This is a genomic window from Flavobacterium daejeonense DSM 17708 (assembly GCF_000425425.1).
In the GTDB taxonomy this organism is placed as follows: domain Bacteria; phylum Bacteroidota; class Bacteroidia; order Flavobacteriales; family Flavobacteriaceae; genus Flavobacterium; species Flavobacterium daejeonense.
Map to the genome: position 1 here is coordinate 1 of NZ_AUDK01000031.1, position 49,766 is coordinate 49,766.

At 35.1% G+C, this 49,766-nt stretch carries 50 protein-coding genes and 1 pseudogene; 14 read left to right on the plus strand and 37 right to left on the minus strand.

Features of this window, described 5'->3' with window-relative positions:
• Window positions 1–114: 114 nt before the first annotated feature.
• From H599_RS0116470 to H599_RS0116505, 8 genes are all read right to left on the minus strand, one after another.
• Window positions 115–1,464, minus strand: a complete 1,350-nt coding sequence (locus H599_RS0116470) for a DEAD/DEAH box helicase (RefSeq protein WP_026715135.1) — start codon at window positions 1,462–1,464, stop codon at window positions 115–117.
• Between the two features lie 152 nt (window positions 1,465–1,616).
• Entirely contained in the window at window positions 1,617–2,033 is a 417-nt protein-coding gene (locus H599_RS19975) for a response regulator transcription factor (RefSeq protein ID WP_051590783.1), read from the minus strand.
• Window positions 2,034–2,195: 162 nt separating this feature from the next.
• Window positions 2,196–3,461: a YaiO family outer membrane beta-barrel protein gene (locus H599_RS0116480; protein ID WP_035141825.1), complete on the minus strand. Its 1,266-nt coding sequence runs from the start codon at window positions 3,459–3,461 to the stop codon at window positions 2,196–2,198.
• 4 nt (window positions 3,462–3,465) lie between these two features.
• Window positions 3,466–4,893 (minus strand): glycosyltransferase family 2 protein, encoded by a 1,428-nt coding sequence (locus H599_RS0116485; RefSeq protein WP_035141813.1) that lies wholly within the window; start codon window positions 4,891–4,893, stop codon window positions 3,466–3,468.
• Window positions 4,890–5,945 (minus strand): HEAT repeat domain-containing protein, encoded by a 1,056-nt coding sequence (locus H599_RS0116490; protein WP_026715138.1) that lies wholly within the window; start codon window positions 5,943–5,945, stop codon window positions 4,890–4,892. Before H599_RS0116490 ends, H599_RS0116485 begins: the two co-directional genes overlap by 4 nt.
• A 363-nt stretch (window positions 5,946–6,308) precedes the next feature.
• Window positions 6,309–9,101, minus strand: a complete 2,793-nt coding sequence (locus H599_RS0116495; protein WP_245600537.1) for a T9SS type A sorting domain-containing protein — start codon at window positions 9,099–9,101, stop codon at window positions 6,309–6,311.
• 323 nt (window positions 9,102–9,424) lie between these two features.
• Complete coding sequence (locus H599_RS0116500) at window positions 9,425–10,189, minus strand: TIGR02757 family protein (protein ID WP_026715140.1); 765 nt, start codon at window positions 10,187–10,189, stop codon at window positions 9,425–9,427.
• A gap of 16 nt (window positions 10,190–10,205) precedes the next feature.
• A complete protein-coding gene (locus H599_RS0116505) occupies window positions 10,206–10,871 on the minus strand; it encodes an ABC transporter ATP-binding protein (protein ID WP_026715141.1) in 666 nt (221 codons plus the stop codon).
• Between the two features lie 126 nt (window positions 10,872–10,997).
• Between H599_RS0116505 and msrA the strand changes: the two genes are divergently transcribed.
• Window positions 10,998–11,549 carry a peptide-methionine (S)-S-oxide reductase MsrA gene (gene msrA, locus H599_RS0116510; protein ID WP_026715142.1) on the plus strand — a complete coding sequence of 184 codons (552 nt, stop codon included), beginning with the start codon at window positions 10,998–11,000 and terminating at the stop codon, window positions 11,547–11,549.
• Window positions 11,550–11,551: 2 nt separating this feature from the next.
• Window positions 11,552–11,818 (plus strand): hypothetical protein, encoded by a 267-nt coding sequence (locus H599_RS0116515; protein WP_394330982.1) that lies wholly within the window; start codon window positions 11,552–11,554, stop codon window positions 11,816–11,818.
• Here H599_RS0116515 and H599_RS0116520 read toward each other — a convergent pair.
• From H599_RS0116520 to H599_RS0116545, 6 genes are all read right to left on the minus strand, one after another.
• Window positions 11,815–12,126, minus strand: a complete 312-nt coding sequence (locus tag H599_RS0116520; protein WP_026715144.1) for a DUF6787 family protein — start codon at window positions 12,124–12,126, stop codon at window positions 11,815–11,817. The genes H599_RS0116515 and H599_RS0116520 overlap by 4 nt on opposite strands.
• A 33-nt stretch (window positions 12,127–12,159) precedes the next feature.
• The gene (locus H599_RS0116525) at window positions 12,160–12,597 is read right to left on the minus strand and encodes a DUF6146 family protein (RefSeq protein ID WP_026715145.1); all 438 of its coding nucleotides are present in this window, start codon (window positions 12,595–12,597) and stop codon (window positions 12,160–12,162) included.
• 124 nt (window positions 12,598–12,721) lie between these two features.
• Window positions 12,722–13,279: a DUF937 domain-containing protein gene (locus H599_RS0116530; RefSeq protein ID WP_026715146.1), complete on the minus strand. Its 558-nt coding sequence runs from the start codon at window positions 13,277–13,279 to the stop codon at window positions 12,722–12,724.
• A 98-nt stretch (window positions 13,280–13,377) separates the two neighbouring features.
• Window positions 13,378–14,328: a D-2-hydroxyacid dehydrogenase gene (locus H599_RS0116535; protein WP_026715147.1), complete on the minus strand. Its 951-nt coding sequence runs from the start codon at window positions 14,326–14,328 to the stop codon at window positions 13,378–13,380.
• A 243-nt stretch (window positions 14,329–14,571) separates the two neighbouring features.
• Window positions 14,572–15,642, minus strand: a complete 1,071-nt coding sequence (serC, locus tag H599_RS0116540; protein ID WP_026715148.1) for a 3-phosphoserine/phosphohydroxythreonine transaminase — start codon at window positions 15,640–15,642, stop codon at window positions 14,572–14,574.
• Window positions 15,643–15,735: 93 nt separating this feature from the next.
• Window positions 15,736–16,794 (minus strand): acyl-CoA reductase, encoded by a 1,059-nt coding sequence (locus tag H599_RS0116545; protein WP_026715149.1) that lies wholly within the window; start codon window positions 16,792–16,794, stop codon window positions 15,736–15,738.
• Between the two features lie 135 nt (window positions 16,795–16,929).
• Between H599_RS0116545 and H599_RS0116550 the strand changes: the two genes are divergently transcribed.
• A complete protein-coding gene (locus H599_RS0116550; RefSeq protein ID WP_026715150.1) occupies window positions 16,930–17,280 on the plus strand; it encodes a 4Fe-4S dicluster domain-containing protein in 351 nt (116 codons plus the stop codon).
• A gap of 47 nt (window positions 17,281–17,327) precedes the next feature.
• Here H599_RS0116550 and H599_RS0116555 read toward each other — a convergent pair whose 3' ends face one another.
• Window positions 17,328–18,071, minus strand: coding sequence for a class I SAM-dependent DNA methyltransferase (locus H599_RS0116555; protein WP_026715151.1), 744 nt, complete (start codon window positions 18,069–18,071; stop codon window positions 17,328–17,330).
• 202 nt (window positions 18,072–18,273) lie between these two features.
• Between H599_RS0116555 and ychF the strand changes: the two genes are divergently transcribed.
• The 4 genes from ychF (at window position 18,274) to H599_RS0116580 (ending at window position 24,962) form a co-directional block, all read left to right on the plus strand.
• Window positions 18,274–19,368, plus strand: a complete 1,095-nt coding sequence (gene ychF, locus H599_RS0116560; RefSeq protein WP_026715152.1) for a redox-regulated ATPase YchF — start codon at window positions 18,274–18,276, stop codon at window positions 19,366–19,368.
• 109 nt (window positions 19,369–19,477) lie between these two features.
• A complete protein-coding gene (locus H599_RS0116565; protein ID WP_026715153.1) occupies window positions 19,478–19,999 on the plus strand; it encodes an NADPH-dependent FMN reductase in 522 nt (173 codons plus the stop codon).
• A gap of 119 nt (window positions 20,000–20,118) precedes the next feature.
• The gene (locus H599_RS0116570; protein ID WP_026715154.1) at window positions 20,119–21,981 is read left to right on the plus strand and encodes a DNA topoisomerase IV subunit B; all 1,863 of its coding nucleotides are present in this window, start codon (window positions 20,119–20,121) and stop codon (window positions 21,979–21,981) included.
• A 248-nt stretch (window positions 21,982–22,229) separates the two neighbouring features.
• Entirely contained in the window at window positions 22,230–24,962 is a 2,733-nt protein-coding gene (locus H599_RS0116580; protein ID WP_026715155.1) for a DNA gyrase/topoisomerase IV subunit A, read from the plus strand.
• 33 nt (window positions 24,963–24,995) lie between these two features.
• Here H599_RS0116580 and H599_RS0116585 read toward each other — a convergent pair whose 3' ends face one another.
• From H599_RS0116585 to H599_RS0116640, 12 genes and pseudogenes are all read right to left on the minus strand, one after another.
• The gene (locus tag H599_RS0116585; RefSeq protein WP_081810592.1) at window positions 24,996–25,652 is read right to left on the minus strand and encodes a 3'-5' exonuclease; all 657 of its coding nucleotides are present in this window, start codon (window positions 25,650–25,652) and stop codon (window positions 24,996–24,998) included.
• The gene (locus H599_RS0116590) at window positions 25,652–27,589 is read right to left on the minus strand and encodes a DUF294 nucleotidyltransferase-like domain-containing protein (RefSeq protein ID WP_026715157.1); all 1,938 of its coding nucleotides are present in this window, start codon (window positions 27,587–27,589) and stop codon (window positions 25,652–25,654) included. The genes H599_RS0116585 and H599_RS0116590 overlap by 1 nt, the downstream gene beginning before the upstream one ends.
• 155 nt (window positions 27,590–27,744) lie before the next feature.
• Window positions 27,745–28,515 carry a TerC family protein gene (locus tag H599_RS0116595; RefSeq protein ID WP_026715158.1) on the minus strand — a complete coding sequence of 257 codons (771 nt, stop codon included), beginning with the start codon at window positions 28,513–28,515 and terminating at the stop codon, window positions 27,745–27,747.
• A gap of 89 nt (window positions 28,516–28,604) precedes the next feature.
• Window positions 28,605–28,979: a hypothetical protein gene (locus H599_RS0116600; RefSeq protein ID WP_026715159.1), complete on the minus strand. Its 375-nt coding sequence runs from the start codon at window positions 28,977–28,979 to the stop codon at window positions 28,605–28,607.
• A 2-nt stretch (window positions 28,980–28,981) separates the two neighbouring features.
• A complete protein-coding gene (locus H599_RS0116605; protein ID WP_026715160.1) occupies window positions 28,982–29,554 on the minus strand; it encodes a pentapeptide repeat-containing protein in 573 nt (190 codons plus the stop codon).
• Window positions 29,554–29,775, minus strand: a complete 222-nt coding sequence (locus H599_RS0116610; RefSeq protein ID WP_026715161.1) for a DUF6095 family protein — start codon at window positions 29,773–29,775, stop codon at window positions 29,554–29,556. The genes H599_RS0116605 and H599_RS0116610 overlap by 1 nt, the downstream gene beginning before the upstream one ends.
• 55 nt (window positions 29,776–29,830) lie before the next feature.
• Complete coding sequence (gene murQ, locus H599_RS0116615; protein ID WP_026715162.1) at window positions 29,831–30,649, minus strand: N-acetylmuramic acid 6-phosphate etherase; 819 nt, start codon at window positions 30,647–30,649, stop codon at window positions 29,831–29,833.
• A 127-nt stretch (window positions 30,650–30,776) separates the two neighbouring features.
• Complete coding sequence (locus H599_RS0116620) at window positions 30,777–31,382, minus strand: hypothetical protein (protein ID WP_026715163.1); 606 nt, start codon at window positions 31,380–31,382, stop codon at window positions 30,777–30,779.
• On the minus strand, window positions 31,382–31,555 hold the full coding sequence (locus H599_RS20830) for a hypothetical protein (protein WP_155960809.1): 174 nt from the start codon (window positions 31,553–31,555) through the stop codon (window positions 31,382–31,384). The genes H599_RS0116620 and H599_RS20830 overlap by 1 nt, the downstream gene beginning before the upstream one ends.
• A 95-nt stretch (window positions 31,556–31,650) precedes the next feature.
• Window positions 31,651–31,734, minus strand: a pseudogene (locus H599_RS20835) (N-acetylmuramic acid 6-phosphate etherase); the annotation flags it as partial.
• An 80-nt stretch (window positions 31,735–31,814) separates the two neighbouring features.
• Window positions 31,815–32,510 carry a ZIP family metal transporter gene (locus H599_RS0116635; RefSeq protein ID WP_026715164.1) on the minus strand — a complete coding sequence of 232 codons (696 nt, stop codon included), beginning with the start codon at window positions 32,508–32,510 and terminating at the stop codon, window positions 31,815–31,817.
• A gap of 97 nt (window positions 32,511–32,607) precedes the next feature.
• Window positions 32,608–33,372 (minus strand): class I SAM-dependent methyltransferase, encoded by a 765-nt coding sequence (locus H599_RS0116640; RefSeq protein WP_026715165.1) that lies wholly within the window; start codon window positions 33,370–33,372, stop codon window positions 32,608–32,610.
• A 148-nt stretch (window positions 33,373–33,520) separates the two neighbouring features.
• Between H599_RS0116640 and H599_RS0116645 the strand changes: the two genes are divergently transcribed.
• Window positions 33,521–34,678 (plus strand): THUMP domain-containing class I SAM-dependent RNA methyltransferase, encoded by a 1,158-nt coding sequence (locus H599_RS0116645; protein WP_026715166.1) that lies wholly within the window; start codon window positions 33,521–33,523, stop codon window positions 34,676–34,678.
• Between the two features lie 121 nt (window positions 34,679–34,799).
• Complete coding sequence (locus H599_RS0116650) at window positions 34,800–35,036, plus strand: hypothetical protein (RefSeq protein ID WP_026715167.1); 237 nt, start codon at window positions 34,800–34,802, stop codon at window positions 35,034–35,036.
• A 135-nt stretch (window positions 35,037–35,171) separates the two neighbouring features.
• Here H599_RS0116650 and H599_RS0116655 read toward each other — a convergent pair whose 3' ends face one another.
• The 7 genes from H599_RS0116655 to ilvD all read right to left on the minus strand — a co-directional run bounded on the left by H599_RS0116655 (window position 35,172) and on the right by ilvD (window position 42,117).
• The gene (locus H599_RS0116655) at window positions 35,172–35,993 is read right to left on the minus strand and encodes a DUF6048 family protein (RefSeq protein WP_026715168.1); all 822 of its coding nucleotides are present in this window, start codon (window positions 35,991–35,993) and stop codon (window positions 35,172–35,174) included.
• A complete protein-coding gene (locus H599_RS0116660; protein ID WP_026715169.1) occupies window positions 35,965–36,486 on the minus strand; it encodes a DUF6452 family protein in 522 nt (173 codons plus the stop codon). Before H599_RS0116660 ends, H599_RS0116655 begins: the two co-directional genes overlap by 29 nt.
• 90 nt (window positions 36,487–36,576) lie before the next feature.
• On the minus strand, window positions 36,577–37,989 hold the full coding sequence (gene rlmD / locus H599_RS0116665; RefSeq protein WP_026715170.1) for a 23S rRNA (uracil(1939)-C(5))-methyltransferase RlmD: 1,413 nt from the start codon (window positions 37,987–37,989) through the stop codon (window positions 36,577–36,579).
• Between the two features lie 415 nt (window positions 37,990–38,404).
• Complete coding sequence (locus H599_RS0116670; protein WP_026715171.1) at window positions 38,405–39,085, minus strand: hypothetical protein; 681 nt, start codon at window positions 39,083–39,085, stop codon at window positions 38,405–38,407.
• 338 nt (window positions 39,086–39,423) lie between these two features.
• Window positions 39,424–39,654, minus strand: a complete 231-nt coding sequence (locus H599_RS0116675; protein WP_026715172.1) for a hypothetical protein — start codon at window positions 39,652–39,654, stop codon at window positions 39,424–39,426.
• A gap of 118 nt (window positions 39,655–39,772) precedes the next feature.
• Window positions 39,773–40,270: a YdeI/OmpD-associated family protein gene (locus H599_RS0116680; protein WP_026715173.1), complete on the minus strand. Its 498-nt coding sequence runs from the start codon at window positions 40,268–40,270 to the stop codon at window positions 39,773–39,775.
• Window positions 40,271–40,428: 158 nt separating this feature from the next.
• Window positions 40,429–42,117: a dihydroxy-acid dehydratase gene (gene ilvD / locus H599_RS0116685; protein WP_026715174.1), complete on the minus strand. Its 1,689-nt coding sequence runs from the start codon at window positions 42,115–42,117 to the stop codon at window positions 40,429–40,431.
• Between the two features lie 199 nt (window positions 42,118–42,316).
• Here ilvD and H599_RS0116690 point away from each other — a divergent pair, with 199 nt between their 5' ends.
• Entirely contained in the window at window positions 42,317–42,793 is a 477-nt protein-coding gene (locus H599_RS0116690) for a hypothetical protein (RefSeq protein WP_051590785.1), read from the plus strand.
• A gap of 25 nt (window positions 42,794–42,818) precedes the next feature.
• On the opposite strand, the gene H599_RS0116695 is transcribed toward H599_RS0116690, so the two are convergent.
• Window positions 42,819–43,430 carry an NAD(P)H-dependent oxidoreductase gene (locus H599_RS0116695; protein WP_026715176.1) on the minus strand — a complete coding sequence of 204 codons (612 nt, stop codon included), beginning with the start codon at window positions 43,428–43,430 and terminating at the stop codon, window positions 42,819–42,821.
• A 93-nt stretch (window positions 43,431–43,523) separates the two neighbouring features.
• On the opposite strand from H599_RS0116695, the gene H599_RS0116700 reads away from it, so the two are divergent.
• A complete protein-coding gene (locus H599_RS0116700) occupies window positions 43,524–44,420 on the plus strand; it encodes a LysR family transcriptional regulator (RefSeq protein WP_026715177.1) in 897 nt (298 codons plus the stop codon).
• 46 nt (window positions 44,421–44,466) lie between these two features.
• Here the strand turns inward: H599_RS0116700 and H599_RS0116705 are convergent, their stop codons facing one another.
• Window positions 44,467–45,453 carry an aldo/keto reductase gene (locus H599_RS0116705; protein WP_026715178.1) on the minus strand — a complete coding sequence of 329 codons (987 nt, stop codon included), beginning with the start codon at window positions 45,451–45,453 and terminating at the stop codon, window positions 44,467–44,469.
• 10 nt (window positions 45,454–45,463) lie between these two features.
• Entirely contained in the window at window positions 45,464–46,120 is a 657-nt protein-coding gene (locus H599_RS0116710; RefSeq protein WP_026715179.1) for an SGNH/GDSL hydrolase family protein, read from the minus strand.
• Between the two features lie 268 nt (window positions 46,121–46,388).
• On the opposite strand from H599_RS0116710, the gene H599_RS19980 reads away from it, so the two are divergent.
• From H599_RS19980 to H599_RS19985, 3 genes are all read left to right on the plus strand, one after another.
• Entirely contained in the window at window positions 46,389–47,291 is a 903-nt protein-coding gene (locus H599_RS19980; RefSeq protein WP_245600538.1) for a sensor histidine kinase, read from the plus strand.
• Window positions 47,288–47,455 carry an ATP-binding protein gene (locus H599_RS21265; RefSeq protein ID WP_245600539.1) on the plus strand — a complete coding sequence of 56 codons (168 nt, stop codon included), beginning with the start codon at window positions 47,288–47,290 and terminating at the stop codon, window positions 47,453–47,455. Before H599_RS19980 ends, H599_RS21265 begins: the two co-directional genes overlap by 4 nt.
• A 176-nt stretch (window positions 47,456–47,631) precedes the next feature.
• Window positions 47,632–49,766 (plus strand): MBG domain-containing protein (locus tag H599_RS19985; RefSeq protein WP_162174271.1); only part of this gene is annotated, 2,135 nt, incomplete at its 3' end.

Below are 49,766 nucleotides of genomic sequence, written 5' to 3' on the forward strand. Positions count from 1 at the left end.
AAATCAAATTTAAACAAAATGAGTCCGATAAAATATCGAACTCATTATTATCAAAATTAATATAAATTTGTCTAAACTTTTGGGTGCAGTCTATTTCATCTTTAGGCTTTTTAATTATTTCTTTTTCTTCTTTTTAGCAGCTTGGTTTTTCAACATATTTCTATTGACAGAGCCATGTGTTTTTTTCTTGGTTTTAGAAGGGCCGCCAAGATTGACTTTTGTATTCTTTTTGGCTTTATCATGAAAAGCCGCTCCGCCTTCTATCTTAGGTTTTTTCATTAAAAACTTAACAGGCTGTCTTTCTTTTTCAGGACCAATTAGTTTGTCAGAAATGGCAACATCTTCAGGGAAATCCTCAATTTCTAATTCCATATCCATCAGGACTTCGGCTTCTACTTTGGCTTCTTCTTCGCGAGGTGTTACAAAACTAATTGCGGTTCCTGTTGCATCAGCACGACCGGTACGACCAATACGGTGCATGTACAATTCGGCAAATTCAGGCATTTCAAAATTGATAACGTGAGTAATATCAGAAATATCCAAACCTCTCGCCATAATATCGGTAGTAATCAATCCGCGTAAACTGCCCTCCTGAAAAGAAGCCATGGTGTTCAAACGGTAATTTTGTGATTTATTGGAATGGATCAAACCAAATTGTCCTTCAAAATCTTCCTCGATGCGTTCGTGAAGCATATCGGAAATCTTTTTGTTATTGACAAAAATCAGCACACGACTCATGTCTTCATTTGTAGCTAATAAATGTTTTAACAAATTGATTTTGGTATTGAAATTCGGAACGTTATAGGTAATCTGTTTGATTTTTTCCAATGGAGTTCCTGAAGCGGCCAGCGTTACTTCTTCCGGATAATCGAAATAATCGTTCAAAATAGCATCTACTTCATCAGTCATCGTTGCTGAAAATAAGATGTTTTGACGCTTTCTTGGCATCATCGCAAATAAAGAAGTCAGCTGGGTACGGAAACCTAAATTTAGCATTTCGTCAAATTCGTCAATGACTAATTTTTGCATTTCGTCAAAACGGACGACATTGTCCAAAGCCAAATCCATAGTTCTTCCGGGAGTTCCCACAAGAATGTCGGAACCTTCATAAACGTTCTTTTTTTGGGTGTTGATGTTCACTCCACCAAAAATTCCGATGGTTCGGATGGACATGTATTGGGTTAGTTTTTCGATCTCTTCCACTACCTGTACCACCAGTTCGCGTGTTGGAACCAAAATGACAATTTTAGGTGTATGTGTAGGACTAAATTTATATTGTTTTAAAATGGGCAACAAATAAGCAAAGGTTTTCCCTGTTCCGGTTTGTGCAATTCCCATCATATCTCTTCCGGACATAATTACAGAGAAAGATTTCTCCTGAATTGGAGTAGGAGTAGTAAGTCCTATTTCATCAACAGCTTTTTGTAATGATTTAGGAAGATTGAATTGCTCGAAAGTAGCCATAAAACGTAAATTTTGTGCAAAGATAGTCTTTTTGAGGCTAATGAGAGAATAGGTAAGAGGAATCTGTTTTTTATTGGTTTTGTCTTAAAAAAAACAAGCAGGAATCTAATTAAGAAGATGTCCTGCTTGTTTTATTTTTAAGCTCGTTATATTTATGCGCTTATGGCATTTTTGATAGAATTTTCAAAAAATTGGTTCTTAGCAAACAATCTTTTTACTCTGAGTTTTAATTCATTTGGGTTAAATGGTTTTGGTACAAAATCATCTGCACCTAAGTTAAAGGCTTCCATTACGGTTCCTTCTTCTTCTCCCATTGCTGATACAACAATAACTGGAATATCTGCGTGATTTTCTTTTGCAAAACTTATTATTTCTAATCCGGATTTGAAAGGGAGTATAATGTCAGTAATAATCATCGCAGGATTGATGGTTTTTAATTTTTCGAGACCTTCAATACCATCTTTAGCAATTACTGTTTCGTATCCTTCTTTTCGAAGCACGAATTCTAAAATTTTCACCATTAAAATATCGTCTTCAATAACTAAAATTTTCTTTGCGCTATTTTCCATTTTTATGTGATATTTTGTGTTTAGAAACTTTTTTTATAAAATCTTTTTCTATTAAAGATTACAAACAAATATAACTTTAAAAAATTAATTTATCGATAAAGAGCAAAAAATATCGATGAAATGCATTATTTATTGGTGTTATGTAAGTTTTGTATTCTTTTTTTATAGTTTGTATTGAAACATTAATGCTATTTCAATTTCATTTTGTTTTAAATCTGGTGCGTACTCCTGATTATTGACTGTTAATTGTAAACCTGTTAGGTAATGTTTATTGATTAATTTAAAATATCCGCCTCCAATTCGATAAGAATTTAATGAAACTCTATTTTCATATTGTCCCAAAGTAGATCTCTCATCAGGAGAAGAGCCATAACCGGCAATTAAGCTTAGGTAATCAAACTGCGTATCAAAATAATATCGGCTAGTTAGTGTAAATGCCGGATAAATAGAATTGTTGTTGCTTTGAATATAAGATTTTAGGTTAATCCAGTATGAGCCAATGTATTTTCCAACACCCACAACAGCAGTAGTAAAATCGGCATCAAGTGTTTTTACATATCGGATTCCTAAATCAGCTTCCCATCCATTTGAAAAATTTTGAAAATAAGAGTATCCTAATTTTAATTTTGGAAAAACAGTTTTTTCACTATACGCTGCATTAAGATAGGAATAACTTTTTTTACCTGTAAAAAGGTAGGATTCAGCTTCATATTGAACACCGTCAATAATACTTTCGCCGGAAGCGAATCTGTTAGCGTAACTTACCCGACCAATTAATGAACCCCAGTTGCGTTGTTTGATGTATTGCAAACTTCCTAAATGCCAAGGACCGTAATTTTTCCTGTCAAAAGCAGTATAACTATAATTAATTCCTATTCTTTCTGAATTGTTTTTGGTTTCTAAAATGAAAATACGTTGCTTTAATTCGGCATCATTTGGATATTGTAATTCCAATGTTTTTACATAGTCGTATTCTTTTTGTTCATTATTTTCTAATTGATAAACGAGAAGTTTTTTATATCGGAAATTTTTGTTTTCAGGATGGTTTTGGAGTGCTTTGTTTATTGTTATCTCGGCTTCATTGTATTTTTTTTCTTCTAAATTCAAATTGGTTAAATACAAAAAAGCTTCTTCATACTTTGGATTTCTGTCAATAACATAATTGAAATAGTAACGGGCACTATCTTTTTTTTGAGTTATTTGATAAATTCTTCCGGACAATAGATAAAAATCCAGATAATCAGGAGCAAGTTTAATTCCTAATTGCGACTTTTTTAATGCCGATGGATAATTTTGTTCAACATTAGCTTCGTGAAGAGCTTCTTTTAATAAATTATCAGTATCAATTTGTTGAGCAAAAAGACTATAATTTACTAAAAGGATTAGATAAGTTAATATTGTTAGTATTTTATTATTATTAGTTATCATAGTGTTAATTGTCATTTTGAGTGTTAAAACCTTGTCTTTGCATGTTTCCCCAGGCCTGTTCTTTTTGTCTGAAAAAATGATAATAACCTTTTAAAGAGGCATAAACATTTATAGGGTGATAAAAAATAGGTTCAATAATCGCAGTCATAATAAGAATAAGTATTTCTTTTACGCTAGAGTAGTGTTTGTAAAGTATTTCGTCTAATAAAATAGATATTATTGTGAGATTTAAATAGAATAGATACACTGCAATGGTCAGGTATAAAAAACTCTCGTAATTTATGTTCAAATAGAAAAAGGAGATGATTAATGTAATAAATCCAATTGCTTCTAAAATGGGTACTAAGAATTCGAATGCAAAGAAATAAGGGAAAATTAAAAATCCGGTTCTTCCATATTTCGGATTAAAGAACATATCTTTATGTAAATTAAGTGTTTGGATTAAACCTCTTGCCCAACGTACACGTTGACGAATTAAGATTTCTCGATTTCCCGGAACTTCTGTCCAGCATAAGGATTCAGGAATGTATTTTACTGAAAAATCTAGTTTATTATCATACATATATTTTCGCATTCGGGTAATAAGTTCCATATCTTCTCCTAAAGATTTGTGCCAGTACCCTCCGGCTTTAACGGCTATTTCTTTGTCAAACATTCCCAGTCCTCCGGAAACTAAAAGTAAGCTGTTTAATTGACTCCAGGCCATTCTTCCAAATAGAAATGCCCGTACATATTCCAATTCCTGAAATCTTGGATACCAGCCTTTAGGAAATCTTATTTTGACTAAAAATCCCTCTTTTACTTCACAAGAATTTGAAATTCGAATTCCTGCACCTGTTGCAATTACTCTTTTTTTACTTTCAATAAATGGTTTAGCTAATTTTATGATAGTATCATTTTTCAAAATACAATCAACATCAGTACAAAGAAATAAAGGATGTTTTGACGAATTAATACCAGCATTAGAAGCATCGGCTTTACTTTTTCCATTTTCTTTATCCACAACTAAAAGTTTAGAATAAACCGGGTTTGTCGATTTGTAATGACCTCTCACCGTTTTTGTTGGGATTTTTTCCTGATAAAAGAAATCTATTTTGACTAATTCAAATTCTTTTATAAGTTTTTCTAAGGTATCATCCGTACTACCATCATTTACCAGTACTACTTCATATTTAGGGTAATTTAGAGAAAGCAAAGATTTTACATTGTAAACTACATTAGCTCCTTCATTAAAGGCCGGAGCAATTACAGAAACTCCCGGGATGTAGTTTGATTTTAATAATACATCATCATGAATAAAATATTTTGCATTAAGGTGTTTTTTAATAGCATAGTAAGATAATACCGCTAATAACATGTAAAAAAGGATATAAGCAGAGGAAAAAACAGCTACAAATATTTCATAATATTCGATAAAATTTTTGAGTATCATATAGAAGGTATTTTTACATGTTGAATCATTTTACTAATCTCATGATTGCCTATAAAGTTTTCAATAAAGTTTGAATTCATTTTGGAAAGACTTTTTACCGCTTTTAGTTTAATGTCAGAATCTATCGGTTTTTTTAATAAGTTATAAATAAACTCTTCGGTGTCTTTACTTCCAATTACAGCTAAAGTTTTGAGTATTTCGAGCTGGTTGTTCTTGCTTTCGGTGTCAAATAACTCAATTAGTTGTTTCTCAGTATCAAATATAAAGAGCTGTCTAATGGCCGTAATAACAGCCAAGCGTATTTTTTCATCATCCGATTTTAAATGTGTGATAATCGATTGATTTTCATTTGTATAATTGTAAAAAGCCATGAGCTTAATCCCTAATCGTACAATTGACGGATTTGTTGAATGTATCCAATCTTTTAGGTTACCGGGTATTGGCGGCTTTTTTTGATGAATGATATTCATGATGTTTATTTCACCGGCTAAAAATATTGGTTTTTGGTAATTATATAAAAGGCCTAAATTTTCAGGTTCCAGTGAAATTACAGTAAGATAAGCGCTTGAGTTTAGAATCCTGTTTTTATGATTTAAAAATGGGGTTACATAATCTTTTCCTTTGCGGTATTCCAGGGCTTTTAGATGATACATGCCAAGACAATTTAAATACTTCTTTTTACTCTTTAAAAGAGAAATACTGTAGTTAAACAAATCAAACTGTTCGTAGATTAAGTGAGATGTTTTGATGATATCACCTTTTAAATTTCGTTTCAAAAAGATAATTTTATTTAAAACTATTTTTTTGCACCACTTCTTTTTAAATGGAATTTCTTTTTTGAAATCATTAATTTTTGACTTTAGTTCGTTTGCTTCGTAAGCCGAAAATACTAAAGTGGTTAAAAAATCATCAATTTTGGCTTTTACTAAATTGATTTTTGGCTGACGTAAATTAAAAAGTAATCTGTTTAAAATTAATATTACAATCAAAACCAGAAATGCAAGTCCTAAAAAGGGTAAAATGATATGAGTCAAAGAGTAGGTTAGATCCATATTTTTCCTAGGTTAGTAGTTTATAATTGGGGTTTAATTACATGATAAAAGTAATAAATAAAAATGTAGAAATATCGATAAAGTGTGTAAAAATATCGATAAAATACAGTTTCTGTATAAAATAAATATAAAAAACTTACAATTTTATATTTAGGAATAATTGTTTTTTTTGAGGAATATTTAAAATCTTTCAAAGAGGCTAAGTCTAAAAAGGTAAAATTTTATTTAACTGGATACAGCGCATCTAATTTGACGAAGTTTGATGTTTAATTCGAAAATTATTTGAAGGATTCAGATTGGAATTATAGTATAAAAAAAATGGCAACTTGAAAAGTTGCCATTGGTTTAAAAATTAATTAAAACTTATTGGATGATGATTTTTTGTGAATGTATTATTTTTTTTGTTGAAAGATTTAAAACATTTAGTATGAAAACTCCTTTTAACTGTAAACTGACGTTTTCCTGACGACCTTCTTTAAGAATTCCTTTTTTGACTTCTTTTCCAAAAATATCATAGATTTTGTATTCTGCATTAGAATTAGTATCAGTTTCATCACTGTCATTGGTCATTAGTATAGAAAATGAACCATTATTTGGAATAGGCCAAGCATTAACTTGAGTAGAGATTTCTGGATTCTTTTTTGTTGCTGACAAAGAATATTCGTTAACTATATTTACCCTGCGGGTCATTGTTGCACCGGTATTGTCACTAACGGTAAAATCAAATGATCCTAATCCGCTGGCTGTTGGTCTGTATTCTACTATGTTAGAAACTAAAGTAGCATTTCCTTTTTCAATATTAGATAAGGAGTAACTAACTCCATCGGTAAATCCTCTCGAAAGTTTTTTGATATCAATACTTACTTTGTGTCCTTTTGGAGATTCGTAATGAGGTAGTGACATCCATTGTAGATACTCATCCAGATTAGTGTAACCGTCTAAATCTTCATCAGCATTAGTATCTGAAAAATCTCCAATTGCAGAATTTAGATTTGTTCCTTTGATAGCCTCCCACCAGTTTGGTAATCCATCCTGATCAGTATCCCAATCAATATCTCTGTTAACTTCAGGATAGTTTTCATATCCGCCAACGTCTGATTCATTATCCGGAAATCCAGGTTTACCGGTTACACTTCCGGTATAGGTATAAGTTCCGTTTAGTGTTTCAGTAATAATTCTTTCGTCATGTTCGTCAAATTCCGGTTGTACGCATCCCACATCAGAAAGTACAATTTTATATGCTTCACCGGCTGTTTGTGTGGTTACATAAGATGGAAAAAAAGGAGTGTCAACAAAGTTGTCATATTGATAAGTAGCTCCATTTGAAAAAGAAACTTTTCGTCCGGCAGCCTGATTGCTTTCGTCAAAATATCCCGGCATCACATTTCCGTTAAAATAACATCTTTGCATTCCGGTACCCACATTTTCATTTTGTTGGTTGAAAGCAACAAATATTTTCGAACCAGCTCCGGGTTTATAGTAATTATTAACAAAATTTACTTCCTTAGTTCCTCCGTCAGTAGTTCTTGTGCCCCAATTGTAAACCACATTATTCGTAATGTCCATTCTGCCGGCATAAGCGCCATTACCATCTAATGCACCTCCAAGACTCCAGTTACGACCGTAATTGTGCGCTAACAGATTATGGTGGAAACTTCCGATGTCTCCGCTTATGGTTCCTGCATAACCGTGTTCAGTTCCTGCCGGATAGTTTTGATGTCCTGCGGCATTTAAGGCTTCCGAAATTAAGGTTCTTTGCAGGGTAATATTTTTACCGGAACGTGAACTAAACGCTTCATCTATTGTCCAACTGATGGAACAGTGATCGATGATGCTATGATTCGCACCGGTTAATCCCATTCCGTCATAAGTAGGACCTGCGCCTAATCGAACGCGTACATTTTGTACGATAGCATCATTTCCGGTAATTCCAAAAGGAGCGGAGCGAATACAGATTCCTTTGCCTGGCGCCGTTTGTCCGGCAACGGTAACATAAGGTTGACTTAAAACCAAACGCGAGTTTAATTGGATAATTCCTGAAGTATTAAAAACAATCGTTCTTGGTCCTATATCATTGGTAACAGCTTCACGTAAACTTCCCGGACCGCTATCATTCAAATTGGTTACTGCAACCACTTTTCCGCCTCTTCCGCCGCGTGCAAAACGGCCATAACCTTCTGCTCCCGGAAAAGCTAACTGAGCAGGACGTAAACGCCAAATATTGCCTTTTACAATTTCACCATTTGCTAAAACTTCGTCAATTCTCCAGTAATAGGTGCCACCCGTGTATAGTCCATTTACAGTGAAAGAAGTGTTTTCTTTGGGTTGATTTCCTTTATATAAAGAAGAAGAGATGTCTGCGGCTTCAATTGCAGCTAAATCTGTGCCGAAATAAATATTGTGAGATACGGCATTAATGGCAGATGTCCAGCTTAAGGTACTGCTTCCGGAGTTTAATTCTACGTGCTCATCATTATCGTTGGGTTTCGGGTTAGTTGCCTGATTGAAAATGTTAGGTGTATTTAATTCAATTCCATTCAACATCACATTTTTATAGGTTTCATTTCCTGATCTTTCGGCCGCAAAACGAATAATCACATCGGTTCCTGTCGTAGCCTGAAATTTTAAATAAGCTGATTTTGCAGTTGCAGGAGTCAGAGCTCTTACAGTAGGAATCAAATTATCGATTACTAAATTTTCATTGATAGAGATATCAATTGGACTAAAAGTATAAACGGGGCTGTCTACAGCATTTAAAAACGCCATTAAAGTATGTTCTCCGGTTTCTAATCCGCTTATTTTAAGTTCTATCTGACCACCTTCGTTTGCAGTACCGTTTTTCACAGTGACTCCATCACAGACTAATCTGGCGTAACTAGGAGCCTGAATTCCGGCTTTGTACCAATTGGTACCTAAAATGTCTCCTTTGTCTCCAACTTTGGTTAATGTAAATGTGACGCCGTTTACTGTTTTGCTGGCTGTATTAGTGGTAATTACCCAAGGGGTATACCCGGATTCACTCACTTCGGCAGTGCTTCTTCCTGATTGATCAAAATCAATTTTTACTACTGGATTCTGAGCAAAAATTGCGGTGGTTTTCATAGTAAGGCATGCTATTGCCATTACTAATGATGGTTTCATGTAATTTTTTAGCATTTAAGTAGGTTTTTTTAAGGTTATTAATGGACATATTTATTTAAAATATTTTATTTCATAGTAGATATTTTTAGGTTAAAATGAATTACTTTTAATTGTAAACGTTTACATTTTATAACATGCTTTTCAAATATTTTATTTTAGTTCGGGTTATAAAATTAGAAATATAGAAAACAAATTAGGGGTAAAAATTACTTTTAAAGCGGGGTCAAATTACAATTTGATGCTAAAACAGTACTAAATTGACAAAAAAACTTATTGGCTGGTGCTATACTTTTAATTTACTTTAAATTGAGACTAACGATGATGCATAGTAAATTGGTTTAAAAACCTTCAAAAACACCAAGACCAAAAAGAGCAAAATCGTATTTGACAGGATCATTTGAGTCTAATTCCCTAAGTTTAGTATCTAATTCTAAAAGTGCTTTTCCATCATTTTGTTTACGAAGTAACAAACCTAATTTTCGGGCAACATTTCCGGAATGTACATCCAGTGGACAGGAAAGTTTCGACGGAGCGATAGATTTCCAAATTCCTAAATCCACTCCGTTGTTGTCCTGACGACACATCCAACGCAAATACATGTTGATTCTTTTAGCGGCCGAATTGTTCAACGGATTCGAAATGTGTTTTTGAGTTCGGGAAAGATGCGGGATTTCAAAAAATATTTTCTTGAATTCCGAGATGCTTTTTTGCATAGAAATTTCTTCCTGATTTTTAGCAAAAACAGCTTCCAGTCCGTCATGATTTTTATAAATATTTTGAAGTGATTGGATGAATCCAATAAAATCCTGACCGTTGAAAGTGCGGTGTACAAATGATCCTAATTGGTCTAAATTACTTTCAGAATGGGACATGACAAAATCATAAGGAGAATTTCCTATCAAATCCATCATCCGGTGACTGTTTTTTATAATCATTTTTCGGTTTCCCCAGGCAATGGTGGCACTTAGAAAACCGGCAATTTCAATATCTTCTTTTTGGGTAAATAAATGCGGAATTTGAACCGGATCACTTTCTATAAAATCCAGCGTGTTGTATTGCAGTACTTTTTCGTCCAGAAAATCTTTGAGTTCGGAGAAATTCATATTCCGGAATTGTATATTAATGGTCGCTAATTAAGCCGTCAACCATAACCAGTTTTCGGTCGGCCATATTGGCTAATTCTTCGTTGTGTGTCACAATAACAAAGGTTTGTCCAAATTCGTCTCTTAGCTTAAAAAACAATTGGTGTAAATTTTCTGCCGAATGTGTATCCAAATTTCCGGAAGGTTCATCGGCAAAAATAATTGCGGGTTTGTTAATTAAAGCTCTGGCAACAGCCACACGTTGTTGTTCTCCGCCGGAAAGTTCACTGGGTTTGTGGTGAATACGATGCGAAAGTCCCAAATAAGTCAGTAGTTTGATGGCTTCTTCTTCGGTTTCTTTTTTGTTTTTTTTGGCAATAAATGCCGGAATACATACATTTTCCAAAGCGGTAAACTCCGGTAATAATTGATGAAATTGAAAAATAAATCCCAAATTCAAATTTCTGAATTTGGATAAATTTTTATCATTCATCGATAAAATATTTTCATTGTTGATACGAAGTTCAATTTCGTTTTCCTGATTAGGCTTGTCTAAAGTACCAAGAATTTGTAAAAGCGTTGTTTTTCCTGCTCCCGAAGCACCTACAATAGAAACAATTTCTCCTTTTTGAATATGTAAATCAACACCTTTCAGTACGTGAAGCTGGTCGTAATATTTATGTAAGTTTTTAGCTTGTATCATCAATTGGCAGTTTTTACAAAGAAACAAAGATTTTAAGGATTATAAAATGAAGCAGACTATATTTTTGGTTTAAAAAGCATAAATTTGAGTTAATAAAAAAGAAAACATTTTTTTAAAAAGAAGCTTATGAAAAAAGAAATGATAACAGAGGTGACAACCTTAGCAGGAGGTTGTTTTTGGTGTATGGAAGCTGTTTTTTTAGAGTTAAAAGCTGTTGAAAAAGTGGTTTCGGGTTATATAGGCGGAAAAACAGAAAATCCTACATATAAGGAAATTTGTCAGGGCGATACCGGTCATGCCGAGGCAATTCAGGTTTATTTTAATCCGGAGGAGATTTCTTTTGGCGAAATATTGGAATTGTTTTTTGCAACACACGACCCAACAACTTTAAACCGTCAGGGGAATGATGTAGGGACACAATACCGAAGCGAGATTTTTTATCATAATGAGGAACAAAAAGTAATAGCCGAAGATTTTATTCAATTTCTAGAGGAAGAAGCTGTTTTTGAGAAACCAATTGTGACTAAAGTTTCACCGACTACTATTTTTTATGAGGCTGAGGATTATCATCAAAATTATTACAATCAAAATAAATCACAGGGTTATTGCGCTTTTGTGATTGCGCCAAAAATTGATAAGGTAAGAACTTATTTTAAAGATAAATTAAAAGAAAACTAATCTTGGAAACGGCTTATAAAAAACTTTTTTTAGGAATTCTTTTTGATGCTATCGGAATGCTGTCTTTTAGTATTCCTTTTGTCGGGGAATTTTCAGATGTAGTTTGGGCGCCGCTTTCCGGATTTTTAATGACCCGAATGTATAAAGGAAAGCTTGGAAGAATAGGAGGAATTATCTCTTTTGTAGAAGAATTTTTGCCTTATATTGATTTTATCCCCACTTTTACTTTGAGCTGGATTTATTATTATAAGTTTAAAAAGAAAGATTAATCAGTGTTGTTTTTAAATAAAAATCCCAAACCCATTTTGCGAAGCATTTTTTTTTCAAATGCCCAGAAAAATTTGAACTGGCCAAATAAAAAACCGATAATTACCAGCAAAATTTGGTATAAAGGCAACACAATTAGCAGGCGAACAGGCGTGTGCCAGAAACCAAAATCTTCTTTTAAAATTCCTAACCAGATACAAACAGGCTTAGAAATCCATGCCGAAGCTGATCCTGTTATGGCAAAAACGATAAAAATTATGGTGAGTTGAAAATTAGACTCTACTTTCCAACGTTCTTTTAATCCTTTCATCTTTATTTATAATGATTACAAATGTACTAAAGATTATCTTAAAGGAACGCGGCCATAAAGTTTTTGGTGGTAATTATTTTGAAAATAAATCATATAATTATAGATAAGGTAGTTGACTTCGTAGCCATAATTGATATTTGAATCGTAATCAATACTCATTTCATACAAATCCCGACTATAGCGTTGTGGTTGCAAAAAACGATTGTTCCATTCGTTAATATAAATTCTGTTTTTGTTTTCTAAATAAGTTTGTGTGTAAAAACCGCGCGGATAAGCCATCGAATTTAACCAAAAATTAAATCCGGGATCGATAATGATGACTTCGTATTCTAAATCTTTGTTGGCAATTTTTACGGTGTCAGAACTTTGACGTTCCTGATAATCATTTTTTGTTACTTTGGGTTTGTTTGTCGCACAACTTATAATAATCAGTCCAAAAATTAGAATTAATAGGGAAAGTTTTGTTTTCATGACGCTCAGCGAATTGGTTTTGCACTATTAAATTTACGAATTTAATTACTGAATTCTGTCGTTTAGGTACAAAAAAGCCATTTGTCCCTGTGGTAAATGGCTTTTGAAAAAACGAGTTTAAAAATTATTTTCCGAAAAGTTTGCCCAGCATTCCGCCTAAGCCTCCTTTTTTAGTGAGTTCGATAGCGTCGTCTAAATCTACTTTTCCATCCGAGTTTTGGTCTAAACCAAAATGAATTCCGTATTCTCCGATGGCTTCCATGATGCTGGCGTGTTCCGGGCTGTTTCCGCCGGTTAAGGAGTCCAGTAAGCCGGAAAGATTGATGCTGGTATCTTTTGGGTCGTTAGCTTTTTGAATTAAGGAACTTAGTACTTTTGGAATCATGGCTGTCACTGACGAAGTTGCTGTGGCGGAGCTGATTCCTAATTTTTCTGTTAATGAATTTGAAACGTCTTTTGTAATTTGTTGTACGGCCGGATTGTTTTTGTCAATATCCTGGCCTTGTAGGAGTCCTGCAATTTGCGATAAATCAGCCTGACTGGCTATTTTTTGTAAGCTGGAAAAAATAGAGTTGCTGGTTTCCTGCAAAACGGCTTGGTTTTGTTCGTGCGGGATTGCTTCGTTTTTTATAACTGCATCTTCACCAAATTCCTGTACTAATTGTGCTAATTGATCTAACATGAGATTCGCTTTTATAAGGTTACTTATCAAATTTAATAAAAAAAGGACTCATTAGCAATTTGTAATGAGTCCTTTTGTGTTATAAAAGCCTTAAATTATTAGCTCAATAAACTAATGATTTGTGAAGCAAGTTCAGTTCCAATTCTGTCCTGAGCCTCTCCAGTTGCAGCTCCAATGTGTGGAGTCAAAGAGATTTTTGGGTGCATTAAAAGTTGTGTAGCCGGAGTTGGTTCGTTTTCGAAAACGTCTAAACCTGCAAAAGCAACTTTTCCGCTGTCTAAAGCTTTTACTAAATCAACTTCGTTGATAACTCCACCACGGGCACAGTTTACAATTCCTACACCGTTTTTCATGGTAGCGAATTCTTTTTCAGTTACAATGTATCCGTTTTGAGCAGGTACGTGTAATGTAATGAAATCAGATTCAGCAAAAACAGATTCTAATGATTGTGTTTTGATTGTTGTTGTAACAGATTGTCCGTCAAAGAACTCTACTTTTACATCAACTTGCGGGATGAAACTATCAGCAGCGATAACTTTCATTCCTAATCCAAGAGCCATTTTAGCAGTAGCCTGACCAATACGGCCAATACCTACGATACCTAAAGTTTTGCCTCTTAATTCAACTCCGTTAGCATAGGCTTTTTTCAATTCGTTGAATTTAGTATCACCTTCTAATGGCATGTTTCTGTTAGAGTCGTGTAAGAAACGAACTCCTGTTAACAAATGACCGAAAACTAATTCAGCAACCGATTCTGATGAAGATGCAGGAGTATTGATTACGTGGATTCCTTTGCTTTTAGCGTATTCCACATCAATATTATCCATACCTACACCACCACGACCAATGATTTTAATGCCCGGACAAGCATCAATAATGTCCTTACGAACTTTAGTAGCACTACGAACTAAAATCACGCTTACGTTGTTTTCGTTGATGTAGTTGGCTACTTGTTCCTGAGCAACTTTTGTAGTGATTACTTCAAAACCACCTTTTTCTAAAGCTAAGATTCCACTTTTTGAAATCCCGTCGTTTGCTAATACTTTCATGTTTTGTTATTACATTACGAGGTTTAACCCCCAAATTAATTGAATGTTTTAGAAGCTGTTTCCCGCTATCCGTTTCAATCTTGTGTCGGCGTAGATGCCTGCCGCCACAAGGATTTCCGCTTCTATCGGGGCTAGAGCCTCTGCTAGCAATTTCAATTTAAAGATTGAAAAATTCAATCAATAGATTTTATTTAAATAAATATAGATTCTTTAATCTTTCGATCATTGAATCTTTTAATTTATTTAAACTGCTTTCTCTAAAGCCTGCATTACATCTACCAATACTTGTACGCTTTCAATTGGCATAGCATTGTAAATAGACGCTCTGTAACCACCTACTGAACGGTGACCAGGAAGACCAGAGATTCCGGCTTCTTTCCACATTTTGTCAAATGTTTCAGTGTGTTCCGGATTTGTTAACAAGAAAGTTACATTCATGTTAGAACGGTCTGCTGCAACAGCAGCTCCTTTGAATAATGGGTTTCTGTCAATTTCGTTATAAAGCAATTCAGCTTTAGCATTGTTAAGTTTTTCAACCGCTGCGATACCGCCTTTTTCCTTGATCCATCTCAATGTCAATAGAGATGCGTACACAGGGAAAACAGGAGGGGTGTTGAACATACTTTCTGCTTTAACGTGTTTGGCATAATCCAACATACTAGGAATGTTGCGACCGTTTTTACCAATGATTTCTTCTTTGATAACCACTAAAGTTGTTCCTGCAGGGCCCATATTTTTTTGAGCACCGGCATAAATAATATCAAATTGAGAAAAATCTAAGTCTCTGGAAAAAATATCCGAACTCATGTCGCAAACTAGCGGAACATTCGTTTTAGGGAATTCTTTCATTTGAGTACCAAAAATAGTGTTGTTTGAAGTACAGTGGAAATAATCTGCATCAGCAGGAATTTCATATCCTTTTGGAACATAAGTGTAGTTGTCTTCTTTTGAAGAAGCAACAATAACAGTTTCTCCAAAAAGTTTGGCTTCTTTAATAGCTGCAGTAGCCCAGGTTCCTGAATCTAAATAAGCTGCTTTTCCTCCTTCTTTCATCAAGTTGTAAGGAACCATTAAAAATTCTAAACTAGCTCCACCGGCAAGAAAAAGAGCCTGATATCCTTTTCCTTCTAATCCAAGCAATTCAAGAGCCAATACTCTTGCTTCGTCCATAACAGCAACAAAATCTTTGCTGCGGTGCGAAATTTCTAAAATCGATAATCCTGAATTATTGAAGTCTAAAATAGCTTGTGCTGATTTCTCAAAAACTTCTTGTGGTAAAATACAAGGGCCTGCGCTGTAGTTGTGTTTTTTCATGGTGTAGTTTATGTCCAAAAAATTAAAATGCAAATTTCGGTAATAGGAGTCGAATAAGCATTAAATTATTCATAATAATTATTAAAAATTTTTCTATGTTATTAACAAAAACGATATAGTATCGATATTATCGGCATAATCCCATAATTTTGGCTGTTGGCTTTGTCCGAATGTAGTGCTGTTTTTTATCAAATTATTGCTTACAATACACTGGATTTGGTCACTGTCTTTTTGTAATTTTTTTTCTACTTCCGGCAAGGCGTCGTAATATTCGTAAAATACGCTGGAAATTGGCGATGCGTAGCTGTTGTCTTCTTTGATTGTTAAAAAACCATTGTCTAGGAGTTGAAAATTACTCATCAGAAAAACCGCTTTGTTATAATCGTAATTATTAGCGTATTTTTCATAATGTATCACATCCTGATATTCAAACATGGCTTCAAAAAAAGAGTCAAAAACATATCCTTTAGGAACAAAAAGTTTGGAAACATTGCGGCATCCTAATCCAAAATACCTGAAAATATCTTCTCCCAAAGCGATTAATTGTTCTTTGGTTTCTTCGCCGTTTAAAACAGCAACGGAATTGCGGTTTTTGCGGATAATAGAAGGTTTGTCCTTAAAATAATATTCAAAATAACGGGCGGTATTGTTGCTTCCGGTAGCGATTACTGCATCAAAATTTTCCAGTTTTCCTTCGGTAAAAGTGATTTTTTCGGCTAATTCGGGAGCAATATGAATAAGGTATTTGGCTAAAAAAGGTAATAAATGTTGGTCGTTTGAGGATGTTTTTACCAAAACATCATGTCCTGTTATTAACACACAAAGAAAATCATGAAAACCTACCAGGGGAATATTTCCGGCAAGAATTAAGGCAATTCTTTTTGATTTGACTTTGTCAAAAGAATACATCGAAAGCCATTGATTGAGGTTTTCTTCGGTTAAGGCAGTTGCCCAGGATTGTACTGCATAATGCACTTGTTCAGGCGTGTACCAGCCGTTATGGGATTGCGAAAGCTGAATCAAATTTACAAAAGAATCAAAAAAAACAGTGTTGCCCTGTACGTCCTCTCTCTGTTTATTTTCGGCCTCAGAAAATTGGCTGAGAAATTTTCCTAATTCCACAAAAATATTTTTTTTGCTTTCTATTGTCATATTGTTTGCTTATGAAATGTTTTGATTGTAATTTTGCACAAAAATAAGTATAATATAGTCGAAAGACAAAAGTTATAATCTACAGGTTATTAAAACTTGAAAACTTTTGTACTTTAACCATAAAACTAAGTAATAATGGCAATTATCATAACAGACGAATGTATCAACTGTGGTGCATGTGAACCAGAATGTCCAAATACAGCAATCTATGAAGGAGCTGATGACTGGAGATACAAAGATGGTACAAAATTAAGTGGAACAGTAGTTCTTCCTGACGGAACTGAAGTGGATGCTGAAGAGGCTCAAACTCCAATTTCTGATGAAATTTATTATATTGTTCCGGGAAAATGTACAGAGTGTAAAGGATTCCACGACGAGCCTCAATGTGCTGCTGTATGTCCTGTAGATTGTTGCGTTCCGGATGAAAATCATGTTGAGGATGAGGAAACCTTGTTGAACAGACAGGCTTTCTTACATAATGAATAGAGAATTATATTTTTAATTTCAATTTAAAAAAATCCTAAGCTTTTTGTTTAGGATTTTTTTTTGGCCACGATTACAAAAGTGTCAAAAGCGTATGTTTTGCGGTCAATGATTTCCTGAATTTCAAAATTGTGCAGGTATAAAAACAATTGCATTTCGTTTAGTGTAAAAACCCGTACCGTAGAATAATCATTAGCAATAATAGTAGTGTTGTCTATTTCGTCTTTATAATATTTTGCCGTCCATTCCAGAATAAAATTATCGTGGGAACTGATTTCCCAATCGCTTTTTCGAAAATAGGAATGTCCTTTGTATTGCGCACTGTGGATGACCGTTTTGTTTTCTTTGATAAAAGGGATATAACGATTAGCATCGATAAAATCAAAAATAATAATGCCGTTTGGATTCAGATTGTTGTATAAACAGCTAAAAGTATCGTTAATGTCATTGTTAGTAATCAGATAACTGGTGGAACGGCTGGTAATAATGATAGCATCCGCTTTTTTTTCCAGATTAAAATCGCGCATGTCGCCGTGGAGGAATTCACAATCCGGATTTCTTTTTTGCGCAATGGCAATCATGCTTGTGCTAAAATCAAGTCCGCGGTAGTTTTGGTGGTTTTCAATAAAACGTTTGGCAATATTTCCTGTTCCGCTTCCTATTTCCAGAATAGATTTTGGTTCATTTTTTTGAAGCAGATTGTTGTAAAAAGCATATTCTTTGTCATAATCTATAAAACTTTGGTACATGGCGTCGTAAATTTCGGCCATTTCATCAGGATAAAGATTAATCATAGCGTTTTAGAATTTTAATCCTAATCAATTAAGGATTTATTAGTCAAAAAGAGCATTTGCAAGATAAGCTTTTTTTGTGTGAAGTAAATGCTTTGTATAAATTTTAGAATTATGCTAACTCTGCGTTTTATATAGTATATTTGCACACTTTTAAAATAAAAATTAAACACATAGCAAAACGCTAGTTGTAAACAATACGATCATGAAAGCAGGAATTGTAGGATTACCAAATGTTGGGAAATCAACTTTATTTAATTGTTTGTCTAATGCTAAGGCGCAAAGTGCAAACTTTCCTTTTTGTACTATCGAACCTAATATTGGTGTGGTTAATGTACCGGACCCCAGAATTGCCCGTTTGGAAGAATTGGTGAAACCGGAACGTGTGCAAATGGCAACGGTTGATATCGTAGATATCGCCGGATTGGTAAAAGGTGCCAGTAAAGGAGAAGGTTTAGGAAACCAGTTTTTGGGAAATATCCGCGAGTGTAATGCTATTATTCATGTATTGCGTTGTTTTGATAACGACAATATTGTGCATGTTGACGGGAATGTAAATCCTATTCGTGACAAAGAAACAATTGATATCGAGTTGCAGTTGAAAGACTTGGAAACGGTTGAAAAACGTTTGGAAAAAGTAAATCGTGCGGCTAAAACCGGAAATAAAGAAGCGCAGACCGAAAAAGCACTTTTGGATCGAATTAAAGAAGCTTTATTACAGGCAAAATCAGCCAGAACAGTTGTTCCTCAGTCGAATGAGGAAGAAGCTTTGATGGAAGATTTTCAATTGATTACTACGAAACCGGTTTTGTATGTTTGTAATGTAGATGAGGCTTCGGCGATAAACGGAAACAAATATGTAGATCAGGTACGCGAATTGGTAAAAGATGAAAATGCCGAAGTAATTGTACTTTCTGTTGGTGCAGAGGCTGATATTACCGAATTAGAAAGTTATGAAGAGCGTCAGGTTTTCTTAGAAGATTTAGGGTTAACTGAGCCAGGTTCGGCAGTATTGATTCGTGCGGCTTATAAATTATTAAACTTACAAACTTATTTTACTGCTGGTGTAAAAGAAGTTCGTGCCTGGACGATTAATATAGGTGATACCGCTCCAAAAGCGGCCGGAGTAATCCATACCGATTTTGAAAAAGGGTTTATTCGTGCCGAAGTAATTGCTTATGATGATTTCTCTAATTATGGTTCGGAATCCAAAGTGAAAGAAGCCGGAAAATTACGTGTGGAAGGAAAAGAATATATTGTTAAAGATGGAGATGTGATGCATTTCCGTTTTAATGTGTAGTTTTTTAGAATAAAAAAAAAACGAAAAAAGAAAATAGATAAAACTGCTGGAGCCATTCAGCAGTTTTTTTGTTTCTGAATTTTATGTATTTTTCAGGAAAAAAAATACTATGAAAATCATCGCTTTTGGCGGAAGCCCCAGTAAAAATTCTATCAATAAAAAATTAGCCACTTATGCCGCTTCGCTTTTTGAAAATGCCGAAGTCGAAGTCTTGGATTTAAATGATTACCAAATGCCCCTTTTTAGTGTGGATATTGAAGCTGAAATTGGTCAGCATGAATTGGCCAAAGCCTTTTTGGCTAAAATTGAATCGGCTGATTTTTTAGTGGTTTCTCTGGCGGAAAATAATGGAAATTATTCGGCTGCTTTTAAAAATGTGTACGATTGGTGTTCCCGTATTGTGGGTAAAGTTTTCCAGCAAAAACCCATGTTATTGATGGCAACATCTCCCGGAGGCAGAGGAGGTGCGTCGGTATTAGAAATTGCCAAAAGTGCATTTCCCCGTTATGGTGCAGTGATTAAAGAAACCTTCTCTTTGCCACTTTTTGATACGAATTTTGATATAGAAAAAGGAATGATTTCTAATGAGGAATTGGATAATCAGTTGAGGGAGATTGTGAAAGGGATTTAATTGTAAAATCAAAGTGCTTTAGGAGTTGCGTTAGATTATTTTTCGATAAATATTATTTTTGTTTGAATTTTCAAAATCTATTGAGAAACCCTATATTAGCGGAAAATCCACAAAATTTAATGTCAGATCAAAGTAAATATACCGAAGATAATATTCGGTCACTCGATTGGAAAGAGCATATTCGTATGCGTCCCGGAATGTATATCGGGAAATTGGGAGATGGTTCGTCTCCGGATGACGGTATTTATATTTTATTGAAAGAAGTCCTGGATAACTGTATCGATGAGTTTGTCATGGGGGCAGGGAAAACTATCGAAGTGACTATCAGAGACAAAACCGTTTCCGTACGCGATTACGGACGTGGAATTCCGCTTGGGAAAGTGGTTGATGTAGTTTCGAAGATGAATACCGGAGGAAAATACGATTCTTTGGCATTTAAGAAATCGGTAGGTTTAAATGGAGTAGGTACCAAGGCGGTAAATGCCTTATCTACTTTTTTTCGTGTCGAATCGGTTCGTGAAGAAAAACAAAAAGCAGCGGAGTTTTCAGCCGGAAATTTAGTGCTGGAGGAAGATGTAATTGACACAACGAAGCGAAAAGGAACCAAAGTTACTTTTACACCGGATGATGCCATCTTTAAAAACTACAAATTCCGAAACGAATATGTAGTGAAAATGCTCAAAAATTATTGTTATCTGAATACCGGATTAACGATAATTTACAACGGAGAAAAATTCTTTTCTGACTACGGATTAAAAGATTTATTAAACGAAAATATTGCCGAAGAAGACAAGGTTTACGATATTATCCATTTGAAAGGAGATGATATCGAAATCGCAATGACGCATAGTAAATCGCAATATAGCGAAGAATACCATTCGTTCGTAAACGGACAAAACACCACTCAGGGAGGAACACACTTAGTGGCTTTTCGTGAGGCAATTGTAAAAACCGTCAGAGAGTTTTACAATAAAGGTTTTGAACCTTCGGATATTCGAAAATCCATTGTGGGAGCAGTGAGTATTAAGGTAATGGAGCCGGTATTTGAATCGCAAACCAAAACCAAATTAGGTTCTACCGAAGTAGGATCAGAGCCTGGAATGCCGTCGGTACGAACATTTGTGAATGATTTTGTCAAAAATAATTTAGACAATTATTTACACAAAAATCCCGAAACAGCTGATTTGTTACTTCGCAAAATTCTGCAGGCTGAAAGAGAACGTAAAGAACTTTCGGGCATTCGAAAATTAGCTAAAGACCGAGCTAAAAAAGCGAGTTTGCATAACAAAAAACTCCGTGACTGTCGTGTGCATTTACCCGATATTAAAAATCCGCGTTATTTAGAAAGTACGCTATTTATTACCGAGGGGGATTCGGCTTCGGGATCGATTACTAAATCCCGTGATGTGAATACACAGGCGGTGTTTAGTTTGCGTGGTAAGCCTTTGAATTCCTACGGAATGAGCAAAAAGATTGTGTATGAAAATGAGGAATTCAACCTGTTACAAGCGGCTTTAGATATCGAGGACGATATGGAAAATCTGCGTTACAACAACATTGTAATCGCTACTGATGCCGATGTCGATGGGATGCACATTCGATTATTGTTGATTACTTTTTTCCTTCAATTTTTTCCCGAATTGATTAAAGAAGGGCATTTGTATATTTTGCAAACACCTTTGTTTAGGGTTCGAAACAAAAAAGAAACCATCTACTGTTATTCGGAAGAAGAAAGAGTAGCAGCCATAGAAAAATTAAAACCGAAACCGGAAATTACCCGATTTAAAGGTTTGGGAGAGATTTCTCCGAATGAGTTTCAGCATTTCATTGGGGAAGACATCCGATTGGATCCGGTGATGATGGATAGACATACTTCGGTAGAGCAATTGTTATCTTTTTATATGGGTAAAAATACACCGGACCGACAGGAGTTTATCATCAAGAATTTGAAGGTGGAATTAGATACTATTGAAGAGGCTTAATTTTAAAAATAATTAAGTATGGAGAATCAGGATATTCGTTGGAAACAGAAGAGGTTTGAACATTTTGTAAATGCGTTTAAGCAATTAAAAAATGCTAAGCAACTTAAAGAAGAAAGAGACTTTTTTTATTCCTTATAAATTTGATATATCCATTTATAAGGATTTAAAATCTCAAAGTTTAATAGAGCATATTGAAGGAGTTGGTAAAACTTTTTATAAAAGAGAAAACTGAAATAAATTCAGCATAAATGAAAGACGAAGAAGACGATAACATCATTCCAAACAACGAAGAAAATAATTCGGAAGAGAATCCTATTGATGAAAATCAAGATGGAGAAGAGGCTGGTGAAATTATTGACGTAGAGGCTAAACATTTTGAAGGAGAGCATTTTTACGATAATGAAGAAGAAGATGCAAATGATACCATTACCAAAGTTACCGGTATGTACAAAGACTGGTTTTTGGATTATGCTTCTTATGTAATTTTAGAGCGTGCGGTTCCTGCTATCGAGGACGGATTCAAACCGGTTCAGCGTCGTATTATGCATTCGTTGAAAGAGTTGGATGATGGTCGTTATAATAAAGTGGCCAATGTTGTTGGACATACAATGCAGTATCACCCGCACGGTGATGCTAGTATTGCCGATGCCATGGTGCAAATAGGTCAAAAAGATTTACTAATTGATTGTCAGGGAAACTGGGGAAATATTTTAACTGGTGACGGTGCAGCGGCTTCGCGTTATATTGAAGCCCGTTTGTCTAAGTTTGCTCTGGAAGTTTTGTATTCGCCAAAAATTACTGAATGGGGGATGTCTTATGACGGTAGAAAAGCAGAACCGATTAATCTTCCGGTAAAATTTCCATTATTGTTAGCGCAGGGTGCCGAAGGGATTGCCGTAGGTCTTTCTACTAAGGTATTGCCTCATAATTTTAATGAGCTGATTGATGCTTCGATAAAAATTTTAAAGGGGAAACCATTTACCTTGTACCCTGATTTTATGACGGCAGGTATCGCTGACGTATCCAATTATAATGATGGGATGCGTGGCGGGCGTGTACGTGTGCGTGCTAAAATTGCTCAAATTGACAAAAATACGCTGGCAATTACCCAAATTCCTTTTTCAACGAATACATCAACATTGATTGACAGTATATTGAAAGCCAATGATAAAGGCAAAATCAAAATCAAGAAAATCGAAGACAATACCGCCGCCGATGTTGAAATTTTAATTCACCTGTACCCGGGAGTTTCTCCTGATAAAACCATTGATGCACTGTTTGCTTTCACTGCTTGTGAAACTTCGGTAGCGCCTTTAGGCTGTGTTATTGAAGATAATAAGCCTTTGTTTATTGGAGTTTCGGCAATGTTGAAAATTTCGACTAACAGAACAGTCGATTTGCTTCGTCAGGAGTTGGAAATTCAATTGGAAGAGTTAAAAAACAAATGGCATTTTGCTACCTTGGAAAAAATATTCATTCGCGAAGAAATGTATATTGATTTCAAATTATATAGTGACAGGGAATCACTTTATAAATACTTATACGATCGTTTTGAACCTTTCAAAAAATCCTTTATCAGAGAAATTAATGATGAGGATTTACAGCGATTGACTCAAATTCCAATGATTCGTATTACCCGTTTCGATTCGGATAAAGCGGACGATTTCATTTCGAAATTGGAAGACGAAATGAAAGAGGTGGAATACAATTTGGAACATATTATTGATTTTGCAATTGCTTATTTTACCAAATTAAAAGAGAAATACGGTAAAGGCAGAGAACGTCAAACCGAATTACGCATTTTTGATGATATTGAAGCGACTAAAGTAGTATTACGAAATACCAAATTGTATGTGGACAGAGCAGAAGGCTTTGTGGGAACCAGTTTGAAAAAAGACGAGTATGTTACCGATTGTTCGGATATTGATGATGTGATTGTCTTTTTGCGTGACGGAAGTATGATGGTGACCAAAGTGGATGCCAAGACTTTCGTAGGGAAAGATATTATTCATGTAGCCGTTTTTGATAAGAGCGATAAACGCACCATTTACAATATGGTATATCGTGATGGAAAATCGGGGCCTTCTTACATTAAACGATTCAATGTTTCCGGAGTTACCAGAGATAAAATGTATGATTTGACCAATGGAACTAAAGGTTCTATGGTGTTGTATTTTACCTGTAATCCTAATGGAGAAGCGGAGGTAATTACGATTCTTTTGCGTCAAATAAGCAGTATTAAGAAGTTAAAATTCGACCTGGATTTTGCCAAACTGGCGATAAAAGGACGTGCTTCCAAAGGGAATTTGGTAACCAAACATCCGATTAAGAAAATCGATATAAAGGAAAAAGGAATTTCGACTTTATTGCCAAGAAAAATTTGGTACGATGATACGGTGCAACGTTTAAATGTGGACGCCAGAGGAGAACTTTTAGGTGAATTCCGTCCGAGTGATAAAATTTTGATAATTCAGCAATCCGGGAAATTGAAAGTCATTATTCCGGAATTAACGACTCATTTTGAGGAAGATATGATAGTGCTGGAAAAATGGATTCCTAAAAAGCCAATTTCGGCAATTTATTATGATGGTGAAAAAGAACGTTATTATTTAAAACGTTTCTTGGTTGAAAATGAAGCTAAAGAAGATATTTTTATTACAGAACATCCAAATTCGCAATTGGAATTGGTTTCTACTGATTATCGTCCGGTTGTAGAATTGGTATTTCCTAAAATAAAAGGAGTCCAAAAAGAAAGTGTGACAATTGATGTAGAGAATTTTATTGCTGTGAAAGGATTTAAAGCGCTTGGGAATCAATTGACAATGGATAAACTAAAACAGGTTAATGCTTTAGAATCCCTTCCTTATGAAGTCCCTGAAGAAGTAGTAGCCGAAGAAATGGAAGTAAAAGGCGAATTGAATGCCGATGATACTTCAATACAAATGGAAGACGATGGACAAATAGGTCTGGTTTTAGAATAAAAAAGATAAAAGCTCCGTTTAGGAGCTTTTATTTTATCTGAAAAGATGGTACAACATCATTTTTTCATGTTTGCCTTTTAATTTTTTCAGGATTTTTAAAAAAGCAATCGCTGTAATATAGGCATCTCCCACCGCAGTGTGTCGGTCTTTTTTTGAAATATCAAATTTGTCGGCCAAATCGTCCAGCGTGTAATGGTCTTTGTGTTGGAGTAAATTGGATTTAATTAAAGTTCTTTTGTACAAAACTGCGGTGTCCAAACATTTGTTAGTGAGCTTAGGCAGTCCGTTTCTTTCCAAAGCATTATTAATCATGGTGACATCAAATTTAGTGTGATGCGCTACAATGACCGAATCGCCTAAATAATCGATAAATAATTGTAATACTTCGATTTCAGATTTGTGATCCAAAACATCACTTCTGATAATGCCATGAATTTGAACACTGGATTTATCAAAATGTTCCTGATCGATATAATGTTCGAAAACATTTTGTAAATCGATAACTCCGTTTTCCAAAACGATGGCGCCAATACAAAGAATCCGGTCATCAGTATAATTAAAACCGGTTGTTTCGGTGTCTAAAATAACAAAACGGGTCGATTCGATGCTACAGTTTAAACGTTCATCAATAGGAACTTCCAGAATTCCCAGAATTTGTAACGACTGGATAAATTTTTCTTTCAGACTCATTATATGTTGATTTTTCCAGGATTAAAGCGCATCGAAATCACTTCCTGTAATTCTTTAATGGTTTTAAAAGTAGCTTTGAGTTTTACTTTTTCTAATTTAGTCAAAGCTTCTAATTCTATAAATTGTCCCGAATCGTGATGTAAAAGTCCTTGTTTGGTTCGGAATTTAAGCAAGGCTTTGTACGAATAAGCGCAAGACAGATACAATTCTTTATTTTGTGGCTCCAGTTCGGCTAGTTTTTCAAATCGTTCCGGAGTGTTGCTGATTCCTTTTATACGATGAGATAAAATTAAAACGCGGGCGGCATCGGCAAGAGGCATCAATGCGCGTCTTTTAACATCAAAGAAATCTTTGTGTGCGCCATCCTGTTCTACCAGAAATTGCCTGAAGAATCCCGTTGGTGACGGACTTTGCAAAGCACCACTTACTAAATGTACGTAAAAAATAGGATTGGATTCGATATCTCCAAAAATATAATCAGCGAGTTCGTTAGCTAATTCCTGATCTCCGTAGGACAGGCTGTAATCAAAGAAAATGAAAGAAAGTAACACTTCGTCTTTTCCGGGTTTGCTAATCCAGTCGTGAACGGTTTGTTTCCATTGGTTCAAACTCAGGCACCATTTAGGATTGGAGGCCATCATTTCGGCAGGACAATATTCGTAACCAATTTCAAAAAGTCCTTTGTTAACAATGGCGGCTAATTCTAAAAAGTATTTTCGGGTTTTTTCCTCTTTTTCTTCCGGAACATCTTCATAAATCAGCGCGTTATCCTGATCGGTATGTAATAATTGTTCACTGCGCCCCTGACTCCCTAAAGCCAGCCACGAAAACCGAACCGGAGGTGGCGTACTCATTTTGGCTAATGAGAGTTCGATAACCCTTTGAATACAGGCGTCATTGAGTTCGGTAATTATTTTAGAGGTTAGTGTGATAGGAATATTTTGGTTTAGATAACCTTGTAAAAGCTGCATTATTTTGGCACGAATAGGCTTAATTGCTTTTACTTTTTTTACCCTTTTTAAAGCTTTAATCAATACCGCCGGATTATTTCCGAGAGCGACCATAACGTCATGTTTGGATAAGATTCCAACAGCTTTTGTATTGGCTGTTCCGTCTTTCGTAAGACATAAATGACTGATGTTACTTTTCATCATAGCCATTTGTGCCTGTGTGATGGTCATTTTTTTTGAATAGGTAATTACGGGCGAATTCATAATGACATCGGCTGTGGTGTTGATGGAATAATCTCCTGTTACGATTTTGTTTCTTAAATCTTTATCGGTAATAATTCCTATGGGCAGCATGTCTTCCACAACCAGCATGGCTCCCACATTTTTCTTAGTCATTATTTTGGCTATTTCTTTGGCGGTAGCCGCACGGGAACAGGTGATGATTTTTTTCGAATATTTTATCGGTTGTAAATCGAGTATTTTGTTGTCGTTATCGATTATTTCATCGGCGTTGTTTTCATCATCAAATGTGTTGCCATACAATTTACCACTATGACTTTTGGAGTACGGATTATGGGTGTTAGAGGCAAAACTGTCGATGACAAAATTTCCAACATTGGCATTTTTAATGGCATAAGGTTTAAAAATAGTAATTGGAATGGCATACAAAATACTTTCTTCATGAGCCGTGGCTTCCATTTTGTAATTTTCGAGAGCAATTAACGGACGGAGACCAAAAATATCTCCTTCGTCACACATGTCCAGAATATTGTTTTTAGACTTTTTACGTAATTCAATGGCGCCTTTGTGAACCACATAAAAGGAATCGTGCGTTTCTTCGTTTTCTTCAAAAATAACGGCTCCTTTTTCTTTATAAATAATGGAAACTTTCTCGGCTAGTATTTCGATTTCTGCCTGTTCCAGAAAGTTAAAAGGTGGAAAGTTTTTTAAAAAATCGGCTACCCTTTGCGAAATGGTATTTTTCATTAAAAAAATAGTTTAGACTGTTTTTAGTTGAGAATTTAAGCTTTAGAGATATATTGTCATTTCAGCTTATCCTTTGCTAATTTATTAATTTTATTTTTCTATTAAACAAAAAAGCTCCCGTTAAGGAGCTTATTTGTTGATTTTGTATCGAGATTTTATTTCTTTTTCGAAACTTTCATATTCAATACTTCCACCATTAGCGAAAATGATATGGCAAAATACAAATAACCTTTAGGAATAGGGGTTACGTGGCTGCCAAAAATCAGAGCATTTGATAAATGTGCACTTTCGGTCAATAACATCAAACCAATTAAAATTAAGAACGACAATCCTAAAATTTGGATAGAAGGATGTTTGTTGACAAAAGTCCCCACAGGAACGGCAAATTGCATCATGATTAAAACCGAAATAATCACCGCTGTTATCATAATGTATAAAGCGCCGGCAACACCGTTAGTCATTCCTACGGCAGTCAAAATACTGTCAAAAGAAAAGACTAAATCAATCAGGATAATTTGAATAATAACGCTGCCAAAGGATTTTGCCGCCGATTTTTTAATCTCTTTTTCTTCTTCTCCTTTGTGATCTACTTTTTCACGGATTTCGTTGGTACTTTTGTAAATAAGGAACAAACCTCCTAATAAAAGAATGATACTTTGTCCGGAAATTTCGGCGTGTATCCAACTAAAATCAAGCGTGACCCAAGGTTCTTTCATGGCGATCAAAATTGTAATTCCAAAAAGGAGAACGATACGCATGAACATCGCCAGAAACATTCCGATTTTGGTTGCTTTTTTACGGCTTTCTTCGGGTAATTTTCCTGTAGCAATAGATATAAAAATAATGTTGTCAATTCCCAGAACAATTTCCAGAAAAGTTAGAGTTAATAAAGCAATCCAGGCATCGGGATTTAAAAATACTTCCATTTTGTGTGATGAGTTATGAGTTATGGGTTATGAGTTATGAGTAGCAGGAGTCATTAAAAATAAAATCCTAAAAATCTGAGGAATTAAATTTAATCTGAAATTTTGGTTACAGTTCCTCTTTGTTTTTGGTCAGAACCTACTAAACCAAATTCAAAGGTATAAGTGTTTCCTGAAGTGGTCAAGATTTTCATCCCAATGGCTTTTTCTTCAGCCATGTTTTTAGGATGGATTTTTTTCAAAATATATTCGCAGTCATTTACCCAACGAATCGAAGCCGTATCGGTTTTTCCTTCAAATGTTTCGATTTCGATGCTGTCATTGCGTTCAAAAAGCGTTACTTTTTTTACTCCGTTAACTTCGTGTTCAAAACGGAATTTCCCGGTTTTGAAATCTTTGCAATTGTGTTCCGCCTGATAGCAGGAAACGAAAGCTAAGAATAAAGGAAGAATGATAAGTTTTTTCATTTTTATTGAATTTTAATATCGTATTTGTCTAAAAGTCCCGGAATTCCCTGCATCGAAAATTTAGCTTTTCGCATCGGGTTGAATTCGGGGTCAATTTTATAATTGTAGGCTGTCAGGAAGTTCGCTTCTTTTAGTTCAGTATCATTAAAAATAGCATTTTCCAGATTGCAATTGTCGAAAACCGAATTAGAAAGGTTGGTTTCAATGAAGCTTACTTCTTTCATCGAACAGGAAAGAAACCTTGTTTTAGGCATTTTTTTATTTGAAAAAGAAGCAAAATCTAAAATACAATCAGAAAAACTTACTGCAAACATAAAATCGGCACAATGGTTAAATTGAATTCCGAGTAATTTGCAATTGGAGAAATGCACTGTTTTTAAACTCGTACCATTCAATGTTATCATCGAAAGATTGCAATTGATGAACTCGCAATCCATAAAAGTATTATTGGAAAAATCACTGTTAGAGAAATCACAGTTTTTAAAAACGCAGTCTTCAAATTCGCGATGACACACTTTTTTATTAATGAAAACAACTTTGTCAAAAGTTTTTTGGATGTGAATGAGTTCTTCCATTAATCGTTAAATAAAGCTTTCATGATAAATTGCAGTCCTCTAAAAGCCAAAATAACAGCCGCAATACAAAATGAGATTCCGAATCCCAAAACCAGGTAATGCCATACGTTTTGCTGGTTCATAAAAGCATTATGGATGAATGAAGGACCCATGAAAAGTAAAGGCAAAGCACCTGCTAAGTATTTGACGCCTTTGGACAATAATTCTTTGTTTGTAGCCATTTGAAAAAGTTAGGAGTTAGAAGTAGGGAGTGACACATAACGCATAACGTTCAACTCACAACTTAGAGTTAAAAAAATCAACTGCTTTGCGCACGCTGCCGTGTTCTTTTAATAATTGAGCGGCTTCCTCGTAGCTTACGGGAATTTCGCCCATAATCATTTTAGTTCCGCGGTCAACGAGTTTGATGTTGCTCAATTGCATATCGACCATTTTGTTACCTTTTACTTTCCCAAGCTGAATCATCGTGGCAGTCGAAATCATGTTTAAAACCAGTTTTTGAGCGGTTCCGGCTTTCATTCTCGAACTTCCCGTCACAAACTCAGGACCAACAATAACTTCAATAGGGAATTGTGCGGTTTGCGAAAGCGGACTTCCGGCATTGCAGGAAATACTTCCGGTTATGATATTGTTTTTATTACAGGCTTCTAACCCGCCAATAACATAAGGTGTTGTTCCTGATGCAGCTATTCCAATCACTACATCATTCTCATTAATATTGAATTCCTGCAAATCAATCCAGGCTTGCGTTGCATTGTCTTCGGCATTTTCCACTGCTTTACGGATGGCTTTATCACCACCGGCAATGATTCCCACCACCAAATCCAAAGGAACTCCAAAAGTAGGAGGACATTCGGAAGCATCCACCACACCTAAACGTCCTGAAGTTCCGGCGCCAATGTAAAATAAACGCCCGCCCAGTTTCATTTTAGCAACAATTTGTGTCACTAAAGTTTCTATTTGAGGTAATGCTTTTTCAACAGCAAGCGGCACGGTTTTATCTTCGTTATTGATATTGGTCAATAATTCGGTAACAGACATTTTTTCTAAATGTTCGTATTTAGAGGATTGCTCGGTGGTTTTTATGAAGGTCATTTTTTTGAGTTTCTGAGTTGCAAAGTTTCAAAGGTACTAAGTTTTTAGGAAGAATAGTAGGGAGATTTTGGGATGTTTTTTTGGAGGGAATGCAGGTTGTCCAACAGTTAGCTTTGTTCTATTTAGGTTATTTTCGAGGCAAGAAAAATCCCTTAATACAATTCATATTGTGGATGCATATTTGTATGTGACTTTTCTTTTGTACACCTGCATCTGGGAAAGCTGGCCCTCCTTCTGTAAACACACCTCTTGCAGTGTCAAATTCTTTTAAGGGGGTACTGTTGTTTTGTTCAATTTCTTCTTTAATTTTTTGATGAAGATATTGGATTACAGCACAATCTAATTCTCGTATCAATAAGTCTTTGTGTTCGTCTTCTTTTACATCTTTATTTTTTGGCAATTCTTTATCGATACTAGAAAAATCCTTTTGCATTAAGTCATAATAAACAGAAAGCATTTTAATGAATTCACTATCAATTAAATCTAGGCAATAATCAAGTGTAAAGACAACTCCAATTACAGAAGCTTTTGTGATTTTACCTTTTTTTTCTTTGTCTTTAGCCCATTGTAAAGCTCTATCGTAGTTGTTTTCCCAAACATAGAATCCATGACCTAGCCAATCAAATGGTTTTTCACTAATTTTAACTTTTTTGGGCTTTGTAAGAAGTTGTAAGGCTACAGATTCATCACAACCATGAAATCCTATTAAAAGATTAGATCTCGAACTGTACATTATTCAGTAACAGATAATATACGTTTTAAGTTGGGAAAAGATTTAGTCATTTTTCCTTCTTTAGTAACGATACCAGCAGAACTCAAGGATTTAATAGCAGACTCTTTAGAACTCTGTTTTTTTTCAAGCTTTTTCGCTAGAGCTATTAGTAATGATGTTTGACTTTTATTCATGACTAAAGGATAATTAGTTTTCAAATGTATAAAAAAAAATGCATTTTTTAAAGTTAATGTTTTTTTAGTTTACATGCAATATATTAAATGGATATGATGTTGGTCAATAATTTGGTAACCGACATTTTTTCTAAATGTTCGTATTTAGAGGATTGCTCGGTGGTTTTTATGAAGGTCATTCTGAGTTTTTTATTTGGTTATTTGTGGATTTGGTTATCGAAAATTACATTAATAAATAACCAAATTCATAGATTGAAATTTATAAAAAATAAGCCAATACAATTCCTAAAACAATCATTGAAACTTTGGCAACATTAAATTTATGTCCTTCGCTGGTTTCAAAAATAATAGTTGAAGAAATATGGAATAATATTCCGATCACGATGGCGGTGATTTCGCTGTGATATTCGTTTAATCCCGTAAGATAATCAGGAGCAAAAGTTCCCAGCGGAGTCATCAACGCAAAAGTAAGCATGAAGGCAAAAATTGCCTGTTTGTTCAAATGGGAATTGATGAAAAAAGTGGTCAGAATAATCGCAATTGGCAGGTGATGAATGGCAATTCCCAACGCTAAGTTGGAGTGATTATGTCCTACAGGGAATCCTTCCAGAAAGGCGTGAATACAAAGACTGATAAACAATAACCACGGAATATGCGACATGTTAGGATGTCCGTGAACATGCCCATGTTCGGCACCTTTGGAGAAAAATTCCAGAATAATTTGGAACAAAATCCCCATCATGATAAAAATGCCCATGCTTCCTTCATGCGAATGTCCGTCTTCATGTACATGACTTTCGTAAATTTCAGGTAATAAATGCATTACCGTTAACGAAAGCAAAAACGAACCGCTGAATGCCAATAACAGTTTGAGGTTGCTTTTATTTTTTGGTTTTAAAACCAAAGCAATACTGTATCCTAACAGTACCGAAAGTAAGGGTAATAGATAATTCATTTAATTGAGTTGAATCGTTTAATTGTTTTAATCGTTTAACCGCGGATTTGTTTATTCGATGAAACGTTTAGACAAATTAACAGTTAAACACAGCAATCTATTTAAAAATCATGATTAATCGTTCGCTTTCTGTTTTATGAAATTTCTTTAGTTTGTAATCACCAAAAATATCCAAAAGGTAAATGCCGGCTTCTTCCATCATGGCTTCAAAGTCCTGTAACGTCAGGGCTTTTACTTTCTCGGTAAAATGGTATTTTTTGCCTTGGTCTTCAAAGTCAATTTCTTTAAAAATATGACCGTCGGCAACATAGCGTTTTAGGTGAAAATCGATTCCGTCCACGGTTTTAACTTCTTCAGGAACCAAAGTATCAATTACCTGATGCACATTCATAAAGTCGATTACCGCAAATCCGTAATCGGTCAAACTATTTTTGATGGCTTTTAAAGTGACTAAATTGTCATCGTCATTTTCGAAATAACCAAAACTGGTAAACAAATTAAATATAGCGTCGTATTTTTCTTCAAAAGCTTCGCGCATATCATGCACTTTAAAATGCAGACTTTCATTTGAAAAAGCACTGGCTTCAGCAATGCTGTTTTCTGATAAATCGGCACCAATGACATCAAAACCCAATTGGTTCAGGTAAATTGCATGACGGCCTTTGCCACAGCATAAATCCAAAACTTTGGCTTTTTCCGGCAGATTTAAATAATGCGTTAAATTGTCCATGAAAAGCTGTGCTTCACGGTCGTTGCGTTCTTTATAAAGGATGTGATAGTAAGGAGTGTCAAACCAGGAACTGAACCATGTTTCATTTGTTTCTTCCTGATTTGTATTTGTTGGATTTTGTACTGCAGACATTTATTCTTTTCAATTAATTCTATCCCGCAAATTTAGTGTATTTTTGCGGAAATATACTATTTCAGGGTGTTTGGAATTTGAACACGAGTCCCGATGGCTATCGGGACGAACTGGCGTAGCAATTTAACTATTGGAATTTAAAAGAGAAATGGAAGAAAATTTTAAGATGATTGCTAAAACCTTTTTTGGTTTTGAAGAAATATTAGCTACCGAATTGCAAAATTTAGGAGCGCAACAAGTGGAGCAGGGAGTACGAATGGTAAGTTTTAAAGGCGATAAAGGTTTTATGTACAAAGCGAATTTGGCTTTGCGTACAGCTTTAAAAATTTTAAAACCTATTTATTCGTTCAGAGCCAATAACGAAAAAGCGTTGTACAAAGGTGTTGCTGCGGTAAACTGGTCTAAATATTTGAATGCCAATCAGACTTTTGTGATTGATACTACGGTACATTCGGAGTATTTTAATCATTCGGAATTTGTTTCACAAAAATGCAAGGATGCGATTGTGGATCAGTTTAGAGAAAGAACTGGTCAGCGTCCGAGTATTGACAAGGTTTATCCGGATTTAAGAATCAATATTCACATCGACAAAGATCAGGTTTCAGTGGCATTGGATACTTCAGGAAAACCTTTAAATCAGCGCGGTTACCGTACTTCTACGAATATTGCACCGATAAACGAGGTTTTGGCAGCGGGAATTTTGTTGCTTTCGGGTTGGGATGGTCAGTCTGATTTTTTGGATCCCATGTGTGGTTCGGGAACTTTTTTGGCTGAAGCGGCAATGATTGCCTGCAATATTCCGGCAAACATCAACCGTAAAGAATTTGCTTTCGAAAAATGGAAAGACTGGGATAATGATTTGTTTGATAAAATCACCGATAGTTTATTGGGGAAAGTGCGTGAGTTTCATTATACGATAAAAGGCTATGACAAAGCGCCTTCGGCGGTGATGAAAACGAAAGAAAATATCCGAAATGCTAATTTGGACGAATATGTAACGGTTTCAGAACAGAATTTTTTCGATACAGAAAAAACTTCGGAAGGCAAATTACATATTGTATTTAATCCGCCGTATGACGAGCGTTTGGATATTCAGATGGAACGATTTTATAAAAATATTGGCGACACTTTAAAGCAAAGTTATCCGGGAACGAATGCATGGTTTATCACCGGAAATTTGGACGCTTTGAAATTTGTTGGTCTAAGACCTTCCCGAAAAATAAAATTATTCAATGCCGGACTCGAAGCTCGTTTGGTAAAATACGAAATGTACGAAGGAAGCAAAAGAACGAAATTTCAGCAATAAGTTTCTAAGATGCTAAGCTTCTAAGGAACTAAGAAAGATTTACGATTAAAAATAATAATTAGGGTTCAGGATAAAATTCTCAGGAACTTAGTATCTCAGAACCTTAGCAACATTAAAAACAATGACAAAATTACAAGTTAGAGCATTTTTATACCAATTAGGCTGTTTTGCTATTTTATTTATTTTATTTCGCTTTTTAGTGCTAAAATACAGTGGATTGACAGGGATTTGGATTCCTTTTACCGCATTTGCAATAGCTACATTAATTGGACCGAAATTCCAGGCAGTGAAAACCAAAGACGGGGAAAAATTATTTATGAAATGGATTTTTTCTAAAGATGTAAAGGAAATTGGTTAATTACTTTTTGGAGAGCAGACTTAGTGTAAAATAAAAACCGCAAATTCGCAAATTATATAATTTGCGAATTTGCGGTTTTTCGTTATGTTGAGATTTCTGAATACTGAAAACTGCTTTCTGCCTTCTGAATTTTGCTTACTTTTTCGCAGTTTTCTTCTCAGCTGGTTTTACGACTTTCTTGAAAATTGGAACAAAATAAGTTACGGTATAATTAAATCCTACTCCGAAATCACCATTATAAGTGCGATTGAATCCCGGAATATACAGATTTTCAAAACCACTTGGTTGTTTGTTGCTGATTAATCGGTTGAATCGAATGCTGAAACCTAAGAAAACATTGTTGAATACTTTAGCCTTCATTCCGGCAACGACTTCAATCCAGCTGGCGGTTAAACCATTGTATTTTTGACCGGAAGTTAAAGCCGGTGTTTCTCCAAAATATTGGTCGGTGTTGTAAATTCTGTAGGTATTCAATTGTTGGTTAAAAGTACTAAAACCATAACGCAAGCCTATAGAAATAATGTTTTCCATATCCAGCCAGTTCTCGTAACCGTTGTAATCAAAACCTACTTTTAGATAAGAACCTTTGGTGGTGAAATTCACGCGTTCGTCATCGGTGGTTTTGTTTTCATTTCCAACTTCGGCAGCCAAATAATGTTTTTTGCTAAGGCGGTAATCTCCCACTAATTCTAAACCAGTGTAATCTTTGTCATAAAAACTACGGCTTAATTTGAATAAATCGATTCCGAGATGTAATCCGTAACGGTCTTTTTTTACCGGTGGAACAATCGAATCGGTTTTGGGAGTTGTGGCTGTAGTTTTTGTAACAGCAGTTTTTTTAGGAACCACTCCTTCGCTCACAGTGTCTTTGGTAACTGTTTTGGTTTCTTGCGCATGGGCAAAAGACAAAGACAAAAACAGTAAACTACTAAAAATATATCGCAAGGTGTGTTTCATTTTCGTTAGTTATATTACTGTTAGTTACAACAACATATTGCATCCATTTTAAATCCGGAGTGGCTGCGTCTGAATGTACAAAAGGAGTTGTAGGATCTAAAAGAAAATTGGTTTTAAATCCGCAGGCACGGGATACAAAGATATTTTCTCTCTCATAATTAAATTGAATAATGTCTTCGTTTACCAATGCAGTATTGGCATTGCCGTAATTCAGAATAAAATGAAAAGTAGTCATATCAGCATCTACTTTTAGCGGAATAGAAACGGTACTTCCATTGAATAAAGTACTTCCGTTGTAGGTTACAGCTTCTTCCATACCATCGCCAAAAATACTCAGATTAGTCACATTTTTCTCTGCCGAAGCATTGTTGTAATCGTAAAAAGTAATCACAAGCCGTGGCGTTGTAACCGTATTGGCATCGCAAATATCGTCTTTCTCACAACTGGAGAAGGAGAAGCTTAGTACAAAGAGTAATAAAAGTATTTTTTTCATAACTTTTTTAATTTAGCGTTCAGTTGCAGTATTCAGTCGCAGTGTTCAGTAGTAAATAAACTGAATACTGCGACTGCAAACTGACCACTATTATCGTCTTTCTAACAACACCACATTTTCCACGTGATGGGTTTGCGGGAACATATCTACAGGACGTACTTTGGTTACCTTGTATTTCTCATCCATTAAAGCCAAATCACGCGCTTGTGTAGCCGAATTACAGCTTACATACACCACTTTTTCAGGAGCAATTTTCAGGATTTGTTCAATCACGTCTTTGTGCATTCCGTCACGTGGCGGATCGGTGATAATAACGTCCGGTTGTCCGTGTTGTGCAATGAAAGCTTCGTTGAAAACCACTTTCATATCTCCTACAAAAAACTCACAATTAGTAATGTTATTGCGTTCTGCATTGGCTTTGGCATCCTTAATTGCGTCAGGAACGCTTTCTACACCAATTACTTTTTTAGCTTTTTTAGATACAAACTGCGCAATAGTTCCTGTCCCGGTATATAAATCGTAAACGGTTTCATTTCCGGTTAATCCGGCAAAATCTCTCGTGATTTTGTATAATTCGTATGCCTGGTCGGAGTTGGTTTGGTAAAAAGATTTGGCATTAATGCTGAATTTCAAACCTTCCATTTCTTCCAAAATATAGTCGCGGCCTTTGTACAAAATGATATTTTGATCGTACAAAGTATCATTCGCCTTATTGTTCACCACATATTGCAACGAAGTAATTTGCGGGAATTTGGCATACAAATGATCCAGTAACAATTCTCTGTTGGCTTTATCATCTTCGAAAAACTGAATCAAAAGCATGATTTCACCGGTCGAAGCGGTACGTAGCATCAATGTTCTCAATAATCCGGAATGTTCTCTCGGATTAAAGAAAGTCAGCCCATTTGCATTAGCAAAATCACGAATTTCATTTCTAATCGCGTTCGAAGGATCTTCCTGTAAATGACATTTTTTGATGTCCAGAATTTTGTCCCACATTTTTGGGATATGAAAACCAAGTGCGTTTCTGTTTCCTAAATCTTCATCGCTTCCAATTTCAGCTTCTGTTAACCAACGGCTGTTGGAGAACGAAAACTCCATTTTATTTCTGTAGAAAAACTTTTTCTCCGAACCTAAGATTGGTTCGAACTCAGGAAGTTCAATTTTGCCAATGCGTTGCAGGTGGTTTTTTACCTCATTGTGTTTGTAAAACAACTGTTGGTCGTAGTTCATGTTTTGCCATTTGCAACCGCCACAAACCCCAAAATGCTCGCAAATTGGATCCACCCGATGCTCTGATAATTCGTGGAATTTTACCGCTTTTCCTTCGTAATACGCCTTGCGTTTTTTGAATGTTTGCACATCCACCACATCTCCCGGAACCACGTTCGGAATAAACACTACTTTACCATCGGGAGCCTTCGCTACCGAAACGCCTTTTGCACCTGCATCAAGGACTTTTATCTGATGAAAGACAACTTTGTCTGTATTTTTTCTACCCATGGCGCAAAAATAAGTTTTTGTACGCTTTTATAAATTCAAATTAGGAAATATTTTTGAAAAGAGTGTTTTTTCTAATAATGGTAAACGTCACTTCGAGTGATTTTTCGTAATGAAATGGAGAAAAAATTTCCCGATAGCTATCGGGACGAGAAGTTTCGTTTATACAAGTGTTCTCGATACTTCAAACTAATTTTCTGTCGCAAATTAGTTTTCAACTCGAACTGACGGTTGTAGTCTTGTTTTTTAATTTGAGCCCAATCCCGCTTTTCGCTACAAATCCTCGCGTTGCCGGCAGTAACACTAAGCCATTAAAGGAGCTTCCGTTGGTCGCTCTTTACCGGCAAGAGTAAAAATGCCGGCAACACTGCGGGTTTTCCGCTGCAATCGGGGGCAGGGGAGTTACTTGGTTTAATAATTAGTTAACCTTTTTTTTGATAAGCAAAATTATGTCACTAATCAGATAAATTAAAACGATACCTATACCAGTAAATATTTTGATATTCATCTCTTTTGGAGAAAAATTAGTTGTGAAAAACCATATGAAAAATATGCAGAAAGGATAAAGAAGTAATCTTGTGAAAAATTTAGGTGTAGTAAACTCGTTTTCTTCTTCTCCTTCAGATTCAATTATTAATTCAGGATTTTTCTTTCGTTCAATATTTTGAATAGTATCTTTAAGTTCTTTAGTTAAAAGTTTTGTTTCGTATTTTCTTGCCTTTGATAAAATTAACTGCAATAGAAAAATAATTACCGAAAGACCTGTTACAAGAATTAATGAGGTTTGTAAATTTTCAAATATTGCTAATAAAATTAATAAAATTAGAAAAAAGATAAAAGTAAATTTTTCTGAATATTTGTGATATAGATTTTTTTCAATTTTTATTTCTTTAAGATTTTCGTTTCTATCAAAGTTTAATATGTAAATTGGATAATATCCCCTTAAAAATTCAGATGAACGCCAAAGTAAAATTTCATTAGATTTGATTTCTCCACTATATTTTGTTGTATTGCAAAAGAAAGCATCTTTCCAATGATTTTTTAAATTACTTTTTTTGTTTTCAATAATTAGTTTTTTGATGTCGCTTTTATTGATCATGTTATAAATTACAAAATTTAAAGAAATCTTATTATTTAGTTCGTTTCATATTAACAGGATTCTGTCTGGAATCAAAAACATCAATAATTTCAATATGGTTTTCGGTTTTATTGATCCAATAAATAATTTTGTAGTTTTTATAAATTAAATACCTGAACTCATTTTGCCTGTCAATAAGTAATTCTTCAATTTGACCAATTGTTGGTTGCTTTTTTAGTTTTAAAGTTTCTTTCGCTATTCCAAGGGTTATATTTTAGCGACTTTTAAACTAGCATTTTCTTTGTAGTATTCGAAAATATCTCGAAGTTGTGTTTTAGAAAAATCAGTCCAGTAAATCTTTAGCTCCATTTCTCTATTTCAGAAATTAAGTCATTTACATCGGTTATTTTTCCATTTTTAGCGTCATCTAAAGATTGGTCAATGCGCTGATTTAAATTTTTTATGCTCATGGGTTGAATAGTATCAGTTGTTTCTTTTCTCAAAATACTTTCAAGTAGAGAAATGGTTTCCTCGCTTTGTATTTTAAGAAATTCCTGAATGAATGATAATTTTCGTGCTTCTAGTTTCATGTCATAGTAACTTTAAATCAAAAGTACAAAATCTATTTAAATCAGAAATCGGTTTTTTGCTAAAATTATAATTTTAAATATTGTCAACTCATTGATAAATAAGGATTATTTGTTTAGTTTAAGGCTTTTCTCTTCCCACAAATTTTCCTTTTCCTAATAAAAAAGCAATCGCTTTTAGAATGTTTTTATCAATGCTTTCTTCCGTTTTTAAGTGGGCAATATAACGGATGATTTCATGCTGCAATGAAGGGCGTAAATTTTGGAATATATTATTGGCTGCTTTGTCGTCTTTTAAGGCTTGTAAGAGTTTTGGGTGAATGGGAATACTTCTTTTTTCAGCATCGTAGTCAATGCTTATTGTTATTTGCTCACCAATTCGTTTCGGAGAATTTTTTAGCATTTTAGTATTGATATACAGTCTCCATTCGCCTTTAAATTTCATTAAATTCTGGGTGTAGGGAACAGCATTTACGCTGCCTTTTACAGGAATAGGGCCTTTGGATTTTGCTGCTTTTTCAAAGATGTAGCTCAGTATTTCTTCGGGTACAAAAACAAAAGGATTGATACCTATAATTTCAATGGTTGCCTGAAAAGTATAGCTTGTTTCTACTGCCATAAAGAAGGATTTAATCTATTTGCTAAATATAAGAATTTGGTTGAAAGATTATTCAATAAAAAAAACCTCGTTCCACCATAAAGCAAAACGAGGTTTTGTATTTTAAAAAGATTGAATTTTTTAATCCTTCAATCTTTTAATCTTTTAATTTGAAAAAACTACAAATCCGATCTTAAAATAGCACCGTTACTAGCGTTAGTTACTAACGAACGGTATTGTCCTAACCATCTTGAAGTTAATTCCTTTTTCAACGGAACAAATTCTGCTTTTCTTTTTGCAATTTCTTCGTCAGATAAGTTTACTGATAAGATGTATTGGTCCACGTCGATGTGGATTTCGTCACCGTCTTTCAATAAACCAATCATTCCGCCTTCGGCAGCTTCCGGAGAAACGTGACCGATTGACGCTCCACGGGTTGCGCCACTAAAACGACCATCCGTAATTAAAGCTACTTTGCTACCTAATCCCATTCCCATAATTAAGGAAGTAGGAGCCAGCATTTCCTGCATTCCGGGTCCTCCTTTTGGTCCTTCGTAACGGATAACCACTACATCACCTGCTTTTACTTTTCCACCAAGAATTCCTTCGATAGCTTCCGGTTGTCCGTCAAAACAAACGGCTTTACCTGTGAAAACTCGGTCTCCGGTAATTCCGGCAGTTTTAATAACAGCTCCCTGCTCAGCAAGATTTCCGTATAAAACAGCTAAACCTCCTACTTCAGAATACGGATTGTCAATGGTGTGAATGATATTGGTATCTTTAATATAAGCATCTTTGATTTTTTCATGAAGGGTTTCACCAGTAATCGTCAGATTGTCTAACAAAATATCATCACCACGTTTTGTCATTTCTTTCATCACGGCATTTACACCTCCCGCTGTGTTGATGTCTTCCATGTGAACGGTTGATAAACTTGGAGAGATTTTAGCGATATGCGAAACTCTTTTAGAGATGCTGTTGATGTCTTCTAAGTTGAAATCTACATTGGCTTCTTTGGCGATAGCCAACATGTGTAAAACAGTATTCGAACTTCCACCCATAGCCATGTCTACAGCAAATGCATTTCGAACAGCTTTTTCGTTAAGGATGTTTTTTAATTTGAATTTTTCAGTTTGTGCAGCGTCTTTTGCAATTTCGCAAATTCTTCTTGCCGCCTGACGGTATAATTCTTCACGCTCTTTTGTTAAAGCTAAGATAGTTCCGTTTCCAGGAAGAGCAATTCCCATTGCTTCCATCAACGTATTCATAGAGTTGGCTGTAAACATTCCGGAACAACTTCCTCCTGAAGGACAGGCATTACACTCGATATCTTTTAATTCTTCATCAGTGATTTCACCTAATTCGTGTTTTCCAACGGCTTCAAAAGCGGTAGCCAAATCGATAGGTACTCCGTCTTTAGTATGTCCTTTTTTCATTGGTCCGCCACTCACAAAAATAGTAGGAACGTCTACACGTAAAGCTCCCATAATCATACCCGGAACAATTTTGTCACAGTTAGGAATCGCAATCATGGCATCCAGTTTATGAGCATTCATTACTGACTCAATGGAGTTAGCGATGATTTCTCTGGAAGGTAGTGAAAAAAGCATTCCGTCATGTCCCATGGCAATACCGTCATCTACTCCGATAGTGTTGAATTCAAAAGGAACACAACCATTGGCTTTAATTTCTTCTTTGATTACCCGGGAAACACGGTCTAAGAAGAAGTGACCCGGAATAATTTCGATATAAGAATTGGCAACTCCAATGAATGGTTTGTCAAAATCTTCATCTTTTAATCCAGTTGCTCTGAATAATGATCTGTGCGGTGTTCTTTGATGTCCTTTTTTTACTTCATCACTTCTCATAATAAACCTTGGTTTTATTTACTTTTTAAAAGTTGTATGCTAATAATTTTTTTCTGGTCGCAAATATAGGTAATCTTTTAAGTTAAATCTTTGCAGAAAATAGAAAAGCATTGATAATATTGCGTTAAAACGTCATATTTAGAAAAGTTCTACTGAATTTATCTTACTATTGATACCTTTGCTTTTAAGATTTATCAGGATGAATAGTATTTTAAAAATAAAAATCAGCGTAATTTTAGTTTTAGTTGTTTTTTGCTTTGTGTTTTTTAGTTGTGATAATAGTATAAAAAACGGTCAAGAGCTTTTTTATCGGGCAATAAAAGATAAGGATACTGCTTTGTTACGTTTTACAAAGCTGGAAGACAATCGGTTTTTTGGGCAATATGAAATTCGGTACAATGGTTTTCAAAAAGATTCGGGTGAGGTAAGAGGTATTATCGTTGGTGATACCATCAAAGGCAGTTTCTATTATATGCCTTACGGTGGCGGAGTTTTAAAACGCTATCCCATTGCTTTGTTGAAGCGAAAAAAGAAATTGCTTTTGGGTAAAGGAGTGATATCCGTTTATATGGGGATTCCCTCTTTTTTAAAAGGAGAACCTATTGATTACAGTAATCCTGAGTTTGTTTTTGAAGAAGTCAAAAAATATAAAAAAAATCCGTCACAGCCCCGATAACTATCGGGATCAGGACGGATTTTTTTTAGTTCAAAGCAATCAGACAATCAGCAAAAGTTTCTTCTAAATGTTTTTGATAAGCTTTCATGTCTTTTTCAATATTGACATTTTTTTCTACATCATGAAAATGATAACTTTTTAGCGGAGTCATTCCGGTAAAAGCGTTCATCCTGTGAAAACCAAAAAAAGGTCCCTCATCTACTGATTTTTGATCGAAAAATTCTCCCGGAAGCGTAAAAGCTGTTGCGGGCGCGTTCCATGTTGTAGTAAGCATGTATTTTTTACCCTGCATCATTCCCCCCGTTCCGTAATTGATGTCTGGATTGCTTGATTTTCTGCCGTCACTGCGATAAATTCCTTTATTGTATCCTGCACTAAAAACTTCGTCAATGTACTTTTTAAAATTAAACGGAAGTTGGAACCACCATACGGGTGTGTGGTAAATAATAACATCTGCCCAAACAAATTTACTTACTTCATCCATAGGTATATATCCGTTTTCTATAGTTGTAGTTTGAACGACTATATCTTCTAATTGTTCAAAAAATTGCTGGGTAGCTTCCGTAATAGTATTGTTGAACAATCCACCAGAATGTTCAAAACGTTGACCTGCATTTATGATAAATACTTTTTTCATGAGTTTTATTTTTATGTTGATACAAATTTAAAACTGATTTTATTATTATTAAAATAGTATAATTTATACATTTGTATTATAAATATAATAGTTATGGTCAATTTAGAATGGTATCGCACCTTTAAAGCTATTTATAAAACGGGAACACTCACCAGTGCTGCCGATGCTTTGTTTATATCCCAGCCGGGAGTGAGTTTGCATTTGAGTTCGTTAGAAAATTATGTGGGTTATAAACTTTTTGACCGTACCGGGCGCAAAATGATTCCGACCGAAAGGGGAAAGATATTGTATAATGCTATTGCAGAAGGACTAAAAATTCTTGAAGATGCCGAAAAGAATTTTCAACGGAGCTCCGAGAAACACACGCCGACCATTAGTATTGGGATGTGTTTTGAAACGTTTCAAATTACCTTGGAACAATACATTTCGACTTTGCCTTTTAATGTGATTATTCGTTTTGGGGAGTATCCTGAAATGCTCGAAAATTTAGATAAAGGAATTTTAGATTTAATCATTTCGCCGCAAAAAGGGAATTCGTCCAATATTTGTTACGAAGCTTTTTCCTCAGAAACCATTGTTTTAGTGGGAGGGAGTCAGCTTGATGATTCGGAATTTCAGCAGTTAGTAAAACAAAAAAAATATGCAGAGGCAGAAAGTTATTTAAAAACGCAAAAGTGGTACGGAACCACAGGCGATATGGAACATCTTTTTCGTTTTTGGCAATTGAATTTTGGTAGTTTTCCTGATTTCAGACCCAATTATATTGTTCCAAATATTCATTCAATAGTTCGTTGTTTAAGTAATGCCAATGGACTGGCGGTTATTCCTGATTTTTTATGCCAAAAAGAAATAGAAAACGGCACCGTAAAATTGCTTTGGGAGGGACATTCAAAGTTGAAAAACACTCTTTATTTTGCCAACAGAAAAAACACCGCTTACGGGAAAGAACTGGATTTAATCAAGGATTTGTTTAAAAAGGTGATGTTGTAATTCAACCCAGAAAAAGAAAAAAATTAACTGGGTTGAAAACTTTATTTTACCACAAATTATGCACTTCTTTTTTGATGTAATGATTGTAAATTTCGTTCATAGCGGCAATTTTTTCAGGAGTTAAAGCCGGTAAATCCAGGGCAGAAAGATTTGATAAAACATGACTTTCTGTGGAAGCGCCGGGAATAATACAGCTTACTTCTTTGAAACTTAAAATCCATTGCAGCGCAATTGGTGCCAGATTTTGAACTTCTGGGAATAATTTTTTCAGTTCGTTAACCGCAATTAAACCTAATTCATAATTTACTCCGGAAAAAGTTTCTCCTTTGTCGAATGCTGCGCCTTCGCGGTTAAAAAAACGGTGGTCTTTACTGTCAAAAATAGATTTTTCAGAGAATTTTCCGGTCAAAAGCCCGCTGGCAAGAGGTACACGGGCAATGATTCCAATGTCTTTTTTCTTAGCTTGATCAAAAAGTAATTCTGAAGGACGCTGTCTGAACAAATTGAAAATAATTTGAATCGAAGTTACATTGTCAAACTCCATCGCTTTGAGACCTTCTTCCACTTTTTCGATACTGACTCCCAGATTTTGAATTTTCCCTTCTTTTTTTAATTTGTCAAAAAGTTCAAAAATTTCCGGACGATAAAAAACTTCGGTAGGAGGACAGTGCAGCTGAATTAAATCCAATGTTTCTAAGCCTAATCTTTGCAGACTGTCTTCTACGTATTTTTGCAACACTTTAGTTTGGTACCCTTCATTTACATGCGGATTGATGTGACGACCGCATTTGGTAGCCACATAAATACGTTCGGAACGGGAACGAATGAGTCTTCCTACAGCTTTCTCGCTTAAACCATTTTCATACACATCGGCAGTATCAATAAAGTTGATGCCTTTGTCGATTGCTGTGTTCAAAAGTTCGTCGGCTGACTGGTCACTAAATGGAGAACCCCATTTTCCGCCTACCTGCCAGGTTCCGAGTGCAATTTCGGATATTTCAAAATTAGTTTTTCCTAGTTTTCGATAGTTCATGGTATTTTTTTTAGTTGTTATTTAAAGTTGTTTTAATAGCGTTTTCAATCATCGGGCTCATAATTTCGTAGCCCGCAGTATTGGGGTGAACGTGGTCTTCGGATAATTCGGTTTTTAAACCATTTTCGTTGTTTGTCATTACTGAAAAATAATCGACAAAAGGAATGTGATTTAACAACGCGTATTCTTTTAAAATAGTGTTTAATTCGATAATCCGATGCGCAGGTTTTTCCTTGGGATTCCAATAAAAATAATTCGCCGGCAAAACGGAACAAAGAATTACTTTTATTTGATGAATTTGAGCCAATTCAATCATTGAAAAAATATTGTTACAAATCATTTTGCTGTCAGAAAGACCTGTGTTTCCCGCAATGTCGTTGCCTCCTGCTAAAATTACAACAATTTTTGGTTTTAATTCAATGACATCGGTTCTAAAGCGCACTAACATCTGAGGTGTGGTTTGTCCGCTGATGCCTCTGTTGACGAAAGTTGGATTTTGAGAAAAAAAAGAATGTTCTTTACTCCAGAATTCTGTAATCGAATCGCCCATGAATACCACTCTTTTTTCGCCTGTTTTGGGTTCGCCCAATTGAGCATTTTCATTTTGGTATTTTTTTAAATAAGGCCAATCCTGCATGCGTTTGTTTACTGATTTCGATAATGGCAAAGCTAATAAATTTATTTTACCCTGCGTTTGGTGAAATTGAGAATAAAAAGCGATTATTTTTTATGTTGTTTTTTCGTATATTTTAGCTGTTCCAAATTTAAGTGATACCCATTAGATGGAATTATCAAAAACGTCAGTTCGAGAACCGTTTTTGATGATAAATTTTCTTGTTCTCGATACGATTTTCTTCCCGAGGCTTCGGGAGAAAATCACTCGAACTGACGAAAATTTACAATCAAAAACAATTTCACCCAACACGTTAAGTGATATGAAATTTTATGAAAAATTATCCGCTATAAGTTTTTTAAAGAAAAGTTATGCCTTTAAGTTTTTGTTTGTTGCTTTTATTGGAATTCATATTCCTTTAATTGGAATTTTACTTTTTGTGCTATTTGACAAAGGGGATTTTTCTGTTGCCGGTTTATTAGTCTTTCCGTTGGTTATGACACTAATTGCTACAGGGGGAACCTTATGGATTCTGAAAAAATTAATTCAGCCGATTGAATTGGCACCCAAAGCATTAAGTGATTATAAATTGAACCGAACAATTACTAATTTGCCGGTGTATTTTTCAGATGAAGCAGGATTGTTATTGTTTAATATCCACGATTCCATTTTAGAAAGTGAGTCGTTTATAACTGAGAAGCAGGACTTGATTTATCTGCTTTCGCATGATTTAAAAACTTTTGCAGGGAATCCAAAATCTTTGGCTACGTTGATTTTAGAAACCAATCCTTCTGATGAAGTGAAAGAATTGGCGCAGTTGATTTGTGAATCCTCAACGGAGCAATATCAATACATTCAAAATTTTATCCAAATGCTGAAAAAACAGGATGAAATGTTACAAACCAATCCGGATTTTAAGTTGGTTGATTTGGAGAATATAATTCAGGTAGTTGAAAATAAGGTTTTTAAATGTATGAATGCCAAGAGGATTCAATTGGTTAAAAAATTAGATTTAAAAATGTTGCAACTGGTCATTAATCCCGAATTATTAACCCGGGTGATTTATAATTTAATGAGTAATGCTGTTAAGTTTTCTTTTTTCGATTCGGTAATCGAAATCCAAAGTTTTCAGGACGAAAAAGGATTATATATAAAAGTGATAGACAAAGGTGTTGGTTTTGATAGTGAAAGCAGTCAAAAATATTTGATAAATTTACTAAAATGAGCAGGTTAGGGATTTCTAACGAATCTTCTGCCGGAATTGGTTTGTATTTGTGCCGGCAAATTATAGAAAAGAATAATGGTCGTCTGACAGCCACTAGCGAAGGGAAAAATAAGGGGGCAACTTTTGTAATTTCTTTTAGAAATATTCTTAATAATAAAATCTAAAATGTTGATTATGTAGTTGGTAGTTTTTTTTGTGCGTTCATCGACAATGTGAAATATTGTATGGCTAATTGTATAAATTAGTTATGGTTTTTTGAAATTCAGGTAAAATAATGTTGTTTTCTGTTATTTCAAATAATTACGATTTGGCATACTTTGTTTATTTTAATTCATTGCGTATGAAAACAATTCTACCCTTTTCCCGATTTTTATTTTTTGTTTTTTTGATTACTAATTTACTGTTTGCCAATATCTCTTTTGGTCAAATTGTAATACTTGATCAGGTCGATTTAGATTATGCTCCGGGCGAAACCGTTTATATTAGCGGTTCGGGCTGGCAACCCGGAGAAACGATAATGCTCGAAGTGGATAATCTTACAAATCCCGATGTAGATTGCGGGCCTGTAACTCCCCAACCTCATGAATCCTGGACAACCGTGGCTGATGAAAATGGTAATTTTACGGCTTCCTGGTATGTGAATGACTGCGAATTAGGTGCCGATTTAATGCTTGGTGCTTTAGGTTCGTCTTCGGGATTTACTTATGAAGTTTTCTTTACGGATGCTAATGTTACTTTTACAACAAGCGGATTACCAAATAATACTAGTGTAACGGTTAACTATAGAGTATATCCTACTGGTTCACCAAGTGGGAGTTTTACATCTATAAATTTTGTCACTCCTAATGCTTCTTCTCCAGCAATTGCAGTAAACAACAGTCAAACTATTGAATATACTTTTAATGACGTGTCTGTCTCAGGAGTAACATATAAAGCTTCCAGAGGGAGTGTTGTAGGTGCTAATAACGGCAACGGTGGTCAGCAAATTACGGGTATTTATACAGCCTGTACACCTCCTGCGGCACCTACAGTAAACAGTCCCCTAACCTATTGTCAGGGATCTTCATCAAATCCTTTAACAGCAACTGGTGATAATTTATTATGGTACACATCAGCTTCAGGTGGAACTGGAAGTACTACGGCACCAACTCCTTCTACAACTTCATTAGGAACTACAAGTTATTATGCGAGTCAAACGATAGGGTGCGAAAGTCCAAGAGCAAAAATTGATGTAGTGATTAATGGTGTCAATCCCGGGGTAATTGGAAAAGGTGTGACACAGCCAGGTCCGGGTTGCGGAATTTTAAATCCGGGTATAACATCAGAGGTTATGGCAGCTAGTGGTCCGGGTACAATTAGTTATATTTGGCAAGTGAGTACAGATAACGGAGGAAATTGGACAACTGTTACTTCAGCAACATCTAGTCAGTATAATCCAGATTCTTTTGCAACAACTACATCTTTTAAAAGAATAGCGACTTCAACGCTTAATGGTATTAGTTGTTCTGCAGAATCAAATGTTTTAACTTACGAGGTTAATCCAATACCAGTTGTCGCATCTATATTGCCTGGTGGTACTACCAATGTTTGTGTAGGTTCTTCTTTTCAATTGTCAAATGCTACTTTAGGAGGCGTTTGGAGTAGTGCTGATCCTGCAATAGCAACAGTAAGCACTAATGGTTTAGTTACAGGTATAGCTTCCGGTGATGTAAGTGTTACCTATACTGTTACTGATGTAAATACAGGCTGCTCTAAAGCAGCAAATAAAACCATTCATGTTCTTGCCTTACCAACTGCACCAACAGCAGTAAATTATTCCGGAGTTTATGATGGAGTTTCCCATACAGGAACGGCTACTTCGAATCTTGGAGAAGAAATTGATTGGTACACAACCGCTACCGGTACAACACCGACAGTTGCTCCTGTAGGTACGAATGTAGGAACCTATTCTGCTTATGCGGAAGCCAGAAATACGACATCTGGTTGTAAAAGTGCAACAAGAACATTGGTTACGGTGGTAATTACTCCAAAAGCAGCTACCGTAACAGCTAATGCCAAATCTAAAACTTATGGAGATTTTAATCCAACATTAGATGCCTCAGTTACAGGAACGGTGAATGGCGATATTTTGGATTATTCTTTAGCAACCACAGCAATCCAGTTTTCATCAGTTGGTGATTATCCGATTACAGTTACTTTAGGTTCAAATCCGAATTACAGTGTAACTCCAATTAATGGATTGTTGACTATTGGCAAACGGGCAATTACTATCACAGCAGATGCGAAGTCCAAAACTTACGGAGATTCCGACCCTGTCTTGACTTATCAGATTACTTCAGGAAGTTTAGCCTTTAGTGATGTTTTCAGCGGTTCTTTGAGCAGAGATGCAGGAGAGAGTGTTGGTGATTATGCCATCACACAGGGAAGTGTCGCTTTAAACAGCAATTATACCTTGACTTATGTTGGAGCTGATTT

Coding starts and splice junctions, on each gene's coding strand:
- H599_RS0116470 (WP_026715135.1), bottom strand. CDS start 1,464: ATGGCTACTTTCGAGCAATTCAATCTTCCTAAATCATTACAAAAAGCT.
- H599_RS19975 (WP_051590783.1), bottom strand. CDS start 2,033: ATGGAAAATAGCGCAAAGAAAATTTTAGTTATTGAAGACGATATTTTA.
- H599_RS0116480 (WP_035141825.1), bottom strand. CDS start 3,461: ATGATAACTAATAATAATAAAATACTAACAATATTAACTTATCTAATC.
- H599_RS0116485 (WP_035141813.1), bottom strand. CDS start 4,893: ATGATACTCAAAAATTTTATCGAATATTATGAAATATTTGTAGCTGTT.
- H599_RS0116490 (WP_026715138.1), bottom strand. CDS start 5,945: ATGGATCTAACCTACTCTTTGACTCATATCATTTTACCCTTTTTAGGA.
- H599_RS0116495 (WP_245600537.1), bottom strand. CDS start 9,101: ATGCTAAAAAATTACATGAAACCATCATTAGTAATGGCAATAGCATGC.
- H599_RS0116500 (WP_026715140.1), bottom strand. CDS start 10,189: ATGAATTTCTCCGAACTCAAAGATTTTCTGGACGAAAAAGTACTGCAA.
- H599_RS0116505 (WP_026715141.1), bottom strand. CDS start 10,871: ATGATACAAGCTAAAAACTTACATAAATATTACGACCAGCTTCACGTA.
- msrA (WP_026715142.1), top strand. CDS start 10,998: ATGAAAAAAGAAATGATAACAGAGGTGACAACCTTAGCAGGAGGTTGT.
- H599_RS0116520 (WP_026715144.1), bottom strand. CDS start 12,126: ATGAAAGGATTAAAAGAACGTTGGAAAGTAGAGTCTAATTTTCAACTC.
- H599_RS0116525 (WP_026715145.1), bottom strand. CDS start 12,597: ATGAAAACAAAACTTTCCCTATTAATTCTAATTTTTGGACTGATTATT.
- H599_RS0116530 (WP_026715146.1), bottom strand. CDS start 13,279: ATGTTAGATCAATTAGCACAATTAGTACAGGAATTTGGTGAAGATGCA.
- H599_RS0116535 (WP_026715147.1), bottom strand. CDS start 14,328: ATGAAAGTATTAGCAAACGACGGGATTTCAAAAAGTGGAATCTTAGCT.
- serC (WP_026715148.1), bottom strand. CDS start 15,642: ATGAAAAAACACAACTACAGCGCAGGCCCTTGTATTTTACCACAAGAA.
- H599_RS0116545 (WP_026715149.1), bottom strand. CDS start 16,794: ATGACAATAGAAAGCAAAAAAAATATTTTTGTGGAATTAGGAAAATTT.
- H599_RS0116550 (WP_026715150.1), top strand. CDS start 16,930: ATGGCAATTATCATAACAGACGAATGTATCAACTGTGGTGCATGTGAA.
- H599_RS0116555 (WP_026715151.1), bottom strand. CDS start 18,071: ATGATTAATCTTTATCCTGATGAAATGGCCGAAATTTACGACGCCATG.
- ychF (WP_026715152.1), top strand. CDS start 18,274: ATGAAAGCAGGAATTGTAGGATTACCAAATGTTGGGAAATCAACTTTA.
- H599_RS0116565 (WP_026715153.1), top strand. CDS start 19,478: ATGAAAATCATCGCTTTTGGCGGAAGCCCCAGTAAAAATTCTATCAAT.
- H599_RS0116570 (WP_026715154.1), top strand. CDS start 20,119: ATGTCAGATCAAAGTAAATATACCGAAGATAATATTCGGTCACTCGAT.
- H599_RS0116580 (WP_026715155.1), top strand. CDS start 22,230: ATGAAAGACGAAGAAGACGATAACATCATTCCAAACAACGAAGAAAAT.
- H599_RS0116585 (WP_081810592.1), bottom strand. CDS start 25,652: ATGAGTCTGAAAGAAAAATTTATCCAGTCGTTACAAATTCTGGGAATT.
- H599_RS0116590 (WP_026715157.1), bottom strand. CDS start 27,589: ATGAAAAATACCATTTCGCAAAGGGTAGCCGATTTTTTAAAAAACTTT.
- H599_RS0116595 (WP_026715158.1), bottom strand. CDS start 28,515: ATGGAAGTATTTTTAAATCCCGATGCCTGGATTGCTTTATTAACTCTA.
- H599_RS0116600 (WP_026715159.1), bottom strand. CDS start 28,979: ATGAAAAAACTTATCATTCTTCCTTTATTCTTAGCTTTCGTTTCCTGC.
- H599_RS0116605 (WP_026715160.1), bottom strand. CDS start 29,554: ATGGAAGAACTCATTCACATCCAAAAAACTTTTGACAAAGTTGTTTTC.
- H599_RS0116610 (WP_026715161.1), bottom strand. CDS start 29,775: ATGGCTACAAACAAAGAATTATTGTCCAAAGGCGTCAAATACTTAGCA.
- murQ (WP_026715162.1), bottom strand. CDS start 30,649: ATGACCTTCATAAAAACCACCGAGCAATCCTCTAAATACGAACATTTA.
- H599_RS0116620 (WP_026715163.1), bottom strand. CDS start 31,382: ATGTACAGTTCGAGATCTAATCTTTTAATAGGATTTCATGGTTGTGAT.
- H599_RS20830 (WP_155960809.1), bottom strand. CDS start 31,555: ATGAATAAAAGTCAAACATCATTACTAATAGCTCTAGCGAAAAAGCTT.
- H599_RS0116635 (WP_026715164.1), bottom strand. CDS start 32,510: ATGAATTATCTATTACCCTTACTTTCGGTACTGTTAGGATACAGTATT.
- H599_RS0116640 (WP_026715165.1), bottom strand. CDS start 33,372: ATGTCTGCAGTACAAAATCCAACAAATACAAATCAGGAAGAAACAAAT.
- H599_RS0116645 (WP_026715166.1), top strand. CDS start 33,521: ATGGAAGAAAATTTTAAGATGATTGCTAAAACCTTTTTTGGTTTTGAA.
- H599_RS0116650 (WP_026715167.1), top strand. CDS start 34,800: ATGACAAAATTACAAGTTAGAGCATTTTTATACCAATTAGGCTGTTTT.
- H599_RS0116655 (WP_026715168.1), bottom strand. CDS start 35,993: ATGAAACACACCTTGCGATATATTTTTAGTAGTTTACTGTTTTTGTCT.
- H599_RS0116660 (WP_026715169.1), bottom strand. CDS start 36,486: ATGAAAAAAATACTTTTATTACTCTTTGTACTAAGCTTCTCCTTCTCC.
- rlmD (WP_026715170.1), bottom strand. CDS start 37,989: ATGGGTAGAAAAAATACAGACAAAGTTGTCTTTCATCAGATAAAAGTC.
- H599_RS0116670 (WP_026715171.1), bottom strand. CDS start 39,085: ATGATCAATAAAAGCGACATCAAAAAACTAATTATTGAAAACAAAAAA.
- H599_RS0116675 (WP_026715172.1), bottom strand. CDS start 39,654: ATGAAACTAGAAGCACGAAAATTATCATTCATTCAGGAATTTCTTAAA.
- H599_RS0116680 (WP_026715173.1), bottom strand. CDS start 40,270: ATGGCAGTAGAAACAAGCTATACTTTTCAGGCAACCATTGAAATTATA.
- ilvD (WP_026715174.1), bottom strand. CDS start 42,117: ATGAGAAGTGATGAAGTAAAAAAAGGACATCAAAGAACACCGCACAGA.
- H599_RS0116690 (WP_051590785.1), top strand. CDS start 42,317: ATGAATAGTATTTTAAAAATAAAAATCAGCGTAATTTTAGTTTTAGTT.
- H599_RS0116695 (WP_026715176.1), bottom strand. CDS start 43,430: ATGAAAAAAGTATTTATCATAAATGCAGGTCAACGTTTTGAACATTCT.
- H599_RS0116700 (WP_026715177.1), top strand. CDS start 43,524: ATGGTCAATTTAGAATGGTATCGCACCTTTAAAGCTATTTATAAAACG.
- H599_RS0116705 (WP_026715178.1), bottom strand. CDS start 45,453: ATGAACTATCGAAAACTAGGAAAAACTAATTTTGAAATATCCGAAATT.
- H599_RS19980 (WP_245600538.1), top strand. CDS start 46,389: ATGAAATTTTATGAAAAATTATCCGCTATAAGTTTTTTAAAGAAAAGT.
- H599_RS21265 (WP_245600539.1), top strand. CDS start 47,288: ATGAGCAGGTTAGGGATTTCTAACGAATCTTCTGCCGGAATTGGTTTG.